This is a genomic window from Clostridium sp. LS (assembly GCF_002760435.1).
GTDB lineage: Bacteria > Bacillota > Clostridia > Clostridiales > Clostridiaceae > Clostridium.
Genome location: NZ_AUUU01000033.1, coordinates 1 through 57,671 on the forward strand (window position 1 = coordinate 1; position 57,671 = coordinate 57,671).

The 57,671-nt window shown below is 29.8% G+C and carries 49 protein-coding genes and 1 other annotated feature (1 of these 50 running past the window's edge); of the genes, 11 read left to right on the forward strand and 38 right to left on the reverse strand.

Annotation, left to right across the window (positions count from 1 at the left end; genetic code table 11):
- Positions 1 to 108: 108 nt before the first annotated feature.
- From COL3_RS08580 to COL3_RS08595, 4 genes are all read right to left on the reverse strand, one after another.
- Complete coding sequence (locus COL3_RS08580; RefSeq protein WP_008421775.1) at positions 109 to 1,521, reverse strand: glycosyl hydrolase; 1,413 nt, start codon at positions 1,519 to 1,521, stop codon at positions 109 to 111.
- Positions 1,522 to 1,564: 43 nt separating this feature from the next.
- Positions 1,565 to 3,730 carry an alpha-galactosidase gene (locus COL3_RS08585; protein ID WP_008421773.1) on the reverse strand — a complete coding sequence of 722 codons (2,166 nt, stop codon included), beginning with the start codon at positions 3,728 to 3,730 and terminating at the stop codon, positions 1,565 to 1,567.
- A gap of 44 nt (positions 3,731 to 3,774) precedes the next feature.
- Positions 3,775 to 5,889, reverse strand: a complete 2,115-nt coding sequence (locus tag COL3_RS08590) for a glycoside hydrolase family 36 protein (RefSeq protein ID WP_008421771.1) — start codon at positions 5,887 to 5,889, stop codon at positions 3,775 to 3,777.
- Between the two features lie 232 nt (positions 5,890 to 6,121).
- Complete coding sequence (locus tag COL3_RS08595; RefSeq protein WP_008421768.1) at positions 6,122 to 7,243, reverse strand: SGNH/GDSL hydrolase family protein; 1,122 nt, start codon at positions 7,241 to 7,243, stop codon at positions 6,122 to 6,124.
- Between the two features lie 185 nt (positions 7,244 to 7,428).
- Between COL3_RS08595 and COL3_RS08600 the strand changes: the two genes are divergently transcribed.
- Together COL3_RS08600 and COL3_RS08605 are read left to right on the forward strand one after the other, a co-directional pair.
- Positions 7,429 to 8,328, forward strand: a complete 900-nt coding sequence (locus tag COL3_RS08600; RefSeq protein WP_008421766.1) for an AraC family transcriptional regulator — start codon at positions 7,429 to 7,431, stop codon at positions 8,326 to 8,328.
- 287 nt (positions 8,329 to 8,615) lie between these two features.
- Positions 8,616 to 10,382, forward strand: coding sequence for a methyl-accepting chemotaxis protein (locus COL3_RS08605; protein ID WP_008421764.1), 1,767 nt, complete (start codon positions 8,616 to 8,618; stop codon positions 10,380 to 10,382).
- Positions 10,383 to 10,494: 112 nt separating this feature from the next.
- Here COL3_RS08605 and COL3_RS08610 read toward each other — a convergent pair whose 3' ends face one another.
- The 18 genes from COL3_RS08610 to aroF (COL3_RS08695) all read right to left on the reverse strand — a co-directional run bounded on the left by COL3_RS08610 (position 10,495) and on the right by aroF (COL3_RS08695) (position 29,478).
- Positions 10,495 to 11,511 carry a LacI family DNA-binding transcriptional regulator gene (locus COL3_RS08610; protein ID WP_008421762.1) on the reverse strand — a complete coding sequence of 339 codons (1,017 nt, stop codon included), beginning with the start codon at positions 11,509 to 11,511 and terminating at the stop codon, positions 10,495 to 10,497.
- 347 nt (positions 11,512 to 11,858) lie between these two features.
- Complete coding sequence (locus COL3_RS08615; protein ID WP_008421760.1) at positions 11,859 to 12,875, reverse strand: glycoside hydrolase family 130 protein; 1,017 nt, start codon at positions 12,873 to 12,875, stop codon at positions 11,859 to 11,861.
- Between the two features lie 136 nt (positions 12,876 to 13,011).
- Positions 13,012 to 13,860, reverse strand: a complete 849-nt coding sequence (locus COL3_RS08620; RefSeq protein ID WP_008421758.1) for a carbohydrate ABC transporter permease — start codon at positions 13,858 to 13,860, stop codon at positions 13,012 to 13,014.
- A gap of 4 nt (positions 13,861 to 13,864) precedes the next feature.
- A complete protein-coding gene (locus tag COL3_RS08625) occupies positions 13,865 to 14,809 on the reverse strand; it encodes a sugar ABC transporter permease (RefSeq protein WP_008421756.1) in 945 nt (314 codons plus the stop codon).
- An 86-nt stretch (positions 14,810 to 14,895) separates the two neighbouring features.
- Complete coding sequence (locus tag COL3_RS08630) at positions 14,896 to 16,182, reverse strand: extracellular solute-binding protein (RefSeq protein ID WP_008421755.1); 1,287 nt, start codon at positions 16,180 to 16,182, stop codon at positions 14,896 to 14,898.
- Between the two features lie 128 nt (positions 16,183 to 16,310).
- Positions 16,311 to 17,015 (reverse strand): YesL family protein, encoded by a 705-nt coding sequence (locus COL3_RS08635; protein ID WP_008421753.1) that lies wholly within the window; start codon positions 17,013 to 17,015, stop codon positions 16,311 to 16,313.
- A gap of 260 nt (positions 17,016 to 17,275) precedes the next feature.
- A complete protein-coding gene (gene ugpC, locus COL3_RS08640) occupies positions 17,276 to 18,388 on the reverse strand; it encodes a sn-glycerol-3-phosphate ABC transporter ATP-binding protein UgpC (protein WP_008421751.1) in 1,113 nt (370 codons plus the stop codon).
- 396 nt (positions 18,389 to 18,784) lie between these two features.
- Entirely contained in the window at positions 18,785 to 19,546 is a 762-nt protein-coding gene (locus tag COL3_RS08645) for a glycosyl hydrolase family 28 protein (RefSeq protein WP_099716598.1), read from the reverse strand.
- 38 nt (positions 19,547 to 19,584) lie between these two features.
- The gene (locus COL3_RS08650) at positions 19,585 to 20,421 is read right to left on the reverse strand and encodes a prephenate dehydrogenase (protein WP_008421746.1); all 837 of its coding nucleotides are present in this window, start codon (positions 20,419 to 20,421) and stop codon (positions 19,585 to 19,587) included.
- Between the two features lie 35 nt (positions 20,422 to 20,456).
- Complete coding sequence (gene aroF / locus COL3_RS08655) at positions 20,457 to 21,470, reverse strand: 3-deoxy-7-phosphoheptulonate synthase (RefSeq protein WP_008421745.1); 1,014 nt, start codon at positions 21,468 to 21,470, stop codon at positions 20,457 to 20,459.
- A gap of 208 nt (positions 21,471 to 21,678) precedes the next feature.
- On the reverse strand, positions 21,679 to 22,119 hold the full coding sequence (gene aroQ / locus COL3_RS08660; RefSeq protein ID WP_008421744.1) for a type II 3-dehydroquinate dehydratase: 441 nt from the start codon (positions 22,117 to 22,119) through the stop codon (positions 21,679 to 21,681).
- A 21-nt stretch (positions 22,120 to 22,140) separates the two neighbouring features.
- The gene (locus tag COL3_RS08665; protein ID WP_008421742.1) at positions 22,141 to 22,650 is read right to left on the reverse strand and encodes a shikimate kinase; all 510 of its coding nucleotides are present in this window, start codon (positions 22,648 to 22,650) and stop codon (positions 22,141 to 22,143) included.
- Between the two features lie 8 nt (positions 22,651 to 22,658).
- On the reverse strand, positions 22,659 to 23,471 hold the full coding sequence (aroE, locus tag COL3_RS08670) for a shikimate dehydrogenase (protein WP_008421738.1): 813 nt from the start codon (positions 23,469 to 23,471) through the stop codon (positions 22,659 to 22,661).
- 132 nt (positions 23,472 to 23,603) lie between these two features.
- A complete protein-coding gene (gene pheA, locus COL3_RS08675) occupies positions 23,604 to 24,752 on the reverse strand; it encodes a prephenate dehydratase (protein ID WP_008421736.1) in 1,149 nt (382 codons plus the stop codon).
- 131 nt (positions 24,753 to 24,883) lie between these two features.
- Positions 24,884 to 25,957, reverse strand: coding sequence for a chorismate synthase (gene aroC / locus COL3_RS08680; protein WP_008421734.1), 1,074 nt, complete (start codon positions 25,955 to 25,957; stop codon positions 24,884 to 24,886).
- Positions 25,935 to 27,242: a 3-phosphoshikimate 1-carboxyvinyltransferase gene (aroA, locus tag COL3_RS08685; protein ID WP_008421733.1), complete on the reverse strand. Its 1,308-nt coding sequence runs from the start codon at positions 27,240 to 27,242 to the stop codon at positions 25,935 to 25,937. Before aroA ends, aroC begins: the two co-directional genes overlap by 23 nt.
- Before the next feature lie 35 nt (positions 27,243 to 27,277).
- Complete coding sequence (gene aroB / locus COL3_RS08690; RefSeq protein WP_008421731.1) at positions 27,278 to 28,330, reverse strand: 3-dehydroquinate synthase; 1,053 nt, start codon at positions 28,328 to 28,330, stop codon at positions 27,278 to 27,280.
- A gap of 134 nt (positions 28,331 to 28,464) precedes the next feature.
- Positions 28,465 to 29,478 (reverse strand): 3-deoxy-7-phosphoheptulonate synthase, encoded by a 1,014-nt coding sequence (gene aroF, locus COL3_RS08695; RefSeq protein WP_008421729.1) that lies wholly within the window; start codon positions 29,476 to 29,478, stop codon positions 28,465 to 28,467.
- A gap of 537 nt (positions 29,479 to 30,015) precedes the next feature.
- Between aroF (COL3_RS08695) and COL3_RS08700 the strand changes: the two genes are divergently transcribed.
- The gene (locus tag COL3_RS08700) at positions 30,016 to 31,359 is read left to right on the forward strand and encodes a DUF2334 domain-containing protein (protein WP_008421727.1); all 1,344 of its coding nucleotides are present in this window, start codon (positions 30,016 to 30,018) and stop codon (positions 31,357 to 31,359) included.
- Between the two features lie 13 nt (positions 31,360 to 31,372).
- Here the strand turns inward: COL3_RS08700 and COL3_RS08705 are convergent, their stop codons facing one another.
- Both COL3_RS08705 and cls read right to left on the reverse strand, forming a co-directional pair.
- Positions 31,373 to 32,539 (reverse strand): MFS transporter, encoded by a 1,167-nt coding sequence (locus COL3_RS08705; RefSeq protein ID WP_008421724.1) that lies wholly within the window; start codon positions 32,537 to 32,539, stop codon positions 31,373 to 31,375.
- A gap of 58 nt (positions 32,540 to 32,597) precedes the next feature.
- Positions 32,598 to 34,031, reverse strand: coding sequence for a cardiolipin synthase (gene cls, locus COL3_RS08710; RefSeq protein WP_008421722.1), 1,434 nt, complete (start codon positions 34,029 to 34,031; stop codon positions 32,598 to 32,600).
- Between the two features lie 302 nt (positions 34,032 to 34,333).
- Positions 34,334 to 34,546: a binding site (T-box leader), on the forward strand.
- Positions 34,547 to 34,863: 317 nt separating this feature from the next.
- Here cls and leuS point away from each other — a divergent pair.
- On the forward strand, positions 34,864 to 37,314 hold the full coding sequence (gene leuS, locus COL3_RS08715) for a leucine--tRNA ligase (RefSeq protein ID WP_008421721.1): 2,451 nt from the start codon (positions 34,864 to 34,866) through the stop codon (positions 37,312 to 37,314).
- A 110-nt stretch (positions 37,315 to 37,424) separates the two neighbouring features.
- Here leuS and COL3_RS08720 read toward each other — a convergent pair whose 3' ends face one another.
- The 6 genes from COL3_RS08720 to COL3_RS08745 form a co-directional block, all read right to left on the reverse strand.
- Complete coding sequence (locus COL3_RS08720) at positions 37,425 to 38,333, reverse strand: carbohydrate kinase family protein (RefSeq protein ID WP_008421719.1); 909 nt, start codon at positions 38,331 to 38,333, stop codon at positions 37,425 to 37,427.
- A gap of 155 nt (positions 38,334 to 38,488) precedes the next feature.
- Positions 38,489 to 39,175 (reverse strand): response regulator transcription factor, encoded by a 687-nt coding sequence (locus COL3_RS08725; RefSeq protein ID WP_008421717.1) that lies wholly within the window; start codon positions 39,173 to 39,175, stop codon positions 38,489 to 38,491.
- On the reverse strand, positions 39,153 to 40,382 hold the full coding sequence (locus COL3_RS08730; protein WP_008421715.1) for a HAMP domain-containing sensor histidine kinase: 1,230 nt from the start codon (positions 40,380 to 40,382) through the stop codon (positions 39,153 to 39,155). The genes COL3_RS08725 and COL3_RS08730 overlap by 23 nt, the downstream gene beginning before the upstream one ends.
- 175 nt (positions 40,383 to 40,557) lie before the next feature.
- On the reverse strand, positions 40,558 to 41,229 hold the full coding sequence (locus tag COL3_RS08735; protein ID WP_008421714.1) for a hypothetical protein: 672 nt from the start codon (positions 41,227 to 41,229) through the stop codon (positions 40,558 to 40,560).
- 423 nt (positions 41,230 to 41,652) lie between these two features.
- The gene (locus tag COL3_RS08740) at positions 41,653 to 42,120 is read right to left on the reverse strand and encodes a FlxA-like family protein (RefSeq protein ID WP_008421713.1); all 468 of its coding nucleotides are present in this window, start codon (positions 42,118 to 42,120) and stop codon (positions 41,653 to 41,655) included.
- A gap of 154 nt (positions 42,121 to 42,274) precedes the next feature.
- Positions 42,275 to 43,333, reverse strand: a complete 1,059-nt coding sequence (locus tag COL3_RS08745; protein ID WP_008421712.1) for a hypothetical protein — start codon at positions 43,331 to 43,333, stop codon at positions 42,275 to 42,277.
- Positions 43,334 to 43,529: 196 nt separating this feature from the next.
- Here COL3_RS08745 and COL3_RS08750 point away from each other — a divergent pair, with 196 nt between their 5' ends.
- Both COL3_RS08750 and COL3_RS08755 read left to right on the forward strand, forming a co-directional pair.
- Entirely contained in the window at positions 43,530 to 44,240 is a 711-nt protein-coding gene (locus COL3_RS08750; RefSeq protein ID WP_008421710.1) for a response regulator transcription factor, read from the forward strand.
- A gap of 49 nt (positions 44,241 to 44,289) precedes the next feature.
- Positions 44,290 to 45,774 carry a HAMP domain-containing sensor histidine kinase gene (locus COL3_RS08755; protein WP_008421709.1) on the forward strand — a complete coding sequence of 495 codons (1,485 nt, stop codon included), beginning with the start codon at positions 44,290 to 44,292 and terminating at the stop codon, positions 45,772 to 45,774.
- Between the two features lie 282 nt (positions 45,775 to 46,056).
- Here the strand turns inward: COL3_RS08755 and dcd are convergent, their stop codons facing one another.
- Both dcd and COL3_RS08765 read right to left on the reverse strand, forming a co-directional pair.
- Entirely contained in the window at positions 46,057 to 46,578 is a 522-nt protein-coding gene (gene dcd / locus COL3_RS08760) for a dCTP deaminase (protein ID WP_008421708.1), read from the reverse strand.
- Positions 46,579 to 46,701: 123 nt separating this feature from the next.
- On the reverse strand, positions 46,702 to 47,445 hold the full coding sequence (locus COL3_RS08765) for a hypothetical protein (RefSeq protein WP_008421707.1): 744 nt from the start codon (positions 47,443 to 47,445) through the stop codon (positions 46,702 to 46,704).
- Between the two features lie 257 nt (positions 47,446 to 47,702).
- Here COL3_RS08765 and COL3_RS08770 point away from each other — a divergent pair, with 257 nt between their 5' ends.
- The gene (locus COL3_RS08770; RefSeq protein ID WP_008421706.1) at positions 47,703 to 48,032 is read left to right on the forward strand and encodes a HesB-like protein; all 330 of its coding nucleotides are present in this window, start codon (positions 47,703 to 47,705) and stop codon (positions 48,030 to 48,032) included.
- Between the two features lie 125 nt (positions 48,033 to 48,157).
- Here COL3_RS08770 and COL3_RS08775 read toward each other — a convergent pair whose 3' ends face one another.
- The 5 genes from COL3_RS08775 to COL3_RS08795 all read right to left on the reverse strand — a co-directional run bounded on the left by COL3_RS08775 (position 48,158) and on the right by COL3_RS08795 (position 53,098).
- On the reverse strand, positions 48,158 to 48,838 hold the full coding sequence (locus COL3_RS08775; RefSeq protein ID WP_008421705.1) for a hypothetical protein: 681 nt from the start codon (positions 48,836 to 48,838) through the stop codon (positions 48,158 to 48,160).
- 232 nt (positions 48,839 to 49,070) lie between these two features.
- On the reverse strand, positions 49,071 to 50,399 hold the full coding sequence (locus COL3_RS08780) for a VWA-like domain-containing protein (RefSeq protein ID WP_008421704.1): 1,329 nt from the start codon (positions 50,397 to 50,399) through the stop codon (positions 49,071 to 49,073).
- Between the two features lie 271 nt (positions 50,400 to 50,670).
- The gene (locus tag COL3_RS08785) at positions 50,671 to 51,756 is read right to left on the reverse strand and encodes an AAA family ATPase (RefSeq protein WP_008421703.1); all 1,086 of its coding nucleotides are present in this window, start codon (positions 51,754 to 51,756) and stop codon (positions 50,671 to 50,673) included.
- Positions 51,757 to 51,772: 16 nt separating this feature from the next.
- On the reverse strand, positions 51,773 to 52,552 hold the full coding sequence (locus COL3_RS08790; RefSeq protein ID WP_008421701.1) for a hypothetical protein: 780 nt from the start codon (positions 52,550 to 52,552) through the stop codon (positions 51,773 to 51,775).
- 216 nt (positions 52,553 to 52,768) lie between these two features.
- Positions 52,769 to 53,098 (reverse strand): hypothetical protein, encoded by a 330-nt coding sequence (locus COL3_RS08795; protein WP_008421699.1) that lies wholly within the window; start codon positions 53,096 to 53,098, stop codon positions 52,769 to 52,771.
- 908 nt (positions 53,099 to 54,006) lie between these two features.
- On the opposite strand from COL3_RS08795, the gene COL3_RS08805 reads away from it, so the two are divergent.
- The 3 genes from COL3_RS08805 to COL3_RS08815 all read left to right on the forward strand — a co-directional run bounded on the left by COL3_RS08805 (position 54,007) and on the right by COL3_RS08815 (position 56,032).
- Positions 54,007 to 54,717 (forward strand): MurR/RpiR family transcriptional regulator, encoded by a 711-nt coding sequence (locus COL3_RS08805; protein ID WP_099716600.1) that lies wholly within the window; start codon positions 54,007 to 54,009, stop codon positions 54,715 to 54,717.
- Positions 54,718 to 54,792: 75 nt separating this feature from the next.
- On the forward strand, positions 54,793 to 55,401 hold the full coding sequence (locus COL3_RS08810) for a sugar O-acetyltransferase (protein WP_008421695.1): 609 nt from the start codon (positions 54,793 to 54,795) through the stop codon (positions 55,399 to 55,401).
- Positions 55,394 to 56,032, forward strand: a complete 639-nt coding sequence (locus COL3_RS08815; protein WP_008421693.1) for an HAD-IA family hydrolase — start codon at positions 55,394 to 55,396, stop codon at positions 56,030 to 56,032. Before COL3_RS08810 ends, COL3_RS08815 begins: the two co-directional genes overlap by 8 nt.
- 238 nt (positions 56,033 to 56,270) lie before the next feature.
- On the opposite strand, the gene COL3_RS08820 is transcribed toward COL3_RS08815, so the two are convergent.
- Entirely contained in the window at positions 56,271 to 57,062 is a 792-nt protein-coding gene (locus COL3_RS08820) for a GTP pyrophosphokinase family protein (RefSeq protein ID WP_008421692.1), read from the reverse strand.
- Between the two features lie 202 nt (positions 57,063 to 57,264).
- Between COL3_RS08820 and COL3_RS08825 the strand changes: the two genes are divergently transcribed.
- Positions 57,265 to 57,671, forward strand: the 5' portion of a protein-coding gene (locus COL3_RS08825; RefSeq protein WP_008421689.1) for a DUF2225 domain-containing protein. 274 nt of this gene lie beyond the right edge of the window; only the first 407 of its 681 coding nucleotides appear in the window; the start codon lies at positions 57,265 to 57,267; its stop codon lies off the right edge, out of view.

Sequence of the window (57,671 nt, forward strand, 5' to 3'; positions counted from 1 at the left end):
GCTCATTTTTAAATGCCTTCTGCATAAGAATATTTATTATTTCTGGTGAAGATATCTACATAAAGACTTAGTAAATGTTAAACCTTGCATATATATAAATTGAACTTTCTACAAGCTAGCTTTCAGTTGAGCTAAATCTTCTAAGTTTATAACATATTCATCATTATAGAACTGCATTAACTCCTCTTTTGTATTCCACTCTAACTCTTTAACAAAATTATTCCATGTCATAAACCACAACCAAGGTGTTCCTGTTTCCTTGAGTATTTTAGGATCTGGAATTGGTCCATTTTCACTTAATGCTACTGGCTTAGCCTCCTTTGGAATAGCCGCTGTCTTTAAGAATTCAATTGTTAACGGTCCATGATTTTCAAGAGGAGCATAGTAATCCTTGCTATTAATATCTACTACATCATCTCCTGGATACCATTCTGGATCTGGTGAATTCCATACCCAAATTAAATTATTTAATTCATGGTAATTTACATATCTATCATACATCAATCTATATAATCTTATATATGCTTGTGGACCTTTCGCCCCCCACCAGAACCAGCCGCCAGAAGCTTCATGCAGTGGTCTCCATAAAACTGGAATGTTATTATCTCTGAATTTCTTTAGCTGTTCAGCTATTATATCAAGATCTCTTAACATACTAATATTTTCTTCAGTACCTTCAATTAGAGCTTTTTCTAAATTAAAGTTAGTATTTTCTGTATAAAAACTTTTTCCTCTGCCATGCATTGGGGAAAACCAATGCCAGCATAATGTAATAATTGCATCAGTATCCTTTCCCCATATTAAAGCTGTTTCTATACTTCCTCTATTATTTGCCAACTCATCTATACATTCAAAATTACTATCTGGAGTTTCAGTTGATAGCGAATAGCTTAACAAATCAAACCCCAATATAGCAGGTGTCTTTCCTGTCATCCTTTCTGTATATTCAAAGTCCGTTCCACTAGCTTTGTTACAATGCTGACCGCTTAATATTCCATTACCATATATTTTTGAGAAAAGCCTCATTAAATCTACACACTCTTTGCTGGCATTATTATTGCTTAATGCAAAATTAGGTTTATTTTCAATATAATTTTCCTCTTCTGTAACATTTATACTATCAATATTTAAAAACCCACTCTGCTTTAATAATTTAATGATATTAATACCATTTTTTAATTTTAGGCATCCTAATTCTTTAATAGTAAATACGTCACTTACATTAAAGTCAATACTTCCATAGCATTCATTATTAATAAAAATTCTATGAAATGTTTGCTTTGATGCTTCTGAGTCATCAACTAATTCAGATGGTGCTGATTTATCTTTTAAAGGTAAGGCGTATCTTACTCCAACTTTATAAATTCCATCATTAGTTATATTTACTTCTGCGATAACATAATCATCATCGCCTGTTAAAGCAGTTAAATATCCTGAATTACTATATCCTTCAATTTCACGATTTATTCTACCATTAATATGTTTAATATCTGTGGAATCTATTACTATTAAATTACTCATTCTATACTTTCTCCTCAATTAATACGTATTTATCTTTTCAACCTTACTTTATAGCCTTTAGAGTCCACAACTTAGAAGAGAAATCACCTGAGATGCCAGCAGTATCAATTCCTGAATACATTAATTCATCTCCGCCTGCTACAATATCAGTGCCTTCAACTGCATAAATATAGTTAGAGTTTAGTCCCTTAAGTCTTATTTTCTTAGGAAACATATTAGGTACTTCTAAACTTTTAAAGTAGAAAACTACTGCTTCAGTTTTATCTTCTGTCACATAAATCCACGAAGTTTCACTTCCTTCAAATGGACTTAAAATTCTGTAAAACTCCCCATATTGTATAATATGACGTATCTCTTTGTAATGAGCTACTTGAGCTTTAACAATCTCCTTCTCTTCATCTGTGAATTTTGTCAAATCAAGTTCATATCCAAAATTCCCAGACATAGCTACATTCCCTCTAGTTTCTAAACTTGTTGTCCTTCCAACTTGGTGATTAGGGCAGGCTGATATATGAGATCCCATTGAACTTGCTGGATATACTAAACTTGTTCCATATTGAATTTTCAATCTTTCTATGGCATCTGTATCATCGCTAGTCCAAGTTTGCGGCATATAATATAGCATTCCCGGATCAAATCTTCCGCCTCCAGAAGCACAGCTTTCAAATAATACTTCTGGGAATTTACTTGTTATAGTTTCAAGAATATAATAAAGCCCTAGTATATATCTATGAGATATTTCCCTTTGCTTGTTACTAGGAAGCATAGCTGACCCTAAGTCAGATATTCCCCTATTCATATCCCACTTAACATAAGATATAGGTGCACTTTCCAATATATCAGAAAGCATTCTTATTATTTCGTTACATACATCTTCTCTGCTTAGGTCAAGAACTAATTGAGTTCTTTGAGCTCTTGATTGTTTTGGTTCTCTATTTGGTACATGAATACACCAATCTGGATGGGCACGATATAAATCGCTATCAGGCGATACCATTTCCGGTTCAAACCATAATCCAAAACGGATTCCTTTATCAGTAATTTTATTTACAAGAGTGTCTAACCCGTCTGGTAATTTTCTCTTATCTACTACCCAGTCACCTAAAGAACAGTTATCTGAGTCTCTCTTCCCAAACCATCCATCATCTAATACAAACAACTCCATTCTAAGTTCTTTCCCTGCCGTAGCAATTTCTTCAATCTTGTCAGCAGTAAAGTCAAAATAGGTAGCCTCCCAATTGTTGATAAGTATTGGTCTTTCTTCAAATTGATATTTGCCTCGGCATAATCTATCCCTATATAGCTTATGATAAGTTCTGGACATGTCACCTAAGCCTAAATCAGTATATACCATAACAACTTCTGGTGTTTCAAATACTTCACCAGCATTTAATTCCCAGTTAAAATCAAATGGATTTATTCCCATTTGAACTCTTGTATTGCTAAATTGGTCAACTTCTACTTCTGCTAAAAAGTTACCGCTATATACTAAGTTAAAACCATACACCTCACCATAATCTTCATCTACATTTTTTGCTAAAAGAGCAACAAATGGATTTTGCTGATGACTACTTATGCCTTTTTTACTATCAATAGATTGAATTCCTGGTACTAACGCTCTCTTATAAATATGCTTTTCACGGCACCACGCCCCCGACAATTGTAGTAAATCAAAATTAGAATGCTCAAAATCAATACTAAAGCTTAATGCTTTTTGTATATTTATCTTTTCTCCATTTGAATTATTATTTAAAAATTTTACATTCCTTGTTATTACATTATAATTGCTATATATAGTGTAAGATAAAATAAGGGTAAGCCCTATTATATCGTCACACAAAGTAACTTCTAAAGTTTCGGCTTCATCATCACTATTTACATAAGTTGCAGGTAATGAACTCATTTTACTTTTCCCCGGTATAACTTCATGTTTTACATATTTTAATTCACTTGTACTAGAGCCATTTTCTAGGACTATCTCAAAGGTTGGAGTCCTAAAATCTCCTGTACCAAAAGCTGAAAATTCTTGTGGTATTACATCTAAATTAGTTTCTTCAATCTTCGATGGGTTAATTAACTCATAATTTCTAACTCTTTTCCCATAATATCTATGAGCTAAATATCCAGCATCTAATATTTGCATTACATAACTTGTTTTCTCATTAAATAAATGTAATATTTTACTTTTTTCATCAAATCTAATTGGCATATAAATTCTCCTTAATCTGCTTCAATTTTAAATATAGTTATTTCTTATTTTAGAAAAATAGCTACTGCTTTCATGTTATCTGTTGTTTTATATTTTAATGTTCTATTTTCAATTATAATATCATCAGTTATATCACTATAAATTTCCTTTATATTATGCGGACATCCTTCTGGTAAAGCTATTTCAATATATTCCGGTAATTGACCATTAAATGTATGAATCGTTACATAAGCTTCTCCGTTATTTCCTATTCTTATAAGACCCTGCCAGCCTTCTGGATGTCTATAACTGGTTAAATGCGGTCCAAATCTATGGGAAAAACCTTCTTTAATAATAGGAGATATCTTTCTATAAAAATCCATTCCTCTCTCAATTTGATTCCATTGTTCCTTAGTAAGTTCTGTAACATTTCCAGAAAAACACATACGTCCTAAAAATGTATTTACAATAGAGTAGCAAATGCGTTTTAGACTATCACTTTTACGAATTACTGCCCAAATTTGACTTTGTCTTGGAAGTATGGCTCTATGAAGATTTGCTGCAAGTGCTGGCATTTCTTCACACTCATGAGCATCTGAGAAAGATGCCATACTCATAAGTCTCATCATGCTCGGTTCTAATCTATGACCTCCAGATGCACAGTTTTCTATAACAATGTTTGGCACCTCATCTTTTACCTTTTGAATAAATAACTTTGCTGCTTCAATATTTTCTCTTAAACCTTCTCCTAGAGAATCACTTCTATCACAGCCAATGCCCATAGTATCATTGTAATCTATCTTCATATACTCAAATCCGTAATCTTTAAGAAGTTTAATTACCTTTTCTGATAAATACTCTTGTACCCACGGATCTCTCATATCCCAAAAACGTCTGCCTTCAGTAGAAAGTACTTGACCATCTCTCTTTAATAAGTGCTCTTCCAAATTATATACCTTTGAAGCTCTCGCAACGTTTTCAATTTCAAACCATATTCCTGGCTTCATCCCAGCTTCACGAATTGCTAAAACTGTTTTATCTAATCCATCTGGAAATAATTCCTTAGATATTTCATAATCCCCCATGCTTGAATCCCACGTTTCACCTTCTGGCTTAAACCATCCTGCATCTATCACGAAATATTCTATGCCCTTTCCTTTAAGATTCTTTACTATTTCTGCTATATTCTCATGAGAAGGGCATCCCCATGTAGTGCAATATTCGTTAAAAAGTATCGGAAGAGTTTGTTCGCATTCTGGCCCTTCATTAACATATTTGTCTCCTGCTTTTGTTAGTCTTTGTGATACATTATCAATCCCTCCGCCTTTACATACAGTAACTATGGCAATTGGAGTTACAAAGCTTCCACTTGGTTTCACCTTCTTCATCCAGTGGCCAAATTCTCTATCGGCAATTCCACCTGATAAATTTATCCCATCATCTCTACGATAAACTTCCATTTGCCAAGAAGATGAAATAGCCAGCTGAGCGCCCCAAAGTACATTATTGGTTATGTCTTCTAAAGCTGCAAATGGGAAAAATCTCTTTACAGGTAAAGACCCAACTTGTCCAAACCTCTCACTATTAACATGGAATTTTGTCCATGATGGTTCCAGCTGCAAATCTTCTAAAGTTGCAGTCTCCAATCTTCCTTCATTACTCCATCTGCTTCTTAACCTATGTAACACCACTTGATTATAAGCATCACCTTCAATAAATGGTGTAATATTTCCAAGAGAAAAACTTGAAATCATTTCAAGGATTACTGATTCTTCAGAGTTATTTATAAATTCTGTATATACTTCAATAGATGCTTCCCCTTCAAACCAAGTTACTACATGCTTAGTAATATAATTTCTATCATCTTTTAATATAGTTATTATTTTTTTGCAATTATCTTTATTGCAATTTATTACATCTTGACTTAAAAATTTGAGCCTTTGTGTAGATTCACTATTACGTAAGGTTGTTCCGCCAGAGTATACCCCCGGATAAGCATCGCCAATTAATTTTAGCTGAACCAAAGAATCTACACCAAAATTATAATCTTTATTTGTTGTAATATTATTTTCCATTCCCAGTGGCACCAATGTCATTCCTACTCTTTCGCTTTGCCTGTCTATATAGTAGATAGCTGCCATATCCCCTAATCTAATCTTTGATAATTCTTCCAATTTCATATAACCCTCCACTTTTAAAAGTTTGTAGAATAAACTAAAATGTGTTGTCTATATTTTTCACTATGTTTTTACTTACATATACTATATCAATTTCATTTTTTATCTAATATAATACAATTGCTTAAAAATTGAATAAATCTATTTTATAAATAATTGTGTGCTGATATGAAATTGTATAAAAAAAGGTATCACAACTATCTATACAAATATTTGTGATACCTTCCGTAGACTTTTATGATACTAAAATTCCTAAAATCGTTATTTCTTTTGCTATGTTTTCTTTAACTACATCTATCTCTATTCTGTATTTCTTGATTTCATTACTTAATTCTAAAATCTCTGTAGCAGAATAATCTCCCCAGCCATCTTTAAAATAAGTATCTATAAACACTGTCTCTTTATCATTCACTTTTATACTGATTTTACCCGAATTTACTAAGATACTCTTTTTAAATAGCAAAATAATGTTTCTTGCTTCTAATTCAAAAACTAATCTTCCACCTTTCTCATCTTCACCATCATATTTCCACCCATTTAGGAATACTTGGAACCCTTCATCATAATTAGCAAATCCCATTATTTCTTTAGGATTGATTGTAGAGTTATTCATTATTGTTCCATTTAAATACCTATCTTCAAATACACATGGTGTGCCTAAAACATTATCTATGATTTCTATTTCTTCTCCTTCTTTATAATCATTCTCATAAATATTATTTATAAAGTTAATTAATAGTTCGGATATTATATAATGACCATCATCATTTGGATGTACTTCATCAGTTAGGACATCAGCAAATTTCATTTCATTTTTATCAACTTTACACTTAAGTGCATCTCTAAAACTTATCATTGGTACATTATATTTCTTACCTATTTCTATTTGCTGCTCCTGAACATTAAATCCTGTATCCATAGTCATAAATATTTCTATTACTGCCGGCTTGCTTTCACTAGCCAATAATCTTCTAATTAAACTCTCATAGGCAACCTTGCATGAATAATCTTCGTCATCGTTTACTGCAGCATCAACAAAAACCAAATCAGGATTTTGGCTTATTACCTGCTTTTCTGCTCTGTGGACTCCTATTAAAGATCCTGTTGCTCCTACTCCTGCATTTATATGTCTTACATTTACATTATTGAATTTTTCTTTAAACCAAGTATATGTTAATTCAACATAGCATTTTTCTGGAACTGTTGAATTACAACCTTGAGTTATAGATCCACCTAAAAATGCTATAGTTAAATCCTCTCCTCTTTTAGCTTTCTCAATTAACTTTAATATTCTATTTATATCACCTTTATTTACTAATGAATGTTTAAACATCTCTTTTGTCATTTTAAATTCCAAGTGTATTCCTCCCTTTTAAAATTTATACTTATTTAGCTAAATTGTAACTTAATCGTTTTAATTAATATTTGAATAATTCTTATAATGTTAGTATAATGATTTTAAAAAACAAAAACTTGCATTATTTAAGCAAATAATAACACTATTTTGATGTTAATAGAATTTTTATAGCGAGGTATTTCCTTATGAATAAGAATATTTTAAAAGAAACTACCAATTCTGGAGACTCTATGTTCCCATTATATTTTTCTAATATGGAAATCGGGGATAAATCAAGCATGCTTAATTGCCACTGGCATGATGAAATTGAATTTATTTTAGTAAGCTCAGGAAGAGCAATATTCCAAATAGAAAACTCTTCCTATGAAGTAAGTGAGGGTGAGATTATTATTATAAGTGCTGGTGAGCTTCATTCTGCTTATAGCTTGAATTCTAATAATCCATGCATTTGTAAATCATTAGTTTTCAATAGCGATATGTTAAGCAGCAAAAGTAGTGATGCAATTCAAATCAAATTTATTAATCCATTAATAAATAATCAATTAAATTTACCTCATCACTTAAAATGCGCCAATGATGCCGAGATTGCCATAAGAACTTTTTTATTTGAGTTAGCATCCACACTTAGTACAAAAGAATGTAACTATGAGTTAACGGCTAAATCCTATTTATATATGATCTTTTCAAAAATTATGCTTATGGTCACATATAAAAATACTAACAAATCTATAAATTCTAGTACTTCTAGCAAAATAGATAATTTTAAACATATACTCAACTATATTCATGTAAATTATAATAAACCACTTACAATAAGACAACTTTCATCTGAACTTAACATGAGCGAAGGACATTTCTGTAGAACCTTTAAATCCTTTACCTTTAAGACGCCTATTGATTATCTTAATTATTACAGAATAACAAAGGCTCAAGACCTCCTTTTAAATAGCAATAATAAAGTATTAGAAATTTCAATGGATGTTGGATTCAATAATCTAAGCTATTTTATAAATATATTCAAAAAAAATACTGGTTATAAGCCTTCTGAATTTAGAAATAAATTTAAGAATAACTGTTTAACATAATAGTATTATCCTAACTTAAATTAAAATACCATTCCTGCTGAAACCCCATAGCATATTTAAAGATCATATCTTAAAAATGCAATATCTATACTATTTTTTATTAATGCTATTACATTTTCAAAGATACTCTTGTAATCATTTGCATAAATGTGGTATTATTTTATTATTAAAGTAATCGATAACTCTTTTTTAACTTAATAACTATTTTTATTATAATTATTACTTTAGGATTTGACACCATAAAAAATTGCATAGTACATTGAAAAAATAAGGAGTGACAGCACATAATGAGAGCAAAAAAAATAGATTTATTCAAGAGAAAAAAAACAAATCCGGAAAATATAAAAAAGCTAAACATAAGTAAAATAAATGATGACTTTAAAAATTTACCAATAAGAAAAAAATTATATTACTCCCTTATGCTTATATCATTTATTGGAATTATATCAGGGTTAGCAGGATTAACATTTTTACAAAGCATAACTAGCAATTATAACAATGCATTAATAAATTATGGTTTTTCTCAAGGTGATATAGGAAAACTTGGTATTGAAATAGAGAAGTCAAATTCATTAGTAAGAGATATTTTATTTTTAAATGATTCAAACGAACAAATGGCTGCTAAGAAATCCCTTGTTAGTTCTTTATCTAACATAGATGATTTAATAAAGACAGTATCAGTATATCCAACAACTCCTGAAGAAAAAGAAATACTGAATAGAATAAAAGTTAATCTTGTAAAATATAAGCAAGTAAGAGATATTGTAGTTGCAAAGGGGATGGCTAATTTCAAAGATGAAGGCTTAAATGTCTTTAGAACAGATGGTACATCTTTAATAGACCAAATTAATGATGATATTCAATTATTATTACAAACTAAAATAGACACTTGTAATGCATTATCTAATAAGTTAACTATATTTAAATATGTTAGTATGGGAATTGTTATTCTTAGCATAATTTTTTCACTTATACTTAGTTTATCTCTAACTAAATATATTACTAAATTAATAAGTAACCCTATTGATAATATGAAAAACGTGGCAGAAAAAATGGCAAATGGTAATTTGGATGTTTCTATACATATCAATTCAAATGATGAAATTGGAGAATTAGCATCTTCATTTTCTTTAATGATTAATACCTTAAAAAATTATATTACTGAAATTTCTACAGTTTTAAGCAGCATTTCTCAAGGTAATTTTGATATTTATACAAAAGAAGATTATAAAGGCAATTTTGTGGAAATAAAAGATTCATTGGATGATATTGTACAATCTTTAAGTAACATATTTCTAGAGATTAAAGAAGCAACTTACCAAGTTAACAGTGGAGCTAGTCAGGTTGCCAGTACCTCTCAAGTTATATCTGAGGGTGCAACAGAACAAGCTGCTTCAATTGAAGGCTTATCTGTTTCAATAAATAGAATTAACGCTCAAGTCCGCAATACTGTTGTAAATGCAGATAATACTAATTTAATTACTATGAATTTAGTTAAAAGTATTATGGATAGTAACTCTCAGATGAATGAAATGTTACGTGCTATGGATGATATCGAGAAATCCTCTAAGGATATCAATAATATTATTAAAGCAATTACTGACATAGCAACTGAAACAAATTTGCTTGCATTAAATGCAGCAATAGAGGCTGCAAGAGCAGGCGAAGCCGGAAAAGGTTTTTCTGTCGTAGCAGATGAGGTAAGAAAACTTTCCTTCCAAAGTGCTGATGCAGCAAAACAAACATCATTATTAATTGGAGATTCTATTAACGCAGTAAATAGAGGCCGAAACTTAGCTAATGATACTGCTAAAACCTTAGGAGAACTTGTAAACAGCGTAAATAATGTGACTGAATTAATATCTAATATTACATATGAATCAAAAAACCAAGCTAATTCTATAAATCAAGTACATGATGGTATATTAAAAATATCTGATGTTGTTCAATCAAATTCAGCAATAGCTGAAGAAAGTGCTGCATCTAGCGAAGAACTAACAGCTCAAGCTGAGACTTTAAATATAATGCTAGATAGATTTAAACTTAAATCTTAGGTAAAAATATAGTAGATAGTTTTATAAAAATCTATCTACTATATTACTATAATAACTCAACATTAATTTCCAAATCAACTATTAACAAGATAGTTTAATCAAAACTATCTTGTTAATTCTTTTTTAAATTTTTAACAGTATCTTTTATTACAATTTTTCCACTTACAACTCTTCGTGCTGGCTTGTAGTCAACTTTGTATATTTTTTTGACTATAGCTTCTACAGCCGTTTCAGCCATCGTTTTCATATCCACCTCAAAAGTTGTAATACCTAAATCAGATAGCTCTGTCATCAAATAATTATCAAATCCAACTACAGAAACATCTTCTGGTATACGATACCCTTTATCCTGTAATTTTTTAATTAACAGATACGCTACTGAATCGCAATTACATGCAAAGGCGCTTGGCATTTTTTCTGGCAGATCAAAATTTAATTCCTTCTTACCAACTTCTCTATCTGCAATATACATATTAGACGAATATTCAATATTATTTTCAAGCAAAGCTTTAGCAAAACCTAAAAAACGGTCTTGAATACTACTAGTTGCATGGGGATTACCTACAAAAATAATATCTTTATGCCCCATCTCAATTAAATAATCTGTTAATAAATACATTCCATAATAATTGTCAGAAGTCACTGTGTCATAGTCGCTATGCTTATCATATGTATCTAGCAATACTAAAGGAACATCTCCAAGATTGTTAAGATATTCGATATACTCTTTCCTTAACTCTCCCATAACAATTATTCCATCTATTTTACTATCTTGTATCATCCTCGGGATCACTCTATTATTTTCATCATCTTTGCTTATAATTTCCATAATTCCGTAATATGATTTTTTTGTTAGTGCATTTAGTACGTTTTGATACAATTCCCAATAAAAGGAATGATACATTTCAACATAACCTTCGGGAATTAATACCCCTATATTATAAGTATAGCCATCTCGTAAAGACCTCGCTATGGAATTTTGACGATATCCCATTTCAGCTGCTACTTTCTTTATCTTATCTCTTAGTTCATCACTTACTCCCTCTTTATCAGAAAGAGCTTTAGAAACTGTTACTTTACTTACGTTTAAAACTTCAGCAATATCAGCAAGTTTAATTGCTTTTGCCATATTATTCATTCCCTTCTTGTTATACGTAAATCAATGATAGATGCTATGTTTAAGTTCAATAATTATAATAACACAATATGTTACTAGAATGCATTAATATTTAGATTAAACTAAGCTTATCGTTTGAAATTTGTAAGTTTAAACAACTATAATTTAAAAAATAACTATTTTCATTGCATAATATTACATCTCTATTAATAATTATATAATAAAAAGCCGTATTTTGCTATAAATTATACCTCAAAAGAGTTTGAAATTTTAGCTAAAATACAGCTTAATAAATTTGCCTTTATTATATCAAACTTTTATATATTAAGGTTAACGATTAGCTAACATACATTAATATACTATAGTCTTCCCTCTTCGCTATCTATAGCTCCAAGTTCATTATGTTCTTTTATAAACTTTACAGTTTCATCAATTGTAGTATATGCTAAGCCTACATAAGTATCTGCAGCACCATAATAGATAGCAATTCTACCTGTTTCAGCATCAGTTAATGCTGCACATGGAAAAATAACATTTGCCACAAATCCACGTTCTTCATACCATTCTTCTGGTGTTAACATTATACTACCCGCTCTATACAATACTTTTGATGGACAATCTTTATCTAAGATTGCAGCACTCATAGAATAAACAAGACCATTACAAGTTCCTGTAACACCATGATAGAACATTAACCATCCTTCATCAGTTTCAATTGGTGCAGGTCCACAGCCAATCTTTATTGATTGCCACCATCCAGATCCACCTTTTTGCATTACTATTCTATGTTCACCCCAATATTTTAAATCAGGACTTTTACTTAAGAAAACATCTCCAAATGGAGTATGTCCATTATCACTAGGTCTAGATAGCATAAGGAATTTCCCATCAATTTTCTTAGGGAACAGAACTCCATTACGGTTAAATGGCAGGAATGGATTTTCTAATCTTGTAAATGTTTTAAAATCTGTTGTCTTAGCCAATCCAATTGCAGCCCCGTCAAAATCCCCACACCAAATTATATAATATGTGTCTTCAATTTTTAATAATCTTGGATCGTATGCATAAAGTGGTTGATAATCTTTACCATCTTCATCCACAAATTTTATTTTTTCTTTTTCAAATTCCCAATTAATAGCATCCTTACTATGTCCTAAATAAATATGTGGTCTTCCATTTATAGTTTCACCACGAAATACTCCTATAAATTCATCTCCATAAGGCATAACTGCACTATTAAATATTCTTGCTACCCCTTCTACAGGATTTCTCCCTATAACTGGGTTTTCAGTATGTCTCCATATTGGCCCATTAAAATTAGCTGGCTTTTCTTGCCATGGAATGTTGGGTAAGTTTGCACCTAAAATTTTACTCATATAAATTCACCTTTCCAAAGAAATATCTAATAAAATATATAATTCTATAATATTTCTTACTGCATATTTTTATTATTAATGCTAAATTAATTAATTTAGTTTTAAATATTGTCAATCTTATTACGATAGTTTTTAATTACTCTTTTACCGACCCTGATACTAATCCGCTATAAATATGCTTTTGCAATGTAGTAAATACAACGAAGGTTGGAATCATAATAAGAACTATACCAGCACATATTATTTCCCAATGAGCACCAAACGGCCCTTTAAACTTAAATAATGTTGTTGAAAGCGTTAATAAGTCTGAATTTGGCGTATATAAAAATGGAGTATAAAAATCGTTATAAACACCAACACCTTTTGTAATCATAACTGTTACAATTGCTGGAGAGAGTAACGGAAGAATAATTTTATAATAAATTTGAAAATAATTTGCACCATCAATGATTGCAGATTCATCTAACGAAACTGAAATATTCTCTAAGAATTGTAGGAAAATATATATAGTCATTATATCTGTACCACAATATAAAATAATTGGTGCTAATCTAGTATTGAATAAACCTAATGCATGTACTATTTGGAATGTTGCAACTTGTGTTGCTATTCCTGGAATCATTACTGCAACCAAGAATAATCCATTTATAAATTTACTGAATTTTGTCTTAAATCTGCTAAATATATATGCAGCCATAGATCCAGTAAGTATAGAACCTATTAGTGAGAATACTAACACAATTAATGTATTCTTAAAACCATTAATCATATTTCCTTTATCAAATACTTGTTTAAAATTATCAAGATTCATAAAAGACTTCGGTAATGCTAATGGACTTGTTGTAGTATATTCAGCTCCTGTCTTAAAGGCTGTAAAAAATACACTTAAAAGAGGAATGATAAATACTAGTACAAAAAATATTAAGACAGCGTATTTAATTACTTCATAAACTAGTTCTTTTCCGCTCATTTTTTTTGCTTTCATACGCTTACATTCCTTTCTTTTTCATAACTGCATTTTGTATGCTAGTGATAATTATACACATTGCCAATAATACCATTGCCATTGCTGAAGCAAGTCCAACTCTATGATTTTGGAATGCATATTGTACAGTTTGAATTATGAAAGTCATACTTCCATTTCCGCCACCAGTCATAATATATGGTGTTTCAAATGCAGATAATGCTCCAGTAAGAGATAAGAATAATTGTAATCCTAGAATGGTTGAAATACCTGGTATTATTATATATCTTAATTGTTGTAATTTATTAGCTCCATCAACTCTAGCAGCTTCTAAAATGTCTGATGAAATAGAAGCCATTGCAGCTGAGAACATTACAATATTATATCCAATGTATCTCCATACTGAAACAAAAGCTAATGATATATTAATGATGCCTTGATCTTGTAACCAGTAGTGTATAAATCCTCCTAATCCAAGCATTTTTAGTACAGTATCTAAAGTACTATCAGGTTGGAAGAAAAATACGAATACAAAACTTATAGCAACACTATTTATTAATGACGGGAAGAAATATACCCCTTTAAATAAATTTGAGAATTTACATCCAAAAGAAACTAGATATGCGATTATAATACCTAATCCAATTTGAATAAAGGATGCAACGAAGTAGTAAAAACTCACAAATAATGGTGTGAAATATTTTACGTCACTCATTATAAGCTTATAATTTTTTAGACCTACAAAATCTTTAGTTTTAGTAATACCATCCCAGTCAGTGAAGCTATATCCTGCCATCGCTATTGCTGGTAAATAGGTAAATACAATCAATAAAGTTACTGGTACCATTAGAAATAAAACTGAAATTATAATCTTCTGTTTATTGTAAGGTAAGGAAGAGAAACTAAGTTTATTCTTTGAATTATTAGTGCCAGCTGCTACTTGTGTATTTGTTTCAGCATTTGTTATCATATTAACACTCCTTTACTCTTAATTTGAAAAGGCGATATCTATACACAATTAATATCGCCTTTTAACAATCAAACAATTACATAAAACTATTTACCTATAGAGCCTACTCCAGTAGCCCAACTCTTATTTAATGAAGCCATATAATCATCAAAACTTTGCTTACCGTTACCTAATCCGATTTCTATAACAGTCTTAACCCATTTACTATCATTAAGGTTAATTAATGATTCTTTTTGTACTTTATCTAAATCAGTAGCCATTTGTGTAGTACCAGCTTTTTGTTGAACTAATGTTGCACCTGCTCCTGCTAAGAAGTCTGGTAATTTTGCTCCTACAAGAGAAGAAACCATGTCGGAATCGTTTGGATATTTTTCTACGAAGTATTTTACAAATTCTTTAGCAATATCTTTATTTTTGCTATGAACATTTACGCCCATCATATAATCTGGTGCAATTTGCATAATTTGTTTTCCATCGTGTGATATAGGCGCTGCCATAAATTTGATATCTTCAGGTGTTTTAGATTTAGCCTTCATTTGACCTACTGCCCATGATCCTAAAGCCATTATACCTATTTTACCATCAGCCATCATTTGCTTTGAAGTTTCCCAGTCTGTTGTCATAGGATCTTGTTCAACTAATTTATTAGCAACAGCATCATTTAACATCTTTAATGTTGTATAAAGAGGTTGCCCTTGTCCAAATATATTTTTGTCATAAATCATTTTATTTGGATAATCTACATCACCTGATGCGTTAACTAGTTGTGCTGCTGTCCAGTTAGTTAATGCCCAGTCATCTTTATAGTTAGTATATAAAGGAATTGCAGATGTCTTTTCTTTTATAGCTTTTAAATCAGCCATAAATTCTTCTGGTGTTGTTGGAGTTTTTGTAATTCCAGCTTCTTTAAAAACCTTTTCATTGTAAAGAAAACCATTAGCGTTAGCTCCAGTTGCTAATCCATAAACAGTTCCATCTACATCTGCATTATCAAGGAAATCATATTTGCCTTTAAGTTCATCTCTAGTTCCCATTGGCTCATAATAATCTTTATATTGATTTTTAGTTATGTTTGCAGGAAGCATTAAAACGTCACCATAGTCTTCTGTTCCCATTCTAGTATTCATTGTATTTTGGTAATCATTTAATGCTTCAAAATTAACTGTTACTCCAGGATGTTGTGATTCAAATTCTGCTTTATATTTCTTGAATACATCATCCATATCTGTTCTATGTGTTAAAACTGTAATAGTCCCACCTGATTTTCCATCGCTTTTTCCTGATGTACTAGTGCTGCTGCTACCACAACCAGTTAATGATCCAATAGCTACTGCACTTGCTAGTAATAATGCTAACTGTCTACGTATTTTCATTTTTCATACCCCTCTTCTTAAATTTTAAGTTAACGTTTAACCATCTTTAGTATATCTCTTTATTAAATCGTTGTCAATAATTTTTGATATGTTTTTTACAAAAAATATCATATTTTTTTAGATATATGTCATGTCATATCGCTTCCATTTTTATTATTTGAAACCGTTATTATATGCTTCTTTATTCCATGCCAAGCACAAAAACTGCTTAAAAAACTCACAAATGAAAATGTACAAAAAAATATAATTGGTATAGTGAATGGAAGAAATATAATACTTGCTTCAATTAATGCCATGCATAATATTAATGTTAGAAACGAGTATTTAATATATGCAAGGCTTAATAAGAACGAATTCCTAATTATCGTCCTTAGGGGCAAATCAATGCTTACGCTCATTGGGTATATGTATATCAACCAAATACCTATTAGTGTACCTACTATAATCAAAATTGAAATTATTATATTATAAATTAACGCTTCTGCTGCAATACAAAATGCCAACACCTTCCCAAGCAGGGCTAATAATATGATTGATAAGATCCAAATAAGAAAAGATGATTTCCAATTCTTCTTAAAAGCCTCTTTAAAATCATAATATAAATCAGAAGGCTTATCTTGCACCATCTTCATTGTAACAGATGTCATAGCGCCAATAGCAGGGCCTATCGTAATAATAGGAATACAGCCGACTATAAAAATCAGATTTAATTTAATAAGTGATGTAAATTCACGTGCAAATACATCCCAAAATAAAGCTAATCCTTCTTTTGGAGGTGCATCCTTAGAAACTCCCGGTCCTTCCTTATTATAATTGAATAAAAAAAATCTCATAATACATCTCCATGAATAAATAATTTGTCTACTTTTATTAACCAGTAACTCTATTTTTTAATTTTATCAACTAACTTTATATAGATTAAAGCCATAATTTCGCTTAATATTATATCATTTATTTTAAGTTTTTTAACTAAAAAACTAATTAACTTTTGCAAAATTATGACTTTAACTTGAGTAAATTGATATTAATCTACTATATTCATTTCTTTAGTTTATATTATATCCACAATCATTCCTTTTACTTATAAATTAAATTAATTACAAATGGTTATTCCTGTTTCTTTATCAAATAAATGAATTTTATCTTCATCAATAGCTACCTTAATTGATTCTCCTGTCTCTAAAGTTGTATTAGCTGAAGCACGTAAAGTAATTTTTTTATCATCACAATTAACATGTAAATATACTTCTGCGCCCATTAACTCATTAAGAACTACTTTAGTAGTAATTACACTATCCTTATGATTTTCTAATGCTTCTTTCTCGATATATACATGTTCCGGCCTTATTCCAAGCACAACACTTTTTCCTACATATGATTCAAAAATTTCTTTCTCTCCCTTAAATTTAGGAATTAAAATACTATAATTATTAAAGTTAACATAATATTTATTGTCTTTCTTTTCGATTTTAGAATCTATAAAATTCATTTGCGGTGATCCAATAAATCCAGCAACAAACTGGTTACATGGCGTTTCGTATAACGCCATTGGTGTATCCATTTGTTGTATGTATCCGTCCTTCATAACTACAATTCTATCCCCCATAGTCATAGCCTCAATTTGGTCATGAGTAACGTATACGAATGTGATACCTAATCTTCTATGAAGCTTTGTTATCTCACCTCTCATTTCTGCACGAAGCTTTGCATCTAAATTGGAAAGAGGTTCATCCAAAAGAAATACAGACGGTTCGCGAACCATAGCTCGTCCTAAAGCTACACGTTGCCTTTGACCTCCTGAAAGTTCCTTAGGCTTACGATTGAGTAAATGTTCAATATCTAATATTTTCGCAACTTCTCTAGTTCTTTTATCTATAAGTTTCTTATCAAATTTGCGCAAATTTAAGCCAAATCCAATATTTTTATATACTGTCATATGAGGATATAGCGCATAATTTTGGAATACCATAGATATATCTCTATCTTTTGGCGATACCTCATTAACTAATCTATCTCCAATATATAATTCTCCACCACTTATATCCTCTAGGCCTGCAATCATTCTTAATGTGGTAGACTTTCCACACCCCGAAGGACCTACAAGAACAACAAATTCTCCATCATTAATTTCTAAATTCAATCCCTTTACAACGGTTACATTTCCGGGATAAATTTTCTCTATATTTTTCAGTGAAATACCAGCCATATTCTGCCTCCTCATTAACTTAATTGTTAATATAAACTTCTTAAATTATTTTATATTTTAGGTTAACGTTAATCTTAATGATATATATAATATATCATTGTTTTCTAATTCATACAAGATTAAAAATAATAAATTCATAGTTTTTTGAATATTAATATGATATTTACTTTAAAAAGACCTTACTTTTTATATAATCATACTCCATTTTAAACGTTTTCTCAATAGAAAATTAATTTTACCATGCGATTGCTATTATAAACGCCTTAGTACTTATTAAAAATATAAACTATGCATATATAATAGTGAAATACTATCCTTATATATGCATAGTTTTCTCAAAAAAACTTAATTTTCTTCTTATTCTTTACTAAATATAATACATATAATATTAAAACTCTAATTTCTAAAGGAAAGCCCTTCAGAGTTTGTTATATCCCATGGCTCCTTTATACTATTCTCAAATATTACATTTTTAAATGTACTATCTGTCATAAAGTCTATTTTAGCTGACTTTGTATTTTTAAATGATACATTTTCAAAGTGTATGTTAGTCTGAGGGGAATTTTTTAATCCTATTACAAAGATAGCATTACCTTTGGCTCCGTCAATACTACAATTTGAAACAAATATATGTTTAAATTGTGGCAAATGCAATGCCGGCTTAAATGTGCCTGTTGCGGTGCTATTAGAATAATTTGATGTAAATACAAATCGTTCTCCCTCGCCATCTGTTATATTTTTGAGGGCCGAGTCCCTAAATATAATATTTTTCGCACCTCCCCCAATTTCTGGAGCTGTTTTACAGCGCAGACCTGAAGCCGTTCCATTCATGATATTATCTTCTGCTAATATATTCTCTATCCATGCTGCTGTATTACTTTCTGCTACAATCGCACCATGTCCGCGACCAAAGTAATTATCAAATGTCCACACATCAGTTACAGGACTACGATTTTTTTCAGCATCTGCTCCTTTTCCGGCTGTGAAGTTTACATCATCATCGCCTGTATCAAAAACACTATTCATTACAATTAATCCTTTAGAATCAAAATCAATTCCATCTGCATTGTTACAGTCAAATGTTTTAATTAAGATACCATTTAGCACTACATTGCCGCATCCACTACTAACTAACCAATAAAAAATAAAAAAGAGAATTTATTATCTTCTCATAATAATAAATTCTCTTTTCTCTTCTACTGTAATTTTTCTCTTCTTTTTGTAGACTTAATAAATAATTCTTTTAATGCTTCTGTATCGTCATTTTCTATAGCGTGTTTTATTTTATCCAACTCAGTTTCAAAATCTTCTATGCTCTTTAACAAATTATCTTTATTTCCCAGGAAAAGCTCACTCCAAAGATCTTCATTAATATTAGCTATTCTCGTTAAATCTCTATAACTATCTCCAATAAAGCTGCCTGTTTCCCTTCCTTCCACATCGCTATTCATTAAAGCAACAGCTAAAGAATGTGGAAGCTGGCTTGTATAACCTATCATTTCATCATGATGTTCAGGAGTTATTCTTCTAACTCTTTTAAACCCAATTTTATAAGCTAAGTCTTCTATCATTTTTAAATTTTCTTCTTTATTTCTAACTACCGGTGTTATTATATAATTTGCATTTTTGAAAACTTGACTACTTGCAAAATCTATTCCCTTTTTTTCTCTTCCCGCCATTGGATGACCAAATACGAAATCAATATTTTCTGGTAATATATTCACAATATCTTCAATAAACATTTTTTTAATTCCAGTAGCATCTGTTATTATAGCACCATCTTTAAAATTATCTTTATTATCTACTATAAATTGCTTAACTAACCTAGGATACAGAGAAATGATTATAAAATCTGCGCTTTTAATTATTTCCTGACCATTCGTAAAGCCATCTTTTATTAATCCAAGTTTTTTAGCTTTCTCTAGAGACTCTTCATTAATATCTATTCCATAAACATCATCATACCCTGCTTCTTTTAAAGCCATAGTAAATGATCCCCCAATTACTCCAAGACCTACAACTACTATTCTCATATTAATAGCTCCTTTATTAAAACATATAGAAAGATTTAAATCTCTTTATCTTCGATCTTAGCTACCGCCTTAACCTTATTCATTAATACATCAAATTGATCTGGCGTAAGTGATTGTTGCCCATCACTTAACGCGTTTTCAGGATCATTATGTACTTCTATCATAAGTCCATCTGCTCCTGACATAATTGCAGCCTTAGCCATTGGTTCTACTAAGTATGCATATCCTCCAGCATGGCTTGGATCAACAATTATAGGTAAGTGTGATAATCTCTTTATTACCGGAACTGCTTGTAAATCTAATGTATTTCTTGTAATTGTTTCGAAAGTTCGTACTCCTCTTTCACAAAGAATTACATTTTCATTTCCACCAGCCATAATGTATTCTGCTGACATAAGCCATTCTTCTATAGTTGCAGATAACCCTCTTTTTAATAATATTGGAGTTTTAGTCTTTCCAATTTGTTTTAATAAATCAAAGTTTTGCATGTTTCTAGCACCGATTTGAATCATATCTACTTCTTCAACAAAGGTATCTAAGTAATCTGTAGACATAAGTTCAGTTACTATAGGAAGTCCTGTTTCTTGTTTTGCAATCTTTAAAAGTTTTAAACCTTCAAGCTCTAATCCCTGGAAACTGTAAGGTGAAGTTCTTGGCTTAAATGCTCCTCCTCTTAAAAAGTTAGCTCCAGCTGCCTTTACTCTTTTGGCAACTTCAATAATTTGCTCTTCGCTTTCTACTGAACATGGTCCTGCCATTATTCCAAGCTTTCCGCCGCCAATTATTGATCCTTCAACGTTAACTACAGTATCTTCTGGCTTAAATATTCTATTAGCCTTCTTAAAAGGTTCTTGAACCTTCATTACTCTATCTACACCTTTAAGTACTTGTAATTTCTTAGGGTCTAATACAGATGTATCTCCTACAGCTCCTACTATGTAGTATGTGTCTCCCTTAGAAAGATGAGTTTCTAATCCTTTTGACTCAACTACCGCCTTTACCTTTCTTACATCCTCTTCACTTGCTTTTGGGTTCATAATAATTATCATTTTATTTTCCTCCTGTACTACTTTCATTTTTGATTTTTTCTTTTTACTACTATACTTCTATCCTACATTTTTAGATAAACAAACTATTGGACAGATTTATACCTTGAAATATATCTCAACTAGAAACCGGAGCAAAAGCATGCTCCTTATTTCGGCGAGTTATATTCATAGTATAAATTACACATTGTTTATCTATATATAATATAAACTATTTAGACATATTTTTCAATTCTAATGCCTTCATAGCTAATATATACCCATTCTCTCCAAAACCGCACATTTGCCCTATACATGCTGGTGCAGTTACAGATTTTGTTCTAAACTCTTCTCTTGTATGTACATTTGATAAATGTACTTCAACTGTATCTATATTAATTCCTTTTATTGCATCGTGAATTGCATAACTATAATGTGTATAAGCTCCAGGATTTATTATTATTCCATCATAATTTTCGAAATAAGCTTTTTGAAGCTCATCTATTATTTCACCTTCGCAATTACTTTGGAATAATGTTATTTCATGACCTCTATTTTCACCTTCTTCTTTAATATATTCACATATATCTTCAAAAGATTTTGTGCCATAAATACCCTTTTCTCTAACTCCAACCATATTTAGATTCGGTCCATTAATAACCATAATCTTCATCAATACTCCCTCCTTCCAAGCTTAATTTATGTTTATATTAGATGTAATAACTTCTTTTACTTTGTTAATTGCGCCATTTAGTCCTTCATCATTTTTTATTATTTCATCTGCTGCTAATCTATACAATTCATAGCGTTCTTCATAAAGCCTAACTAACTTCTCCCTACCGTCTTTAAGTAACGGCCTTTTAGATACATCTATATCTTCTAAAAGATTTTCTAATGGTCTATCAATAAAAATAATAAATGAATTCTCTCTTAACGCATCTATGTTTTCTTTTCTTTTTACTACTCCACCGCCAGAAGAAATTATGATATTATTCTCTTTAGATAATTCTTTACAAGCTAAAGATTCGAAATCTCTAAAATAATCTTCTCCTTGTTCAAAAAGCTCGGGTATGGTTTTAGATGTCATATCCTCTATATACTTATCCATATCTATAAATTTAATATTTAATTCTTTACTTACCAATCTACCAATTGTGCTTTTTCCGCATCCAGGCATTCCTATAAATACTACTTTATTTTTCATATATACACCTACTCAAATTCATTTTCAAACATTGAATATAGACCTTGAGTTACTTCGCCATCTAATGAATATCCCTGCCATATTTCTTCTGCTTTTATTGCCTGCCCCACTAGCATTTCAATTCCACCGCATACTTTTTTATTCAAAGTTCTTCCTATCTTTAGAAACTTTGTTTCTTTAGGATTATATATTATATCTACTAATGATCCATAATTGCTAATAACATCTTCATTTACTGGAGTATTATCAATATTAGGATACATTCCTAAAGGTGTTGTGTTAATTAAAATATCTCCCTTTATATCTGAGATATCTTCATATGTTTTATATTCAATTCTTTTATCATTATAAGATGAATTGTCTTTAATTTTCCTTGATACTAAATAAATCTTTTTAATGCCATTATCTAAAAGATAATTAATTACAGCTTTAGCAGCCCCTCCATTTCCAAGTACCATAGCTATATTATCTTTCACAGCAATATTATTATTATTCAAGATTGTTCCAAATCCAAAGTAATCAGTATTATAACCATATAGCTTATTATCCTTTAAGTAAATAGTATTTACTGCCCCTATTTTTTTAGCTTCATCTGAAATAAAATCTAAATATTTCATTACATCTTGTTTGTAAGGAATCGTCACATTAACACCCTTTATTTTGAGAAGCTTCAATGAATCCATAAGCTTACTTAAATTTTCTTTTTCCACTTCAAAAAGCTTATATGCCCCTTCTATTTCTAAAGCCTTGAAAAGCGTATTGTGAATTTTAGGTGAAAGACTATGAGATAATTTTTCTCCTATCAATCCGTAAAAATCCAAATTAATCCCCCCCTTTTTTAGTTTACAGTTTACAGTGCACAGTTTACAGTTGTGGATAAAATCCCTTCGGGATTTTTATATATTTTTTGAAAAGCCTTTGGCTTTTCTTCCTTAACTGTTACTTGTTAACTGCTAACTGTTAACTGATTTCCTATATCCTCCAATTAACTTAAAGTAAGCACTACTTTGTTCAATTAATTTTAATGCTTTCTTTACTTGTTCATTTTCAATATTGCCTTCAAAATCTACATATAGGAAATACTTCCATGCTCCCTTTTCCATTGGTCTTGATTCGATTTTCATCATATTTATGTTATTTTCTGCGAAATGTCTTAATAATTTATATAAAGTTCCCGCCTTGTGCTCAAGTGAGAATACCACACTTACTTTATCACAGCTTTCATCCCATTCAAGCTCTTTTGATATGATTATAAATCTTGTAGAATTGTCGCTTTTATTATTTATGTTTTCTTTAATTATCTCTAAATTATATATATTTGCTGCTCTATTACTTGCAATGACAGCCTTAGAGATATCATTTAAATCACTTATAAGTTTTGCACTTGCAGCCGTACTATGAAAAGGAATGAGCTTCCAATTACTATGATTTTTCAAAAATTCAGTACTTTGCTGAATAGGCTGTGGATGAGAATAAACTTCCTTAATAGTATCTAAAGTCGTACCACTGACACCCATCAAATGTTGATTTATTTTAATGCATTCTTCTCCAACAATATAAAAGCCATACTTATATAAAAGATCATATACCTGTGAAATAGCTCCAGTTGAAGAATTTTCTATAGGTAAAATTCCATATCTGATTTCATCATTTTTTACAGCTATAAATATATCCTCGAATTCAGCATAAGACCTTGCATTTTCTATAGGTCCAAAATATTTCAGCATAGCCTCTTCGGAAAATGAGCCTTGTGCACCAAAGAAACCAACTTTACCTTCTTTCATGATTTTTACTTCAGTCACCACAGTTTTTTTGTATTCGGCTTCTTCTGCTTCTATCATCTTTCTACTTTGAAGTTCTCTAGCTACTTCCATTAATGATATAAAAAACTTTCTAGTTTCATCTTCGTAGTCCTTATTTTTTAGATACCCTACATTTTTTTCTATTACTTCATCTTCTCTATCTCTATTGAAAATAGGTAAATTATTAGCTTTTTTATAGTTTCCAATGTTAATTACCGTGTTCATTCTTTCTTCAAAAAGCCTGGTTATTTCTTTATCTATTTCATCAATTCTACTTCTATAATCATCTATCTCTGACATTTCACACTTCTCCTCACTTTAGTCAGTTAACAGTTAAAAGTTAACAATTAACAGTTTAGGATGAAATCCTTGCAGGATTTCTAAAATCTATTTTCGTTTTCAAATTTTAAAGAAATTTGTTCCTTCAATTATTAAAGTACTAAATCGAGTATTCCAATAGCCGTTACAGCTTCAATTACTGGAACAGCTCTTTGTACTATGCAAGGATCATGTCTTCCTTCAATTACAAGTTCTGTTTCTTTCTTTTCAGAAATATCTATTGTTCTTTGCTTCTTTATAATTGATGGTGTTGGCTTCATTGCAACTCTAAAAAGTATTGGCATTCCATTAGTAATTCCACCTGTAATCCCACCGTTATTATTTGTGTACGTCTTTACCTTATCTCCATCATAGTAGTATTCATCATTGCAATCTGAACCTCTAAGCTTACTCATTTCAAAGCCTTTTCCAAATTCTATTCCCTTAACTGCTGGAACAGAAAACATTAAGTGGGCTAAAGTAGATTCAACTGAGTCAAAAAATGGATTTCCAATTCCAGCATCTATACCCAGAACAGTGCATTCAATAGTACCGCCTGTAGAATCTTGTTCTTTTTTTGCTTTAAGGATAGTATTCCTCATGTCTTCTTCTTTTTCTGGCATTAGAAGTGGTAATTCCTTTGTTCTTAATTCCGCTAAAAGCTCATTATTTAATTCCACCTCATAAAAACTCTTATCTTCAATATTCCCAATACTCTTAACATGAGCTCCTATACTGATTCCTTTTCTCTCTAATACTTGCTTGCAAATAGCTCCTGCAAATACTAGCGGCGCAGTTATTCTTCCCGAAAAATGTCCTCCGCCTCTATAATCATTAAATCCACCATACCTAATTGATCCTGGGTAATCTGCATGGCCAGGTCTCATTAAATCTTTAAGCTTACCATAATCCTTAGAGTGCATATCAGCATTTCTAATTACTGCACAAAGAGGAGTACCTGTAGTTTTTCCTTCAAAAAAACCACTTAAAATTTCTGGTGCATCAGCTTCTTTTCTTGCAGTAGATAAATTGCTTTTTCCTGGTGCACGTCTTGCCATTTCCTTTGCAACTTCCTCTAAATTAATTTCAATTCCAGAAGGAAGACCATCTATTGTAATTCCTATTCCTACTCCATGAGATTCACCGAAAATAGAAACTTTTAATTTATTCCCCCACATTCCACTCATCAAATACACCTCCTAAATTTTTAAAGTCATCCCAAAACTCTGGATAAGATTTTGAAACACATTCATAATCCTTAAGTATTATAGGCTCGGTGCACTTAGTAGATGCTATAGCTATAGTCATTGCAATTCTATGATCCTTATGACTCCAAACTTCAACCCCGCCTTTAAGTTCTTTAACACCTTCAATAACTAATCCATCTTCTTTTTCTGTAATCCTAGCACCTAATTTATTAAGTTCTGAAGTTACAGCTGCTAATCTATCACATTCTTTAATTCTAAGTCTTCCAGCGTTTATTACTTCTGTAGTCCCGGATCCTAAAGCTGCAACTAAAGATACAACTGGAATTATGTCTGGACATTGAGATCCGTCAATAATAGTTGCTTTTAAATTCCCATCAACTTTTCCAATCAATCCATTATTCTTTGAGATTATTTTTAATCCCATTCTTTCCAATATATCAATTACTTCTTTATCCCCTTGAAGTGAATCTAAATTTAAATCATTGAGGACAACATTATTTGAAAGTGCATCAGCGCAGAAGAAAAATGCTGATTGAGAATAATCACCCTCAACTCTATAGTCCCTGCTCTTATAAGTTTGATTTCCTCTTATTATAAACTCTTGATAATTATTATTTATTATTTCTACTCCAAAATCTTTAATAGCACTTAAAGTTAAATCAATGTATCCTTTTGACTCCATTTCAGTTGTTATTACAATTTTAGAATCTCCATCTAAAAGAGGAAGAGTGAATAATAATCCTGTAATAAATTGAGAACTAATATTTCCCTTAACTTTAAACTCTCCTGCTTTCAATTTGCCTTCTGTTTTTAAATCTAATATTCCTTCTTTATAACTATAGTTAATATTTTGTTCATCAAATATATTATAGTATGTATCTAATGGCCTTTTACCTAGGTTTCCTCTTCCAACAAATCTATTAACACCGTCAAATAGTGCTGCAATAGGTACTAAAAATCTTAGTGTTGAGCCTGATTCATTACAATCAATAATTCTTTCACTATTAATTGAATTAACTTCAGTATTTTGAGGATTTTTAATTCCGTAAACCTCAAGGTAATCTTCTTTTTTAGTTATTTTTGCACCTAGTGCTGACATAGCCTCAATTGTAGCTATTATATCATCTGAATAATCTATATTTGTAACCTTACTTATGCCATTTCCAAGAGCTGCGCAAATTACTGCCCTATGTGCCATACTCTTAGATGGTGGTATCTTAACTTCACCACTTAATTTGGTCGGATAAATTTTAAAATTTCCCATTATCTTACCTCACTTTATCTAAATTAAATGTTTAATTAGCTGAAAAACTCTACATTAGTTTTTTCTAAAAATGATTCTCCAATGTTTTTTAATAATACTACCTTTAAAACATTATCTATATTTTTCTTATCCAAGGCTATAGTATTTAATATTGCTGAACCATCCTCTATCTCTACTTCATAAGGAAGACCATTTTGTATTAGTATTTCTTTTATTTCCTCACTTACTCCTTGCTTAGTAAGCCCCTTTTTTTCTGCAATCTTACTTATTTCATACATACCTATGGCAACTGCTTCACCATGAGTAAACTTTTTAAAATTATAGTAAGTTTCTATAGCATGACCTAAAGTATGTCCAAAGTTTAATAACATTCTTTCCCCAGTATCTTTTTCATCATTTTCCACAACACATTTTTTTATAAAACAGCATTTGTGGATTATAGTTTCTATATTGTGCATAATCTCATCTTTAGTTTTTAAGCTTTTTAATAAATCAAAAAATTCTTTATCTTTTATGCATCCATACTTTATAACTTCAGCCATACCATCTCTAAAAAATCTTTCACTTAATGTTTCAAGTACACTCGGATCTATTAGAACTAATTTAGGATGATAAAAACTTCCTACTAAGTTTTTACCTCTTTCTAAATCAACTGCAACTTTTCCTCCTACACTACTATCAACTTGTGCAAGGAGTGAAGTTGGCATTTGAACAAAACTGACACCTCTTAGAAAAGTAGATGCAACAAAACCTCCAAGATCCCCAATTACTCCTCCACCAAGAGTAATTATTAAATCACTTCGTGTAATTTTAAAATCTAAAAGTTCATTATATATAATTGGAAGAGTACTAAACGCTTTAGTTTCCTCGCCTGGTTCTAAAGCCATTAACTTAATTTCATACCCTGAGTTAGTTAAACTTGCTTTTACTTTATCACCATGATGACAATCTACATTTTTATCAGTTAGAATGAATATCTTTTTGCCTTTATAAACCTTTTGAATTTCTAATCCTACTTCGTCTATTAGTCCCTTTTTAATTATTATCGGATAACTTCTCTCACCAAGTTCAACAACTAAATCTTCCATTTATCAACACTCCTCTTTTTCAATAAACAGTTATCAGTTATAGATAACAATACCATGTGCATACTTTTTATTTTAAAGCATTCGGAAGGAAAAATCATCTTAAACTGCTAACTGCTTTACTATTATTAATTTTATTAAATTTCTCTTCCAACAGCTGCTGCAATCACTTTTAATTCTTCCATAAGTTTTGCAAACTTATTCGGTTTAATTGATTGTGGTCCATCACACAATGCATTTGCAGGATCATTATGAACTTCTATAATGAGCCCATCTGCCCCAACTGCTACTGCTGCTTTTGCTAAAGGCTCTACCATCCAATACTTTCCTGCAGAGTGGCTGGGATCAATAACTATAGGCAAATGACTTAATTTCTTAACAGCTGGTACCGCACTTAAATCTAATGTATTTCTTGTATAATTCTCAAAAGTTCTTATTCCTCTTTCGCAGAGAATTACATTATCATTACCTCCAGCCATAATGTATTCTGCAGACATTAACCATTCTTCTATAGTAGCTGATAAACCTCTTTTTAATAATATCGGTTTATTTGTTTTTCCGAGTTCTTTAAGTAAATCAAAGTTTTGCATATTTCTAGCACCAACTTGAATAACATCTACATTTTCAACGAATGTTTCTATATCATATGGTGACATAAGCTCTGTAACTATTGGTAATCCTGTATTTGCTCTTGCTTTCTTTAAAAGTTCTAATCCTTCATATTTCATTCCTTGGAATGCATATGGTGAAGTTCTTGGCTTAAATGCACCGCCTCTTAAGAAGTTTGCCCCAATTTCTTTAACTTCTTTAGCTATTTCAGTAATTTGTTCTTCACTTTCAACAGAGCATGGTCCTGCAATTATTGCTATTTTCTTTCCACCAATCTTAGCCCCATTTATATCCACTATTGTATCTTCTGGATGAAACATTCTGTTTGCCTTCTTGAAAGGTTCTTGCACCTTCATAACCCTTTCGACAATTGCATTGGCTTCAATAACTGAAGGATCTATTGTACTTGTATCACCAACTAGCCCTAAAATACTAACATCTGAACCAACAACTAGACTTACTGATACTCCTTTTCCTTCAAGCTGTTTTGTTAGTCTTTCTACTTCTTCTTGCTTTGCTTTTTGCTTTAATATTACTACCATTTTATATTGCCCCCTTGCATTTATTTAATTATTATCAAAAAAAATGGAACTCATGTATAATGAGTTCCATAAAATATCAATTCTATTAGATATTAAAAACTTATAAAAATATTAAAAACTCATTAAAAAGGTATTTTTCAGTTTTTTGCAAAATAAATAGCCAGCGCTAAAATAAAAGCCCCAGAACATAAAATAAAAAAAGCTATAAAATTTTTGCATAACTGATTTTACAATATCCTTTTCCATGATTTTCTCCATTCCTAAATTAATAACTATTTTTACAAAGACTAATATAGTATTTTTCTTTAAAATTTATCTTTTTATCATTATAACAAACTATAATTAATTGTCAATATTAATTAATGATTTTTCATATTTGTATTGAACTTAGTGACTATTTAATAATTATAAATGCAAATCATTGATATATTAGTCAAAATATATTACTTCTATTTGCATTTATTAAAAAGTGATAAATAAAAAAAATATAAATACAAATAATAAAAAAGTACACTAAAGGACAAGGTGGAAATACTAATGACGAGAAAAAACTTTATTTATACTTTTATAATATTCTTAATTTTTTTATTAATTAGCTGCAATGCTAAAACCCCAATCCAAAATGATGCTTCACTAAAATCAAATACTAACATTAAAGCAGATTATACAAACTTCAAAGGTCTTGATATGCCTCAAGATAATGCTAAATTTAAAATTAATGGCAAAACATTAGATCTAAGATTACCTGTATATTTAAATAAAAACAGATATTACATATGTTTAAACGAATTTATTGAGCAGCTCGGTGGAGAAATAAATAAAACTGACAATTTATTAAGAGTACAAATAAATAATAATTCTTATGAAATTGATATAACTAATAAAATTATCAGACATTCTGATAATACATTTACATTAAAAAAAGCACTACAAAATAAAAATGATATATATTATATGGGATTCTCTGATTTTTCTCAAATGCTTGATCTTTATACGAGATGGGATAAAGACAACAAGTTAATTGATTGTAAAACAAATGGTTTTAATAATACCAATGTTATTCCATATAAATCAAAAATAAACCAAATAGGCTTTATACGTTTTGAAGATGTGGGATTAAATTCTCAACCTTATTCTAAAGAACATTTTGAAAAACTTCGCATAATAGCAAATTACATGTACCAAAGAAAAATTCCATACCATATTGCATGGATTCCGAGGTATATTATTCCCAATAAAGGAATTGATAATGATCCCTTAACTAAAAATAATTTTGAAATGGCTGAAATGGTATATAGTTTAGACTATTTTACTATGCATAATGGAATAATTGGTCTTCATGGATATACTCATCAACTTAATAACGATGAATCTGGTGCTGGCTTCGAATTTGGAAAGTTTCAACCTTCTGAAAAAGTACTCAAGGAAAGAATTGAAAAAGCCATTAAAACTTCATCTTACTTGGATATACCGATTAATTTCTTCGAAGCACCACATTATGAAATTACACCTAATCAAAATAAAATTGCTGAAAAATATTTTAAAATATTATATTATCCATTTAAGGAGGATGATGATGGTAATGCTGATTTAACCAAACCTCAGCTTAGCCAATACAATAAATCCTCATATTACATTTCAACACCTTTAGATTATATTCCTCTTGGAAAAGAAGATATTGCTTTAGATAGAATAAAAAATTCTGACACAAGTCAGATGGGAAGTGTATTTTTCCATCCTACCTTGGAAAATAACTATATTACATTAACCAAGAAGGATAATGCACCTACGTATACCTATACTGATGATTCACTCTTAAAAAGATTAATAAATATATTAGAGGAGAAAGGATTTAATATTATAAAAGTTACAGATATATAATTTGAATTTTTAACTAATCTGCTTTAACAGATTGCTCTCCCTTTGGAAGCACTTTTATAGCAATCAAAGAAAAAATTAACATTATTGAAAAACCCACAAGATACATGAATGAATATCCAAATATCCCTTGAATTGCACTAAACATGCTTGGATATATAAAATTAGCTCCTGCTGAACCTAATACACTTACAAAAGAAAATGTACCTGCTACCAATTCTTCATCAACAACTTCTCTAATATATTTAAATAAAAATGTTAAGTAGCATCCATACATTAGTCCATGTAATTGATCACCTAAGATAATTAATGGTACAGAGGCTGTTGAAAATAATAATATTCTCGTTGTTCCTATAAGAAACGATATTATTAAATATTTTTTTGGTTTTTTATCTTTTAAAAATTTACCCACAAGCATAAAAGATATAAATTCCACAACAACTCTTGAAAATATAGATTTGCTGTATATAGAATTAGATAAATCAATATTCCCAGTTATTTTTATCAAATATGGCGAATATGCAAATTCAATTGCAGTATATACACCAATAATCAATATATTTATTACTCCTAGGATTATTGAGTTTTTATTCTTAAATACATCACTTAATTTTACATTAGTTTTCTTTGAATCAGATTTAATTTTCTTAAACTTCACAGCTATTAAAAATATAACCATACTGGTCATAATAATTCCTATTAAATGCACTGCTCTAAAACCAAATTTTAGGATTATAGTTCCACTAAGCAGCACTATACAGCCAAATCCAATAGATCCCCATTTTCTTATTACAGAATATTCTATATTGTGTCTAATCGATGTTTCTTCAACGTATACTTCATACACTGTTCCCACTGTTTGAACTATTAAACCATAAAGCACTGCATAAAAAGATATAATAGTCTTATTAATAAACATCAAAAATATTATCATAGCTATTAAAGCGCTTAAATGAATAATGATAAATTTCTTTTTATTCTCCATTGATGAAAATTTGCTTACTAATAATTGCTGCGATAAAATTGCAAATAATGCTCCTATAGATACCACTGTTCCGATCTCACCTAAAGATAGCCCAACTACCTGATTTAAATACGGTGCATAAAAAGTGGTTACTATACTCATTACTCCAAAATGTATAAATGTAGTTAAAGAATAATAAAATTTATCTTTGTTTTTCATAAAAAGCTCCAATCTAAGTAAGTTATCTTTCTCCCATTTGCTCATATAATATAGCTGCTTATAATATCGGTGATACTAGCCTTATTAAAGACTCTTTAATTTTAAGCGAAAGACTTCTTCCATTATATATTTCTTGTGTTATTTGCTCTGAATCTTTAATATCTTTCATAAATTGCATTTCGCCATCCTTTGCAATTCTATCATCGTAAATAAATGCATTAACCTCAAAATTCAGTTTAAAGCTCCTTATATCTAAGTTAGCTGTTCCTATACTCATTACTATACTATCTGCAACTATAGTCTTTGCATGAATAAATCCATTTTGATAATTATATACTTTTACCCCAGCCTCTAATAATTCTCCAACATACGAACTTGCAGCCCATTTCATAAAGAAATGATCTGGGTTACCTGGGATTATTATTCTTACATCTACCCCTGATAAAGCAGATATTTTCAAAGCCTCTAATATAGGCGAATCAAGAACTAAGTAAGGTGTCTCTAAATACAAATTCTTTTTAGCATTATTAATCAATTTCAAATAAGCATTCCTAATGTATTCTTCTTTATGGTCTGGACCACTAGTTACAATTTGTATTCCAACATCGCCTAAGTCTCTCCTAAATTCTTCTGCATATTTACTATAATCAATAATTTTTTCTCCTGAAGCGTGACCCCAATCAAGTAAAAAACGTTCATTTAACGCATTAACAGCTTCCCCTTGAATTCGCACATGTGTATCCCTCCAGAACCCAACTTCTGGATCTTTGCCTATGTATTCTTTTCCTACATTAAATCCACCAACATATCCATATATTCCATCGATCACTACTATTTTTCTATGATTTCTATAGTTTATACGAGTATTAATGTGAGGCAAAATTCCTGGGAAAAACAACGAAAACTTTCCGCCAGCATTTATATATTTTTTAAGGTCTTTTTTTCTTAACTTACGTGAACCCATACTATCTACTAGTAATCTAACTTCTAATCCATCCTGAACTTTTTTGGTAAGTTCATCAATTATCTTTTTTCCAAGTACATCTCCTCTAAAAATGTAATACTCTACATGAATATATTTCTTTGCACTTCTTATGTCTTCAATTAATTGCTTAAACTTCTCCTCTCCATTTACATAAACATTAACTTTATTGTTTGTGGTATATTTTACACCTGAATGATTAAAATTTAACTTTCTTAAATCTGCAAATTTTTCTCCGCCATCGTGACTATGATCATTTACTTTGTATGTATCATTTCTATTCTTTCTCTTCTTCTCATCAAATTTTATTTTCTCTTTAAAGATTTTTTGTCTGCTTAGATTTTGACCGAACAAAATATAAATTATAAATCCAAGGCCTGGTAAAACCATTGATATTAAAAGCCATGCCCACGTTGTAGTAGGATCTTTTCTTTCAATAAATACTAATGATAATGAAAAAATTAAGTTTAACATTAAAATTACAACAATTAGACCCAACATTATACTCATAGGTTCACTTCCCTCTATAATTAAACTCCTATCTATTATAGTATTGTACCATAATAACTTATTCTTAGAAGATTATTGTTTTATCTTTCCAAAAAATTAAATGCCTTATCCAAGAAGCTCCTTTTATCTAAAAAAAGCATATTTTATGAAAAGTCTGTAGCTTTTCTTCCTTAACTTATAATTTATCACTTATCACTAAGAATAATCTGTACTCACTTGATATATAACTTATCAAATGACTTCCTATAAGTCAACTTCTTGACTTTTTTAGATTTTTTAATATATAATGTTATTAAAATTTTATATTAGCGATGATTAGGAGTATTAATAATAATTATATCTTTCAGAGAGCTGTTGGTTGCTGCAAAACAGTGTTATTTTATTATGAACTTGCCTATGAGCTTACTTGTAAAAGCAAGTACGGTAAACCCGTTAAAATATTGAGTGAGAAGAATTAATTTTTTTATTCTTCTAATTAAGAGTGGTACCACGGAAATTATGCTTTCGTCTCTTTGTATTTAGAGACGGAAGCCTTTTTTTTCAGTTAACAGTTTACAATTTACAGTTTACAGTTACGGATGAAAACTCCGTAGGAGTTTTCTTAAAATAAATAATAATGAACAAAGTCCCTTGGACTTTGTTCATTAACTGTGAACTGTAAACTGTGAACTGTAAACTGATTAAATTCACGTTTAGCGGGTCAAAATTATATTATAAAATTCCTAAGCAGTGATTCAGATAACATCTTACAATAGAAATCACATAGTGATTTCCTCCTGCAACTGTAAACTGTTAACTGTAAACTGTAAACTGATTAAATGGGAGGATAACAATGGCAAATTACGGAACTAAGATTGATGAAAAATGGCAAAAGATATGGGAGGAAAATGAAACCTATAAGTTTAATTCTGAAAATTTAGATAAGAAACTCTATACACTTGAAATGTTTTCTTATCCATCAGGTGCTCAACTTCATGCTGGTCACTGGTTTAACTATGGTCCAACTGATTCATGGGCAAGACTTAAAAGAATGCAAGGATACAATGTATTCCAACCAATGGGCTTCGATGCCTTTGGATTACCTGCTGAAAACTATGCTATAAAAACTGGAATACATCCACAAGATTCTACTTTAAAGAATATTGAAACAATGGAAAAGCAATTAAGATCTATGGGAGCTATGTTTAACTGGGAAAATGAAGTGGTTACTTGCCTTCCTGATTATTATAAATGGACTCAATGGTTATTCTTAAAACTTTACGAAAAAGGATTAGCTTATAGAAAGAAAGCTCCAGTAAACTGGTGTCCATCTTGTAACACAGTTTTAGCTAATGAACAAGTTGTTGATGGTGCTTGTGAAAGATGCAGTACTGAGGTTACAAAGAAAGATCTTACTCAATGGTTCTTCAAAATAACTGATTACGGCGATGAATTACTTGATAAATTAGATGATTTAGATTGGCCTGAAAAAACTAAGTCTATGCAAAAACACTGGATTGGAAGGTCTTATGGGGCTCAAGTTACTTTCAAAGTTAAAGATTCGGATTTAAAATTTGATGTATTTACAACAAGAGTTGATACTCTAAATGGTGTTACTTATGTAGTTTTAGCTCCTGAAAATAAATTAGTTGATGAGCTAACACTTCCTGAATATAAAGCAGCTGTTGAAGAATATAAAGAAGCTGCTGCAAAACAATCTGAAATTGAAAGACAATCAGTTTCAAAAGAAAAAACAGGAGTGTTCACAGGATCTTATGCTATAAATCCTATTAACGGAAAGGTAGTTCCTATTTGGATTTCTGATTATGTATTAGCTACTTATGGAACTGGATGCGTTATGGCCGTTCCTGCTCATGATGAAAGAGATTTTGCCTTTGCAACTAAATTTAATTTACCAATTGAAAGAGTTATAACTGATAAAGATAATACTGATCCAGAGCTTCCATATTGTGAATACGGAGTACTTGTTAATTCAGGAAAATTTGATGGCCTAACAACTGATGAAGCTAAAAAGAAAATTGTTGAAGAATTAGAAAAAGACAATTTAGGTGCGATGAAGGTAAACTTCAGATTGAGAGATTGGTTAGTTTCAAGACAAAGATACTGGGGTGCACCAATTCCAATTGTATACTGTGACGATTGTGGAATAGTTCCAGTACCTGAAAAAGATCTTCCAGTAAAATTACCTTATAATGTTGAATTTACTCCAGATGGTAAATCACCATTAGGTAAATGTGAAGAGTTTGTAAATACAACTTGTCCTCATTGTGGAAAACCTGCAAAGAGAGAAGCTGATACTTTAGATACTTTTGTATGTTCATCTTTTTACTATTTAAGATATGTAGACAATAAAAACGAAGATGCACCTTTTGACTCTGAAAAAGTCAACAAAATGCTTCCTGTAGATAAATACGTTGGTGGACCTGAACATGCATGTATGCATTTATTATATGCAAGATTTATAACAAAAGCTTTAAGAGATGCTGGATACTTAAACTTCGATGAACCATTCTTAAGCTTAACTCACCAAGGTTTAATCTTAGGGCCAGATGGACTTAAAATGAGTAAATCAAAAGGAAATACAATTTCTCCTGATGATTACATAAAAGAATATGGTGCTGATGTATTTAGAATGTATCTAATGTTTGGATTTGGGTACACTGAAGGTGGAGCATGGAGCGATGATGGAATTAAATCTGTAGGTAAATTCGTAGATAGAATTGAAAGAATCCTAGAAACTTGCAGAAACATAATAGCTTCAAATGAAAATATTAAGGATTCTATTGACTCAGCAGAAAAAGAATTAAACTTCTGGAAGCACACAGCTATAAAAGGTGTTACTGAAGATGGAGAAAAAATGCAATTTAATACTGCAATAGCAAGACTTATGGAGCTTACAAATGCAGTTAATAAGTATATTCAAGAAGAAGTTAAGAATCCAAAGTTCCTAAAGGAAACCATAACTGATTTCATAAAATTACTTGCACCATTCGCACCTCACTTTGCTGAAGAACAATGGAGCTTAATAGGAAATACTTCAACAATCTTTAATGAAAGATTACCAGAGTTCGATCCTTCTGCTTTAATTAAAGATGAAGTTGAAATTGCAATCCAAATCAATGGTAAGATAAAAGCTAAAATTATGGTAGCTTCAAACTTAGATGAAGAAGGTATAAAAGCTGCTTCTTTAGACAATCAAATAATTAAAGAAAATACTGAAGGCAAAAATATTGTTAAAGTAATTGTTATTAAAGGGAGACTTGTTAATATAGTTGTTAAATAAGAAAATTCCAACCTTTAGCACTTATAAGTGCTAAATTAAAAGTGATAAGTTAAAGAGGAAAAGCCAGAAGGCTTTTCCTAAAAATTTTAACTTATCATTTGCTTCCTACTCTATTCTTCTATTTGTTGGATATACGACTCTAATTCATTTTCTTTAAGAAATCCTTCTGATGCGCTTGCAGCTCCTATTTTATAGGAAGCAAAAACTATGGCTTTTTTGATAGCTTCATATGGATCATCACTTTTTGAGTAATAGTGAATAAAACAAGAAAATAAGGAATCCCCAGCACCAATTGTGTTTACTACTTCTCTGGTTTTTACTGTTTTATAACGCTTCATATCATTATCTCTTCTTACATATAGTAAGGCTCCTTCACTGCCAAGACCAACTACTATAATGCCGTTATTATATTTTTTAGCTATTTCTTTTACAAACTCTTCGACAGATCCCTTTATATTTTCATTGCTTAGAAATAATATATTAGCATATTCCATATAATCTGAATTGTATGCATCGTTTATATCTCTTAATACTTGAACATCACTTGCAATGATTTTATTATTATCCTTTGCTATTTTTAATAACTTTCTTGAAAAATTGATATTACATAAACAAACAATAGAACAATCTTCAATAACTTTTTTAAAAATTTCTTCATCATATGAAGAATCTTGTACTTCTTTTAAATCACAATAAATTTTCCTTTTTCCGCTTTTATCATATAAGACAACTGATTGCGGAGTTGACGAAAGATTTTCTGTAATATAATTAGTGCTAATTCCACAGCTCTCCAATTGATTTTTTACAATTGTTCCAGATGCATCTCTGCCAATCATGGAAAGTAGAACTACCTCATCACCTAAAGTTGTTAATGCTTTTCCTATATTAAGACCAACTCCCGAGGCCTTGGAATCGATACCAAAGAAAAGGAAATCAATTGGTGTATACTCGATTGGAAATGAATCTATTTTTACTGTGGTTTCTACATTAACCAAGCCTACAATTACTATCTTGTTCATTTAAAACCTCCTAAATCTTAGCTATAAAAAATAGCTGTATACATATACAACTATTTTAATTATATAAATCTCATTTGTAAACTGTAACCATTTATAATAATTAACTCCAATAATTAGATAGTTTTACAAAAACTAAAACTTAACTCTATAACAATTTAAGAATTAAACCTATACCCTGTTCCCCAAAGCGTCTCTATATATTCTGGATTTCCAGGGTCTTTCTCAATCTTCTTTCTTAATTTCTGTATATGAACTGCTACAGTAGCTGTATCTCCATAATATTCTTCTCCCCATATGTTATCAAATAATTGATCTTTAGTAAAAACTATATTAGGATTAGAAGCTAAAAATACAAGCAGCTCGTATTCTTTTGTGGTAAGAATAACTTCTTTACTATTTACAAAAACCTTATGGGAGTCTGTTCTTATCTCTAAAGACTTATGACTAAGAACACAATTTTGTATTTTCTTCCCAGACAGCCGTTCATATCTTATCATATGAGATTTTATTCTAGCCACCAATTCTGCTGGACTGAAGGGCTTAGTTAAATAATCATCTGCACCAAATCCTAAACCTTTTATCTTATCAATATCTTCACTTCTTGCTGATACGATTATTATAGGTATTTCATATTTATCTCTAACTTCTTTTACAATTGTATAGCCATCCTTACCGGGAAGCATTAAATCAACAATTATAAGGTCATATATGCCCATAAGTGCTTGTTTTAGTCCTTGAGCACCATCTTGAATTATTTCTACTTTATAACCATTTAATTGAAGATATTCCTTTTCTAATTCCGCAATATTAATATCGTCCTCAATAATCAATATTTGTTTCATATGATTTCTCCTTTTCATTTATTGGGATTTGTATAATAAAGCTGCTGCCTTCCCCTACAATACTATTTACATGAATTTTCCCCCCATGAGCTTCTATCATCTCTTTAGCTATTGCAAGCCCTAAACCAGTGCTCATTAAATCTTTTGTTCTTTCAGCATCTATGCGATAAAACCTATCAAATATATGAGGAAGTTTATCTTCAGGAATACCTGGTCCATTGTCTTTAACTTCAATACTAATATATGAATCATTATTGCCTAATTCAACCTCTATAGCCGGTTCTTTATGATTTCCATATTTCATTGCATTTCCTATAATATTTCTAATAACTTGATATATTCTTTTTCTATCTATATTAACTTCTAATTCTTTAAATAAATTATCTTGAAATTTAAATTTAACGCCTTTCTCTTTAAGCACAAAATCAAATTCTTCCATGAGATCCTCCATAAAAGGCTTAATTTTAATCCTTTCAAAATTAAAATCTAGTTTCTGCATATCCAACTTAGAAAATAAAAACAAATCATCTATAAGATTATTTATATATGTAGTATTGTTATAAATTACCTTTAAATAATTATTCACTTTATCTGGAGATGTAACAACACCATCAACTAAGGCTTCTATATATCCATTGATTGAGGTAATTGGCGTTTTTAAATCATGAGAAATATTCGCTATAAGATCTTTTCTATTTTCTTCGTATTCCTGTTTCATCTCATCAGCCTGCTTCAAAGTTTCAGCCATTTTATTAAAATCATATATTAATACGCCTATTTCGTTACACACATCATTATCTATTCTTACATCATAATTTCCTTTGGCAATTTGTTCAACACCATTTTTTAACTTTTCTAAAGGTTTCATAATTCGTTTTTCCATTCTCAAAGTAATGTATATATGTGAGGCCTGATGAATAATAAAAATTATTGCGAAAAATATAGTAATAGTCTGCACACCAACGAACTTGAAGATTAGAAAAAGTAAAAATAAACTTATTAATCCTCCTACAGGGCGTAACCATCTCAAATATCTATGAATTTTATTAAGTTCATTAATCTTTTTATGATGAATTTTATGATGTTCATGTTCTAATTCATGACGTATCTTATTAAATTCACAAAGTTTTTCAAAATACCTAAGATGTTCTTCATCAACTTTGTTATTAAAATGAATTTTTCTTTTAAGTTTTCTAATCTTAATCACCACCCTAAATTTAATTTTATCTATTATAGTAATTATAACATTAGATAATATATAATAATTTAGAAATTAGTTATATATAAAATTATTAAATATACATCTTGCTTTTAATTTATGTAATTTTTCTTATAAGAAAAGCCACCGCATTATGCGATAGCCTCTCATTAATTATCTTTGTTTACCAAACAAAATCCAACGTTCCATTAATGGTGTTTTCACCCTTAGCCGCAATTTCTACTTTCTCAATCTCATTATTTTTATTTGCATATATCTTCAATAAAGTATCACTTTTTTCCGAACATAATATTTCTTTTATAAACTCATGATGCTTATGAAAATCCTTATTTATTCCCTCATGCATTTGTTTGTGATATTCTAAAATCTTTTCATCATCAATTCCTTTGCGAAAATCTTTATGCATATCTTTTATTTCTTTTAGTACATCTTTTAAATCCAAAGATATAATGGATTTTTCATCTTTTTCTTCAACTTGTATATTATTTAATAGGTTCAATATAAATGTAATTTTTGAAAGACCAGCCTTTATTCCACAATTCTCATGTCCATGGCCATGGTGATGCATATGCATTCCTTTATGGAATTTATGGTGTGGACAATTCTTAATATTAAATTCTGAATTACTTTCGTGCTTTACTTTTTTTCCTTCAGCATCTAAATCTAAATTTAACTTAGCCTTTGTTTCTCCATTTTTAGTATTAGTTTCAAACTCGTTAGAGAACGATAATATCTTAACTTCTCCTTTAGCAGCTTCTAATTTTAAATTTCCTTTAAATATTTCTTTATCCTTCATTGTTTTAAACACATCGTATAATACTTTAATTTTATTCATTTATAACGCCTCCTAATATTTTTGCAAGGATATCTTAAAATGTTTCCTTGCTGTTATGAGTACATTATAAAATTCATCTTTAAAATTCCTTTAAAACAATTTTAAAAATTTTATAAACAATAATAAAATAATAGTAAAAATTATTACATACATTTTGTGGAGTACCTTTTACGGATTTTATACTACTATCAAACACAATTACAACTCTATTTTAGCTTCTTCTGCTACGAATATAATTTAGTTTTACAAGTTCATAAAAGACAGTAGTGTTTTTTTGATGAAAAACTTTCTACTGTCTTTTATGAATTTTACTATAAATATAATAATACTTAACAACTATAAGTATTAGATATGCCTAATGTCCTATCTGAACTTTCTGTTCTTATATTAATATTTCTTTTGAAAGTAAATTAATTATTTAGTTTATGCATAAACATCAATTTTTGTACTTGATACTACTGCATTGGAATTATAATTTGTAGTGCTATTATCAGAAGCTTTTGTTGAACTGTATGTTTTATCATCACTCTTAGCATTTTGAGCTTTTTGAGCCTTCTGAGCTTCTTGGGCTTTTGCTGTTTGTATTTCTGCCTGAACTGCTTGAATCTGAGACTGTATCTCTGCTGCTTTAGCTTGCTTTGTTTTTGTGTCTAAACTGGAATCAGAATTAACTTTTGCCAACTCCGATTGAAGACTTGATAATTGTGATTCAAGCGAGCTAACATCTGTACCAGCTGAGCTACTTGAACTGCTTGAAGCACTCGAGCTACTAGATGTACTTGAAGTCTTACTTGAAGCACTTGACTGCTTAAACGCATTACTTGATTGAGCAAGCGCACTACTAGATTGCTTAAATGCACTAGCCATTGTTGAATTAGTATTAATTGTCATAACATGTACCTCCAAAATATTTTTTATTTAAAATAGTCTCCTATAGTTTAACTTGGAGACTATTTCGAACCACATCTCCCTGATCGTCTCCCTAATTTTATATTATTTCAGGTAATACAAAGCCATCTAATAGATCTATTTTAATCATATTTGTTTAGTACATGCTTGACCCATTTAGATTTATTGCTTCTTCAAAGGCACTATTTATTGCATCTTCTTGGTCTTGTGTTATAGTTCCTGCTGATACTAAACTGTCCAATGGATCTGTTTGATCACTTGTAGTATCTGTATTCCAGCTTGGCCTATTTGCTTTCATTGCTTCCTCTAATGCACTTTTAATTGCATCCTCTTGGTCTTGAGTGATTGTTCCTGCTGATACTAAGCTATCTAATGGATCTGTTTGAGTGCTAGATGATGATTCATCTCCTCTTGGTCTATTTGCTTTCATCGCTTCCTCTAATGCACTTTCAATTGCGTCTTCTTGGTCTTGAGTGATTGTTCCTGCTGATACTAAACTATCTAATGGATTTGTTTGATTAGTATTGGAATTTCTTGCTGAATCCAAGGCACTCTTAAATGCATCCGCCTGATCTTGATTTATTGTCCCTGCTGATATTAAACTGCTTAATGGATTTTTATCTGCATCTACTCTCTGATTATGTCTTGGTCCACTTTCTTTCATAGCTTCTTGAAGTGCACTTTCTACTGCTGTTTCTTGGTCCTGTGTGATTGTTCCTGCTGATACTAAACTATCTAATGGATTTGTTTTTGTACTAACTTCTGAAACATCAATACTTGATTTACTTGCTTTTCTGGCTGAGTCCAATGTACTTTTAATTGAATCGGCTTGATCTTGTGTTATTGTTCCTGCAGATATTAAGCTTTCTAAAGGATTTTGAGGCTTAGTTCTGTTATTGTAAGTACCTGATGCTTGAATTTCTTTTCCTCTAGATTGAAACACACTTTGAACCGCATCAGCTTGATCTTGTGTTATTGTTCCTGCCTCTACTAGACTATCAAGAGGACTACTCCCCGATACATTTTGTGTAGATGTACCTAATGCTTGAAATGCTTGTTGACTAATTGTAACTGAATCATTTTCCTCTTGCCTTTTCTGTTGCTCTAATTTTGATTCTTGTAAAGCCTTTGCTGCTTGTATCCTTCTTTCTAGATACACTTCTAAATTGTTTTGATTACTACTTATTGTGTTCATGTATGATTCTCTCCTTTGACCTGCTTCCCTGCACTTATTTTCTCCTATATTAATATCTTCGGAATAATTATTTATAAAACTAACGTATCCCTGTGGCAACTTTGTGGCAATTTTGTGGCAGGTTTATCCTTTATTAAATTTTAAATTATCTTTCAATTTCTATGTGGTAAAATATATCTTGAGGTGAAGCAGTTTCATGAATAAGAAATTAATATACATTGCTGATGATGAGATTAATATTTGTAACATAATAAAATCTTTTCTCGTTAAGGAAGGTTTTGATGTAGAAATCTTTACAGATGGTAAATCTATTCTAGAAGCTTTTAATAAAAAACAAGCTGATATGCTTATATTAGATATAATGATGCCCGAGATAGATGGATATGCACTTTGCTCCTTAATAAGACTTAAAAGTTATGTTCCTATTATAATTGTATCTGCTAAAGATACAGAGTCAGATAAAATTACTGGTCTTAAATTAGGAGGCGATGATTATCTCACAAAACCATTTAGTCCTTTAGAACTCATAGCTAGAATTAACAGTATTTTTAGGAGAATGGATTTGGACAAGACTCCCTTAACTAGTTCTAAACTTATTAATATATTAGATGTTTCGATTAACTTTGATACTAAGCAAGCTGAAGTAAACGGTAAGGCTCTAAACCTTACCGTAATGGAATTATCTCTTCTCAGTTACCTTATAGAAAATAAAAATAGAGCTGTTAGTCGAAGCGAATTATTAGATAAAGTTTGGGGATTTGAAAATAAAGTAGAAACTAGAGCTACTGACGATATGATAAAAAGAATACGAAAAAAACTTTCTGATGCAAATTCCATATTAAAAATCGCCACAGTTTGGGGATTTGGTTTTACAATACATGATAAGTTGAATTTCCAAAATAATTAATACATGGATACACATTAAATTTTAATACATATAAAGACTGGATGGTGTTATGAAAAGAGATACAATAAAGTGGAGAATTTTTAAATATAATATTATTGTGATTATTATGCTGATTACATTAACTGCAATAATATTTAATGTTGCTGTGCATATGTACATAGAAAAAGATATAGTAGAACAACTAGATAGAGTAGCGCTAAATGCTGAACATACTGCACTTCAACACGGACCTGATTTTTTTCCTAGAAAACCAGAACCACCTCACCCTGATAATCCTAATAAGGACAGTCTTCCTGTGGATTTACAAGAAGACAATGATCCATACAGATACTATTTTATGTTAGATCGTTCGCTAAAAGAGCCATTTTCTTTACTAAATTCAGATTTTATTTTATTAGATAAAAATAGAAAACGGATTACTCCTATTCAAGAAAATCCCTCTTCGACTCATGTTGATCTTACAAAGCAGGTTGTTGATAAACTTGAAGAATTAAAAAATGCTACTGAACAATCAGAATTAAGACTTAATGTATCTGGCACAGAATACATAGCAATAGTAAAACCAGTGTCTGATAAGAATTCATTTGGTTTAGGGTGGATAATAATATATTCAAGTGTTGAAAAAATAAATCAACTTCAATATGCTATAAATTTCCTTCTTCTTTTAATACTTATTTTTTCAGCTTTAATTACTGTAATATTTTCTTCACGCGTTTCAAAAAAAATATCAGAACCTTTTTCACATCTTAACCAGTATATAAGTAATATATCAGAAAGAAATTTTGGAAATAAGGTTAATGTTCCAGTATATGATGAACTACGTGAATTTGTAAATAATATTAATGTTATGTCTGAAAAACTTGAGACATATGATAAAGCACAAAAAACCTTTTTGCAAAATGTATCTCATGAATTTAGGACTCCTCTTATGTCGATACAAAGCTATGCTGAAGGTATTAAATATGATGTTATTGATAGTGATAGTGCTGTTCCAGTCATACTTTCAGAAATTAAGCGCATGACTCATCTTGTAGAGGATTTGTTATATTTATCTCGTCTTGATGCAATCGAAGAAAATTATAACTATATGAATTTAAATTTCAATGAGCTTATAAGTAAATGTATAGTTAGCATGAATTTGTTAGCGGAAAAAAGTAATATTTGCCTTTTGACCGATCTTCCAAATGAAACAGTTGGAGTTTATGGTGATGAAGAAAAGCTTTCTAGAGCAATTACTAATATTATCAGCAATTGTATAAGATATGCACACAGTACTGTTTCAGTAGAATTAAAAATTATTAACAATACAAGAGTTCAGCTTAGAATATCTGATGATGGTCCTGGCTTTAAAAATAATGAACTTCCTAATATATTTGATAGATTTTATAAAGGATCAAAAGGAAACTTTGGACTTGGATTATCTATAAGTAAAAATGTAATTGAAAAACTAAATGGAATAATTACTGCTAAAAATTCAGATTCAGGTGCTTTATTTATAATTGAATTATACATAGACAAATCACATGTAGACTAGACTTATAAATATAACTAGCCGAAAGAAAGACTAACTATGTTGCTCGGTTACTAGAGAATAAGATTGAGGATTTCTAGCATTGGAAGTTGTACCCATTCTTGCATGCTCCTTAGATAAACTAAGGACAAGCAAGAATAGGACAACTTCCAATGAAGAAATCCTTCAATCCTATTCTCAATGCAACGCTGTGCAAAATAGTTAGTCTTTCTTTCTGGTATAGTATATATTTCTAAGTATAATTCAAATTTATAATGAGCATTGAACACATCATAAAAAAGCTATTTATTTTTCAAAATCCTTATACATTAAGCTTGGTTGGATTCCTGTGTTATTTTGATATTTTCCGCTGCTATATAAGTCGTATTCTCCATGAATATCGTGATAATAAATTTGGCATATTTCTACGTTAGGATATACTCTAATTGGCTGAACGCAAAAAATTTCTAATGTCCAATACCCAGAGAATCCAATATCACCAAAACCAGCTGTAACATGAATGAATAGCCCAAGCCTTCCTGTAGAAGAACGACCTTCAAGCATAGGCACAAATTTATCAGTGCTTGTAAATTCATTTGTTCTTCCTAAATATAATTTACCTGGCTCTAATAATAAGCCTTCTTCTTGAATTATTATTTTTCTTGTTGGATTTGGTGTTTTCATATCCAAAATATCATTTTCATAAATCAACAATTCATTATGCAAAGATAAATTATAGCTATTGGGATTAATTCTTTTCTCGTCAAATGGCTCAATTATTATATTACTACCAATATTCTTTAAGATTTCTTTTCCCGATAATATCATATATTTATCCCCCTTAGTATATAAATAAAATCTAATCTATAGTTCATTCTAAAGTAAAAGAGATTCACAGTACATTATTTAAGTACAAGATATCTTTTAATAAACCTACCCTCATTCGTTAATCTATGAATTTAAAATTTCCTTAAATTCTAATAATATTTTTTTTACCAGTTCCTCATCCAATGGTTTATAGCTTTCAATATACCTGGATGAATCAAGAGCTTCGTATGACTTTTTACTCATTGCAATCCAATTTTCAGGTATATACACCCATACAATATCCTCATACTTACAACTTAGTAAAAAATGTTCTAATCCCCAAAACGCGTATTCTTCAATTTCATGCAATTCATTAAAAAGCTTATAGTCTGCAACTACTTTTGAAGTTAACTTGTATTCATATATATCTACATAAAAAAAATCAAATTTTTCTCTTTGAACTTTAAATGCATCACCTTTTATAATTTTTATCTTTTTGTTATCCTTAAAAGTTTGATTATATAAACTTATTATTTCTTCACTAATTTCATACACAATAACTTCTTTAACGTTAGACTTTTTGGCAACTTCTTGAACTACATATCCAATTCCAAGACCGACTATTCCAACCTTGCCATGGGCAGAAGAAATAGCTCCATAAGAACTTTCTATCTCTTTTGGGGTAAGTTTCATTAGACAACTATCCTTTTTGTATAGTTGAATTACATCTATATTAAATTCTTCTTTATTTTCATACATATATCCTTCTAAATTTTGTATTTGTGTAGTATCTTTAACTATATAATAGTCACCACAGGTTCCTTGATTGATTATTTCATTGTATTTTTTCATCTCTTGGAACACAAATTTTTTATTATATGGTTTCATAGTTAATTCCCTTTCCTGCAATATTTAGCTTAAAATCTCCAATCGAAATTCCGTATTCACTAATAGCATTAATTAAATTACATGTATAATTTTACCATATAGTTTATTAAATTAATATATTTAATAAACTATAATATAATAGCACATTATTAGACATAATATAACTATTAATATAAACTTTTTATTTTAATCTATATATGCTATACTTACGTTAATGATTTAATCATAAATAAATATTTAATAAGGTAGGTGTTTATATGAAAAATGTTACTATAAGCGAAGATGCATATAATGAGTTCAAAGCTTTTTTAGAAGAAAATAAAATAACCGAATTTAATATTAGAATAAATTTGGCTGGTTATTCATGCAGCGGTCCAGTTTTCAATATATCCATTTCAGAAGCTACTGATGACGATGAAATTGAAAAAATAAATGATATTACATTTATGTTTGAAAAAAACTTATTGGAACAATTTGGCGGATTTATAATCCTTTCTTCTGAAGAAAATGAAGGCAATGGCTTAAGTTTAAAACCTGTTATTGAACCTGAAGGTGGATGTGGAGGCTCTTGTGCCGGATGCCACTAAAATCAAAAATTTTGAAATGTAGAATAAATCTATAGATATTTATTCTACATTTTTTATTTTAAACATAAACTTATTTCCTCAAAATTAAATACAAGCGGCCTCATATCCCTTTAAATATAAATTATTTATTTGTTCTGCTTTAAACTCGTATCTATTGCTTCTGTTTTCCATTGTAAATTCACATAATCATCACTTATATCATATATACCCTCTAGCATATCTATCCAATAATATTTACTTATTACTCTTTTTTCTTTATCTTCTCCTGTAATTCCCTTCAAGGTTTCTTCATTAAACTTATTAAAGTACTCATTTAACCTTGTTGAAATTTCATGCATGGATTCAAAAGATTGTAGCTCATCATTGTCTAGCTCCAATTTACTTTTATCATTTATCATTTGCTTATTTAATTTAGATAGTACATATTCTTTAATTTTTCCATGTATCTCATTTTCCATTACTTTATTTGTTTTTATTTTCTTTGAAAGTAATGGGATAGCATTCTGTGAATAAGATCCATATTGCTGCCAAAGCTCTATTATATCATTGCACATTGCATCATAGTTTTTATATAGCTTTAATAAATCTTCATTTTTTATATTTTTTTCTTCAACACCCTTTGATAATATATTCATATTACTTTCATTTCTTTGCTTAAAATCTTCTATATTAGTATAGGATTGTTCTCCTATTTTATACTTATAATTGCTCAATTTGAAGAATGCATATACATTAAAAAGTATGCTTATTATAAGAAGTACAGATAATAACATTATATAATCTATATTTTTTATTCTCTTAACCAAGAATATCCCCCCTATGCTTTAATTTATTTTAACACATAAGCTTATCTTTGCATATTTAAAGTTATAATTGCAGCAAAGGACTGATCTATACTTTGCAGATGAATAATTAATGATGAATAATGAATGATTGCGGTAGACATTGCTTTGCAATGTCCATGCAGTATTATAATCAAAAAGCTCCAAGCTTTTTTCCTTGATTATTCATCATTCACTATTCATCATTCATCCTCTCTTATCTCGCCCAATCATGTATAGCTTCATTAATCATTTTTAAGCCAATATTACCTTCGACAACTTCCTTTTCCTCAGTATTAATTCTCTTTATTTCCCCATAAGCATTTTTTAAAGATAAATCTTCATTTCCAGAAACTACCCATATTATTTTTTTATTAATTGGCTTTACCTCTAACTCTTTTTCCCCAACTCCATCAGTAAAGTATATTAATATGGCATCTCTTAAATTATTTTCCATAATATACTGAAACACAGGAGAAAATTTTGTTGAACCATTATTCTTACTTCTTTTACGTATGTCATTTTCATTTGTAAGCTTATACATGCTCCTAATTTCATTGTCACACTCTATAATTGTAATATTATTTTTAGTGATAGAAGTTATTGATAATATCTCTATTAATATTTTATGTATATCACCTTCTGTCATGCTAGCACTAATATCAATAGCTACAATAAGTTCAGTTTGATTTTTAGGTAATCTTCCTCTCAAATCTAACCTATCTGGCTGCCGTCTATCTCTTCTCGTTATGGTTTTCTTATATCCGGATTTTACGGTTGGCAAAATATTTTTTAAAACAGTTTGCCAAGGTATTTCAGCTGATTCCTTATATGATAAAATAATACTTTCCAATCCCTTAGGTGTATTTTTTGAATAAGAGCTTATTGCTGTTTTTTTAGTTAAATTCTGTATATCTTCTTCACTTAGCTCCATTTCTTCCCACAGATCATGAGCCTTAGTTATATCTATCTCATATTTCGAATCTTTGTCTACTTTATCATTTTTAATCCTTGATTTGATTGACTTATAAATCTCTTCTGCATACTGCTCGATACTCCTATTTTCTTCAAGGGATAATTTGTACTCCATATTTACAGCTTCGAGCCTTTTACTAAAGCCTGGTAAATCCTTTATATACTGATTAATTGAAATATCTAATGCAACATTTATAGCTTCCTTGCTAAATCTATTTTTTAATCTTCTTTCTCTTTCAAAATGTGAATTCATTATGTGATAGATTTCATGCTTTAGCAGCGCAGACATTTCTCTTTTGCTGCACATCAAGAATAAAAACGGATTAAAGTACATAGTAAAACCATCACGTTTTGGAATAGTTGCAATCGGAACAGTTAAATTAACGTTAATATCTCTTTTTACCCTAAGCATGAATTGTCCAAAAAAGACATCCTGAGTTTGGAGTAAATATAATATAACATCCTCAACTAGTTCAAAGAAACTTCTTTTATAATTATCATTAAATTTAACATTTTCCTCTAATGAATATGCCTCCTTCAAAAGCTGCTGTCTTTTTTCTTCAAAATCCATACTATCACCTTTCTTTTTGAAGTAATTCTTTTCGTATATACTTGCTGTTAATAAATAAATTCAGAAAACTAAATCATAGATGCCCACAAGAGGAAAGTTCAAGAAACCAAATCATAGATTTGGGTTCTATTTATAAGGAAACTCGACTCGCGTTCGCTCGCTGAGTAAGTGATTCACACCAAATCATAGATTTGGGTTCTCTACTTAAGGAAACTCGACTCGCATTCGCTCGCTGAGTAAGTTCGACTAACCAAATCATAGATTTGGAGTCTCACTTAAATATATTAAAAAATGCGTCTAGGAACTCATCGTTTTCTAGAAGATTTTCATATATTCCCTCTTTATAGTCTCGTTTAATTTCCTTCATTATTCCGAGTCTTAAATCTCTAGGATATAAATCTAGAAGCTCTGAAAATAAGTTAAAGTTTTTTTCTATCGGCATATTCTCCAAATATCGTAATGAATTTTTTGCTAATATGTATAACCTTGAATGATTCTCATTATTTACTTTTTCTTTTAAATCAAAATTTAAAATTTCGTTATTAAAAATATCTTCTATTTTTATTAGTGGTTTCTTTAAATTAATTAAAAAGCTCGCAAAGTCATTTGCAATATTAACTCCAACATTCCCTTTAACAACATTTAAAAATATGTCTAATGGATACTTATCTTTATTATTCATATATATTTCATATGATTTAGATATTCTTTCCCAGCTTCTTGGTGTAGGCTTTATAGTTTCTTCGGACTCTGGCATATGCAGATATTCTGGAAAGGTAGATAAGAATTCTATAATATGTTCATTAATATTTCCTGATTCGCTCATTCCCCATTTAATCCATTCTTTTATATCAGAATCAAGTTTCACCCAAACAAACCTATCTTCTTGAGCTGGATCCATATCTACAACATCATATTTACTATTGTTAAATCCATCATTTTTATTTGAAGGATTCATTGCTGCAATCACTCTAACCTTATCATTTAACATATATCCATTTATTTCTCTATTTAATATTAAGTTCATAAGTTCTTGAGCTACAGCATGGTCACATCTATTTAACTCATCTATAAATAGAATAACTCCTCTATTTTGATTTTCTTTTATGGCATGTTCGATTTCAACCAACTTACTATGCGTTGCATATATCGTAACCTTATTCTCAACAATAGGTAATCCTCCAATTTCTCCTTCTTTTAATAAATTAGCATCAATTGTAACTAGATAATATCCATTTTCCTTTGCTATCCGTTTAACTAATGAAGTTTTCCCTACTCCACTTTCTCCAATAATTAATGGCACCTCATTGGATGCAACTATCAAATCTACTGTATTTAAACATTCTGAATAATTCAATCTTTTCACCTCTCTCCTATATTGATAATTTATAATCCACTAATAATTTTTTAGCATTTTTACTTCCAAATTCTCTAATAAAATTAATTTTGTCCATTTCTAAAATCTCTAGTTCCAAAAAATCTTCAATATACTTTTTCTCAATATTCTCATCTTTCACTTTTTCTTTAAGCACTTCAACAACTATTTCTACATCAATACTCCCATAGATATACTTAACTACATTTATGTTTTCATAAATAAAAACCTTTATATCATCTAAGTCATAATTGGAAATATAATTTATTGCTTCCCCATTTAACTTTATAGCTTTAATTTTAGCTGATAAACTTGGATTCTTTATAAATCGAATGGCTGCATAATAGTTTTCAACAGCTGCAAGCTGGACTTTTTCTGAAGGATTCTCTATATATTTGATTGCATCATAATCTTTACCAACTGCTAAAAGTTGCAATTCTTCGCTAGGGTTACTTACGAATTGTATAGCCCAGCCTTTTGACTTTATAGCTTCTTCCATAATTTTTTCACTTGGGCTACTAATTAGCTCTAAAGAATTCCATAAACTTTTAACACACATAATTCCAACTTCTTCATCGACATTTTTAATATACTTTATACATAATGGGGTATTCTTAATAGCCTGTTTTTGAACTTCTTTGCTTGGGCTTTCAATATATTTAATATTGTTACCATTATTTTTAACAATAAATAACTGTAACTCTTCACTTGCTACATCCAATTCTCGAATATATTCAGGATTATTTTTTAACTTTAATAATAATTGTTCCATATCCATAATTTCTTCTTCACCTCGTATGTATAATATTACTTATTTAATATTAATTATTATATCTTATATTTTACTTTCATTCACTATAAATAATTTATCTTTATACTTTTGGAAAAATAAGAAGTGAAGATTCCTATAGGCAGAATCTTCACTTCTTACATTTTTATTGTTTAGTGATTTTTTTAGTTTGATATCCTCCACCATACTTCTTTTGGTGTCTCTTTATAAATAACGCTCATCGTCTAAGCCATATCCGATTTCTACCTCACCATTTTCATTAGGACTACCTTTAAAACAAATGCCACCAATTATTTTATTTTCTGTTACTAAGACTATTTGCTTTAACATGTACCACATAGAATTACTCATATCATTTAAAGCAGTTTGATAAAATCCATTAAAGAACTCTCTTTCATCCTGTGTTGACTTTCCACTGTTATTTAAACCTATCTTTTTATCAAAGTCCTCTTTTCCATTATCCTTTGTAAAAATCTCCATATCTGATAGCTCCAAATGTAAAATTCTTAATCTATTTGTTTTTGTTTCTATCAAATTAATAATCCTCTCTTAATATATAGGCCTGCATGGATCATTAATTAATTAATTGTTTGATACTTTGCATTTTTCCAATTCAATTAATCTTTTTAGAATATGCAGTACCTTTTAAATTAGATTTTTTCCTATACTTTTAATAGAATGAATAACTTTGATTGTTGTCATGTTCATCTACTCCTTTTAATTTGATATTAAATTTCATAGATTACCTACCAAGCATATCAGTAGGTTAATATATTAGTGAAATCTTATATATTAATTTATATCATGTTTTGTATTTAAATTCAAATATTTATAAATTAATACAGTTTATAGTCGCAAATTTAAAAAATTAAGATGTCACTCTATTCAAAAAATAATATATCTAATAATTGAAAATTTTATTGATAAAACTTACTGATGAAGTAATTCTCATCAGAATTATTTTTGCCCATAATCTGTTGTTGAGATCATGTATCTTGGATATAATTAATATTATAAGAATATAGGTAGGTAAATTATATGCCGATTAATGTAAAAAATGAGATTGAAAATATAATATAATGAAATAAATAAAACAGCTAATATTACTGCTGCATATTCATTTGAATCGTATGCATATGGAAACCCAAACGAAGATAGTGATCTAGACATTTTTATATTAACTAATGATAAAAGTAACAGAAAAATAGAAATAGTGAAAATACCTAGAAAAGCAATAAATAAAATTCAAAGTTTTCCAGTTGATTTAATTATATATTATGATATGAATTTAATGAAAGATCTAAACTTAACTGCACTATGGAGCATGAAATATTATTGAATAGGGTTAAACTTTATGAATAACATATAGCTTATATAAAATTAAGGTAATAAGTCCCAACTTGGGGTTTAATATTATAAATATTAACTTATTGGAGGGTATAATGTTTTCGTATGATAATATTCAAAGATTTAATGAAACTGAAATCAGGATATATAAGTTTATTGTCGATAATGGAGATAAAATTCCTTATATGACTGTTCGAGAATTAGCTGATTCTATTCAGGTATCAACATCAACGATACTTAGATTCTGTAATAAGTTAGAGTGTGACGGATATAAGGAGTTCAAAGAAAAGCTCAAGAAATATGTACATAGGATTCAGGAAATGGCACCGCAAAGTGATTTGACTGAGATATTAAACTACTTTAATAAAACCAACACTAATTCTTTTGAACAGAAAATAGAGCAAGGTGCAGGTTTCATTAGAAAAGCAGAAACAGTTATATTTTTAGGCTCTGGTTCATCGGGTGCACTTGCTAAATATGGGGCGAGATATTTCTCTAATTTGGGTAAATTTTCAATAGGATTAGACGATACTTTGTACCCAATTACAAAAGATATGAAAACTACAGTAGTAATTACGCTCTCAGTTTCAGGAGAAACAAAAGACGTTATAACTTTGATAAATCAATTTAAAATTAGTAAATGCAATATTTTGAGTATAACAAATCAAGCTAATTCTACTATTGCCCAAATATCAGATTGGAACATTTCATACAATATGAATATACATCATGCTAATGGTGGATACAATGCCACTACACAAGTACCGGTATTATTTTTAATAGAAGCATTGGCAAGAAGAATATGAATTTTGAAACATCTTGTTACTAGTTATGTAACAAGATGTTTTTTATACTATTAATAAAGCACAAGGAGGTATAATATGAAAACTGAATTAGAAAAATGTATGTCAGGGGAAATATATAACTGCCATAATGAAATTTTTTTAGAATTTAAAAATACAGCAAGAAAATTAGTTACACAATATAATAAACTTCCATATGACTATAAGTCAGAAAAAAGAGAAATTTTAGAGCATCTATTTGGCAGCATGGGTACTAACGTATCAGTAGGATCTCCATTTATATGTGATTATGGCTGCAATATTTATTTTGGTAGCAATGTATCTGTTAATATGAATTGTACTTTTGTAGACTGTAACAAAATAACTATTGGTAACAATGTATTAATTGCATCAAATGTACAAATTTATACTGCAGCTCACCCAGTAGAACTTAATGAAAGAGTATCACCTAATTGGAATCCAGAAAGTGGAGAATATTTCTGCCATACCTATGCACTTCCTGTTACTATAGGCGATGGATGCTGGATTGGGGGCGGCGTCATTGTTTTGCCTGGAGTTAATATAGGAAATGGGTGTGTTATTGGGGCAGGTAGTGTTGTAACAAAGGATATTCCTGAAAACTCTTTAGCAGTTGGAAACCCATGTCGAGTAATTCGAAAAATTAATGGAGCCTGCCAGCATGATTAAAATGGCAGCCTTTGATTTTGACGGAACAATAGCACACACAATCCCTATGTGTATTGAGGCATTAAAAAAAGCTGTAATACCTTATGCAGGACATAAACTCACTGAAAATGAAATTCTTGAAACCTTTGGATTAAATGAGACAGGGATGGTTAAAGCAGTTGTACAAGATAATTGGGAATTAGCTCTACAGGATTTCTATTTTTATTATGAGATAATGCATAGTAGCTGCACTGAACCATTTCCACTAATATGTGATTTAATCAAGTATTTAAAGGAGAAAAATGTTATTGTAGCTTTGATTACTGGAAAAGGACAAAAAAGTTGTGATATTTCTTTAAAAAGGTTAAGCATGGAAAATTATTTTAGTGAGATAATGGTAGGAGATGAAAAACATCTTAATAAAGCAGATTCTATTATAAAGTTGCTAAAAAAATATTATATTAAGGCTGATGAGTTTTATTATATAGGTGATGCACTTTCTGATGTAATGGCTTGTAGAAAAGCAGGGGTAACCTGTTTATCAGCAACATGGTCAGGTAATGTCGACTTAGAAAAACTGAAAAAAATTAATTCGACTTATATATTTGATAATATTGCTAGTCTAAAGATATTTTTAGAATCAAAACTTTGATTCTAAGCTTAGACTTTGATAAGTTATAAGTTAAGGATAAAGCTAAAAGCGAAAGTTCTGCTAACCAAATGTAAAATTTGTGGCATTCACTTTTCCCCTTAGCTAATCTGAAAGAAGATTATTTTTGAAAAGCCCATGGCTTTTCTTCCTTAACTTATCACTTTAAATTTATAACTAATTCATATAAGACTTAATCTATAAGCAATAAATTTATTTATTGTGTGCCTATATAGAGTTTTTATTCTCTATATTTTTCAATTTCTTTTTTAACAGAAAAAAGTAAGCTATTTAATTCCCAAACTTCCCCGTCTTCTATTAGCTTATTTAAAGCCTTTTGATAACGTGATGCCTCAACCTCTTTGCCTAATGAAATTAGGGTTAATAGTGAATTCATTATGTTCGAAATCAGATGAGACTTAACTTCAAATAATTTTTGAGCATCTTTAATTTCATCTTTAATCTCCAACATTTCTTCATCTAATCTAAATGCAGCATCTGCAGATCTTTTTAGTTTTTCCTTTAATTGTTCTGGTATATGTTGCTTATATTTATAATTTAAGGAATGCTCAATTGTTGCCCAAAAATTCATGGCTAGTGTCCTTATTTGAAACTCTGCTAAAATTTCAACTAATCCTTCTGCCATATTTACAGGATATTTTATTATCATATGATAACTTCTATAACCACTTTCCTTAACATTTCTTACATAATCCTTCTCATAAAGAATCTGCATATCTTTACGCCCTCTAAGTATATCTACTACTGTATCTATATCATCAACAAATTGGCACATTATTCTTATACCAGCAATATCTTCAAGTTCATATTTAATTCTATCTATAGGAATTTCAAATTTATTTGCTTTTTCCAGCATACTTGAAACTTCTTTAACTCTTCCGGTTACAAATTCTATAGGTGAGTATTCATTTTTTCTTCTATATTCTTTTCTGATTGATTTCAGTTTAACTTTCAATTCATCTACCGCTTGTTCGTAAGGCATTAAAAATACCTTCCAATCACTTATCGCCATAATTACCACCCTTTAATAACATCATTCCTCAATATAGTCCTTATCTATTATATCAAAAACTTCAAAATTAGTGTAATTAATAATATATAAAGTATTTAAAAAATTTTTATAACCTATTTATGAATTTACTTAATATGATATAATTTATATATATATTATAAATAAATTTTAAAATCAGTGTACTTTTGATGAGGTGACTATAATGAACGATACCGATATATTAAACCATTTGTTTGATAAACAAACTATTTGTCCTGTTTGTGATTCACATTTCAAAGCCAAAACTGTAAAATCTAAGTCACCAAGAATTATTTCCAAGGATTCAGATTTTTTCATTAGATATTCAGTTATAAATCCATATTTTTATGATGTTGTAATATGTAATTCTTGTGGCTATGCTGCAATGAAATCAGATTTTGAAAAGATTAAATCTCATAAAAAAGAACTTGTGCTTAGCAATGTGACTCCAAAATGGAAACCAAGAGAATATCCACCTATTTTAGATGAAAAATTAGCAATTGAGCGCTATAAATTAGCCTTACTAAATTCGGTACTTATTAATCTTCCGGATAGTACAAAAGCTATGATTTCATTAAAAATTGCCTGGAT

Excerpts from the sequence above, each read along its gene's own strand:
- COL3_RS08580 (WP_008421775.1), bottom strand. The coding sequence starts at position 1,521 with ATGAGTAATTTAATAGTAATAGATTCCACAGATATTAAACATATTAAT.
- COL3_RS08585 (WP_008421773.1), bottom strand. The coding sequence starts at position 3,730 with ATGCCAATTAGATTTGATGAAAAAAGTAAAATATTACATTTATTTAAT.
- COL3_RS08590 (WP_008421771.1), bottom strand. The coding sequence starts at position 5,889 with ATGAAATTGGAAGAATTATCAAAGATTAGATTAGGGGATATGGCAGCT.
- COL3_RS08600 (WP_008421766.1), top strand. The coding sequence starts at position 7,429 with ATGAATAAGAATATTTTAAAAGAAACTACCAATTCTGGAGACTCTATG.
- COL3_RS08605 (WP_008421764.1), top strand. The coding sequence starts at position 8,616 with ATGAGAGCAAAAAAAATAGATTTATTCAAGAGAAAAAAAACAAATCCG.
- COL3_RS08610 (WP_008421762.1), bottom strand. The coding sequence starts at position 11,511 with ATGGCAAAAGCAATTAAACTTGCTGATATTGCTGAAGTTTTAAACGTA.
- COL3_RS08615 (WP_008421760.1), bottom strand. The coding sequence starts at position 12,875 with ATGAGTAAAATTTTAGGTGCAAACTTACCCAACATTCCATGGCAAGAA.
- COL3_RS08620 (WP_008421758.1), bottom strand. The coding sequence starts at position 13,860 with ATGAAAGCAAAAAAAATGAGCGGAAAAGAACTAGTTTATGAAGTAATT.
- COL3_RS08625 (WP_008421756.1), bottom strand. The coding sequence starts at position 14,809 with ATGATAACAAATGCTGAAACAAATACACAAGTAGCAGCTGGCACTAAT.
- COL3_RS08630 (WP_008421755.1), bottom strand. The coding sequence starts at position 16,182 with ATGAAAATACGTAGACAGTTAGCATTATTACTAGCAAGTGCAGTAGCT.
- COL3_RS08635 (WP_008421753.1), bottom strand. The coding sequence starts at position 17,015 with ATGAGATTTTTTTTATTCAATTATAATAAGGAAGGACCGGGAGTTTCT.
- ugpC (WP_008421751.1), bottom strand. The coding sequence starts at position 18,388 with ATGGCTGGTATTTCACTGAAAAATATAGAGAAAATTTATCCCGGAAAT.
- COL3_RS08650 (WP_008421746.1), bottom strand. The coding sequence starts at position 20,421 with ATGAGAATAGTAGTTGTAGGTCTTGGAGTAATTGGGGGATCATTTACT.
- aroF (WP_008421745.1), bottom strand. The coding sequence starts at position 21,470 with ATGATAATTATTATGAACCCAAAAGCAAGTGAAGAGGATGTAAGAAAG.
- aroQ (WP_008421744.1), bottom strand. The coding sequence starts at position 22,119 with ATGAAGATTATGGTTATTAATGGACCGAATCTAAATATGGTTGGAGTT.
- COL3_RS08665 (WP_008421742.1), bottom strand. The coding sequence starts at position 22,650 with ATGAAAAATAAAGTAGTATTTATAGGAATGCCTGGATGCGGAAAAAGC.
- pheA (WP_008421736.1), bottom strand. The coding sequence starts at position 24,752 with ATGTCAGAGATAGATGATTATAGAAGTAGAATTGATGAAATAGATAAA.
- aroC (WP_008421734.1), bottom strand. The coding sequence starts at position 25,957 with ATGAGTGGAATGTGGGGGAATAAATTAAAAGTTTCTATTTTCGGTGAA.
- aroA (WP_008421733.1), bottom strand. The coding sequence starts at position 27,242 with ATGGGAAATTTTAAAATTTATCCGACCAAATTAAGTGGTGAAGTTAAG.
- aroB (WP_008421731.1), bottom strand. The coding sequence starts at position 28,330 with ATGGAAGATTTAGTTGTTGAACTTGGTGAGAGAAGTTATCCGATAATA.
- aroF (WP_008421729.1), bottom strand. The coding sequence starts at position 29,478 with ATGGTAGTAATATTAAAGCAAAAAGCAAAGCAAGAAGAAGTAGAAAGA.
- COL3_RS08700 (WP_008421727.1), top strand. The coding sequence starts at position 30,016 with ATGACGAGAAAAAACTTTATTTATACTTTTATAATATTCTTAATTTTT.
- COL3_RS08705 (WP_008421724.1), bottom strand. The coding sequence starts at position 32,539 with ATGAAAAACAAAGATAAATTTTATTATTCTTTAACTACATTTATACAT.
- cls (WP_008421722.1), bottom strand. The coding sequence starts at position 34,031 with ATGAGTATAATGTTGGGTCTAATTGTTGTAATTTTAATGTTAAACTTA.
- leuS (WP_008421721.1), top strand. The coding sequence starts at position 34,864 with ATGGCAAATTACGGAACTAAGATTGATGAAAAATGGCAAAAGATATGG.
- COL3_RS08720 (WP_008421719.1), bottom strand. The coding sequence starts at position 38,333 with ATGAACAAGATAGTAATTGTAGGCTTGGTTAATGTAGAAACCACAGTA.
- COL3_RS08725 (WP_008421717.1), bottom strand. The coding sequence starts at position 39,175 with ATGAAACAAATATTGATTATTGAGGACGATATTAATATTGCGGAATTA.
- COL3_RS08735 (WP_008421714.1), bottom strand. The coding sequence starts at position 41,229 with ATGAATAAAATTAAAGTATTATACGATGTGTTTAAAACAATGAAGGAT.
- COL3_RS08740 (WP_008421713.1), bottom strand. The coding sequence starts at position 42,120 with ATGACAATTAATACTAATTCAACAATGGCTAGTGCATTTAAGCAATCT.
- COL3_RS08745 (WP_008421712.1), bottom strand. The coding sequence starts at position 43,333 with ATGAACACAATAAGTAGTAATCAAAACAATTTAGAAGTGTATCTAGAA.
- COL3_RS08750 (WP_008421710.1), top strand. The coding sequence starts at position 43,530 with ATGAATAAGAAATTAATATACATTGCTGATGATGAGATTAATATTTGT.
- COL3_RS08755 (WP_008421709.1), top strand. The coding sequence starts at position 44,290 with ATGAAAAGAGATACAATAAAGTGGAGAATTTTTAAATATAATATTATT.
- dcd (WP_008421708.1), bottom strand. The coding sequence starts at position 46,578 with ATGATATTATCGGGAAAAGAAATCTTAAAGAATATTGGTAGTAATATA.
- COL3_RS08765 (WP_008421707.1), bottom strand. The coding sequence starts at position 47,445 with ATGAAACCATATAATAAAAAATTTGTGTTCCAAGAGATGAAAAAATAC.
- COL3_RS08770 (WP_008421706.1), top strand. The coding sequence starts at position 47,703 with ATGAAAAATGTTACTATAAGCGAAGATGCATATAATGAGTTCAAAGCT.
- COL3_RS08780 (WP_008421704.1), bottom strand. The coding sequence starts at position 50,399 with ATGGATTTTGAAGAAAAAAGACAGCAGCTTTTGAAGGAGGCATATTCA.
- COL3_RS08790 (WP_008421701.1), bottom strand. The coding sequence starts at position 52,552 with ATGGATATGGAACAATTATTATTAAAGTTAAAAAATAATCCTGAATAT.
- COL3_RS08805 (WP_099716600.1), top strand. The coding sequence starts at position 54,007 with ATGTTTTCGTATGATAATATTCAAAGATTTAATGAAACTGAAATCAGG.
- COL3_RS08810 (WP_008421695.1), top strand. The coding sequence starts at position 54,793 with ATGAAAACTGAATTAGAAAAATGTATGTCAGGGGAAATATATAACTGC.
- COL3_RS08815 (WP_008421693.1), top strand. The coding sequence starts at position 55,394 with ATGATTAAAATGGCAGCCTTTGATTTTGACGGAACAATAGCACACACA.
- COL3_RS08820 (WP_008421692.1), bottom strand. The coding sequence starts at position 57,062 with ATGGCGATAAGTGATTGGAAGGTATTTTTAATGCCTTACGAACAAGCG.